At 66.8% G+C, this 57,671-nt stretch carries 51 protein-coding genes and 3 pseudogenes (1 of these 54 running past the window's edge); 41 read left to right on the plus strand and 13 right to left on the minus strand.

The genetic code is table 11. The features are described from left to right. Window positions 1–32 precede the first annotated feature (32 nt). The 10 genes from ABDV69_RS02780 to proB all read left to right on the plus strand — a co-directional run bounded on the left by ABDV69_RS02780 (window position 33) and on the right by proB (window position 12,191). On the plus strand, window positions 33–605 hold the full coding sequence (locus ABDV69_RS02780) for a DUF937 domain-containing protein (RefSeq protein ID WP_343571819.1): 573 nt from the start codon (window positions 33–35) through the stop codon (window positions 603–605). 70 nt (window positions 606–675) lie between these two features. Then, a complete protein-coding gene (locus ABDV69_RS02785; RefSeq protein WP_343571820.1) occupies window positions 676–3,351 on the plus strand; it encodes a valine--tRNA ligase in 2,676 nt (891 codons plus the stop codon). After that, window positions 3,348–4,784: a folylpolyglutamate synthase/dihydrofolate synthase family protein gene (locus tag ABDV69_RS02790; protein WP_343571821.1), complete on the plus strand. Its 1,437-nt coding sequence runs from the start codon at window positions 3,348–3,350 to the stop codon at window positions 4,782–4,784. Before ABDV69_RS02785 ends, ABDV69_RS02790 begins: the two co-directional genes overlap by 4 nt. Next, complete coding sequence (locus tag ABDV69_RS02795; protein ID WP_343571822.1) at window positions 4,781–5,242, plus strand: DUF4233 domain-containing protein; 462 nt, start codon at window positions 4,781–4,783, stop codon at window positions 5,240–5,242. Before ABDV69_RS02790 ends, ABDV69_RS02795 begins: the two co-directional genes overlap by 4 nt. 35 nt (window positions 5,243–5,277) lie before the next feature. Further along, window positions 5,278–5,700 carry a nucleoside-diphosphate kinase gene (gene ndk / locus ABDV69_RS02800; RefSeq protein WP_343571823.1) on the plus strand — a complete coding sequence of 141 codons (423 nt, stop codon included), beginning with the start codon at window positions 5,278–5,280 and terminating at the stop codon, window positions 5,698–5,700. A 302-nt stretch (window positions 5,701–6,002) separates the two neighbouring features. Further along, window positions 6,003–8,828 (plus strand): Rne/Rng family ribonuclease, encoded by a 2,826-nt coding sequence (locus ABDV69_RS02805; protein WP_343571824.1) that lies wholly within the window; start codon window positions 6,003–6,005, stop codon window positions 8,826–8,828. Window positions 8,829–9,011: 183 nt separating this feature from the next. Beyond that, window positions 9,012–9,323, plus strand: a complete 312-nt coding sequence (gene rplU, locus ABDV69_RS02810) for a 50S ribosomal protein L21 (RefSeq protein ID WP_343571936.1) — start codon at window positions 9,012–9,014, stop codon at window positions 9,321–9,323. Window positions 9,324–9,337: 14 nt separating this feature from the next. Beyond that, the gene (gene rpmA, locus ABDV69_RS02815; protein WP_343571825.1) at window positions 9,338–9,604 is read left to right on the plus strand and encodes a 50S ribosomal protein L27; all 267 of its coding nucleotides are present in this window, start codon (window positions 9,338–9,340) and stop codon (window positions 9,602–9,604) included. 45 nt (window positions 9,605–9,649) lie between these two features. Next, the gene (obgE, locus tag ABDV69_RS02820; RefSeq protein ID WP_343571826.1) at window positions 9,650–11,092 is read left to right on the plus strand and encodes a GTPase ObgE; all 1,443 of its coding nucleotides are present in this window, start codon (window positions 9,650–9,652) and stop codon (window positions 11,090–11,092) included. Continuing rightward, window positions 11,085–12,191 carry a glutamate 5-kinase gene (proB, locus tag ABDV69_RS02825; RefSeq protein ID WP_343571827.1) on the plus strand — a complete coding sequence of 369 codons (1,107 nt, stop codon included), beginning with the start codon at window positions 11,085–11,087 and terminating at the stop codon, window positions 12,189–12,191. Before obgE ends, proB begins: the two co-directional genes overlap by 8 nt. Here the strand turns inward: proB and ABDV69_RS02830 are convergent. Continuing rightward, window positions 12,188–12,826 (minus strand): TetR/AcrR family transcriptional regulator, encoded by a 639-nt coding sequence (locus tag ABDV69_RS02830; RefSeq protein WP_343571828.1) that lies wholly within the window; start codon window positions 12,824–12,826, stop codon window positions 12,188–12,190. The two genes, proB and ABDV69_RS02830, sit on opposite strands and share 4 nt — an antisense overlap. 100 nt (window positions 12,827–12,926) lie before the next feature. Here ABDV69_RS02830 and ABDV69_RS02835 point away from each other — a divergent pair, with 100 nt between their 5' ends. Next, window positions 12,927–14,186 carry a cytochrome P450 gene (locus tag ABDV69_RS02835; RefSeq protein ID WP_343571829.1) on the plus strand — a complete coding sequence of 420 codons (1,260 nt, stop codon included), beginning with the start codon at window positions 12,927–12,929 and terminating at the stop codon, window positions 14,184–14,186. Here the strand turns inward: ABDV69_RS02835 and ABDV69_RS02840 are convergent. Continuing rightward, window positions 14,183–15,031 carry a Sir2 family NAD-dependent protein deacetylase gene (locus ABDV69_RS02840; RefSeq protein ID WP_343571830.1) on the minus strand — a complete coding sequence of 283 codons (849 nt, stop codon included), beginning with the start codon at window positions 15,029–15,031 and terminating at the stop codon, window positions 14,183–14,185. The genes ABDV69_RS02835 and ABDV69_RS02840 overlap by 4 nt on opposite strands. 367 nt (window positions 15,032–15,398) lie before the next feature. Between ABDV69_RS02840 and ABDV69_RS02845 the strand changes: the two genes are divergently transcribed. The 3 genes from ABDV69_RS02845 (at window position 15,399) to ABDV69_RS02855 (ending at window position 19,975) form a co-directional block, all read left to right on the plus strand. Then, window positions 15,399–16,613 carry a PPE family protein gene (locus tag ABDV69_RS02845; protein WP_343571831.1) on the plus strand — a complete coding sequence of 405 codons (1,215 nt, stop codon included), beginning with the start codon at window positions 15,399–15,401 and terminating at the stop codon, window positions 16,611–16,613. A 67-nt stretch (window positions 16,614–16,680) separates the two neighbouring features. Then, window positions 16,681–17,871: a PPE family protein gene (locus ABDV69_RS02850; RefSeq protein ID WP_343571832.1), complete on the plus strand. Its 1,191-nt coding sequence runs from the start codon at window positions 16,681–16,683 to the stop codon at window positions 17,869–17,871. A 61-nt stretch (window positions 17,872–17,932) separates the two neighbouring features. After that, a complete protein-coding gene (locus tag ABDV69_RS02855) occupies window positions 17,933–19,975 on the plus strand; it encodes an NAD(+) synthase (RefSeq protein ID WP_343571833.1) in 2,043 nt (680 codons plus the stop codon). Between the two features lie 230 nt (window positions 19,976–20,205). Here ABDV69_RS02855 and ABDV69_RS02860 read toward each other — a convergent pair. Further along, window positions 20,206–20,713: pseudogene (locus ABDV69_RS02860) on the minus strand (IS1634 family transposase); the annotation flags it as partial. Between the two features lie 378 nt (window positions 20,714–21,091). Here ABDV69_RS02860 and ABDV69_RS02865 point away from each other — a divergent pair. Continuing rightward, window positions 21,092–22,450, plus strand: coding sequence for a hypothetical protein (locus tag ABDV69_RS02865; RefSeq protein ID WP_343571834.1), 1,359 nt, complete (start codon window positions 21,092–21,094; stop codon window positions 22,448–22,450). Window positions 22,451–22,519: 69 nt separating this feature from the next. Here ABDV69_RS02865 and ABDV69_RS02870 read toward each other — a convergent pair whose 3' ends face one another. Both ABDV69_RS02870 and ABDV69_RS02875 read right to left on the minus strand, forming a co-directional pair. Then, window positions 22,520–22,753: a hypothetical protein gene (locus tag ABDV69_RS02870; protein ID WP_343571835.1), complete on the minus strand. Its 234-nt coding sequence runs from the start codon at window positions 22,751–22,753 to the stop codon at window positions 22,520–22,522. Between the two features lie 84 nt (window positions 22,754–22,837). Further along, entirely contained in the window at window positions 22,838–23,695 is an 858-nt protein-coding gene (locus ABDV69_RS02875) for a PfkB family carbohydrate kinase (RefSeq protein WP_343571836.1), read from the minus strand. 311 nt (window positions 23,696–24,006) lie between these two features. Between ABDV69_RS02875 and ABDV69_RS02880 the strand changes: the two genes are divergently transcribed. From ABDV69_RS02880 to ABDV69_RS02925, 10 genes are all read left to right on the plus strand, one after another. Continuing rightward, window positions 24,007–26,073 (plus strand): adenylate/guanylate cyclase domain-containing protein, encoded by a 2,067-nt coding sequence (locus tag ABDV69_RS02880; RefSeq protein WP_343571837.1) that lies wholly within the window; start codon window positions 24,007–24,009, stop codon window positions 26,071–26,073. Then, window positions 26,070–27,473 carry a mechanosensitive ion channel family protein gene (locus ABDV69_RS02885; RefSeq protein WP_343571838.1) on the plus strand — a complete coding sequence of 468 codons (1,404 nt, stop codon included), beginning with the start codon at window positions 26,070–26,072 and terminating at the stop codon, window positions 27,471–27,473. The genes ABDV69_RS02880 and ABDV69_RS02885 overlap by 4 nt, the downstream gene beginning before the upstream one ends. 21 nt (window positions 27,474–27,494) lie before the next feature. Continuing rightward, window positions 27,495–28,742, plus strand: coding sequence for a glutamate-5-semialdehyde dehydrogenase (locus ABDV69_RS02890; RefSeq protein ID WP_343571839.1), 1,248 nt, complete (start codon window positions 27,495–27,497; stop codon window positions 28,740–28,742). A gap of 22 nt (window positions 28,743–28,764) precedes the next feature. Beyond that, on the plus strand, window positions 28,765–29,640 hold the full coding sequence (locus ABDV69_RS02895) for a MoxR family ATPase (RefSeq protein ID WP_343571840.1): 876 nt from the start codon (window positions 28,765–28,767) through the stop codon (window positions 29,638–29,640). Window positions 29,641–29,647: 7 nt separating this feature from the next. After that, window positions 29,648–31,090 (plus strand): VWA domain-containing protein, encoded by a 1,443-nt coding sequence (locus ABDV69_RS02900; protein WP_343571841.1) that lies wholly within the window; start codon window positions 29,648–29,650, stop codon window positions 31,088–31,090. Between the two features lie 139 nt (window positions 31,091–31,229). Next, window positions 31,230–31,835, plus strand: a complete 606-nt coding sequence (gene nadD / locus ABDV69_RS02905) for a nicotinate-nucleotide adenylyltransferase (RefSeq protein ID WP_343571937.1) — start codon at window positions 31,230–31,232, stop codon at window positions 31,833–31,835. Continuing rightward, on the plus strand, window positions 31,832–32,191 hold the full coding sequence (rsfS, locus tag ABDV69_RS02910) for a ribosome silencing factor (RefSeq protein ID WP_343571842.1): 360 nt from the start codon (window positions 31,832–31,834) through the stop codon (window positions 32,189–32,191). The genes nadD and rsfS overlap by 4 nt, the downstream gene beginning before the upstream one ends. Further along, window positions 32,188–32,868: a glucosyl-3-phosphoglycerate phosphatase gene (gene gpgP, locus ABDV69_RS02915; protein WP_343571843.1), complete on the plus strand. Its 681-nt coding sequence runs from the start codon at window positions 32,188–32,190 to the stop codon at window positions 32,866–32,868. The genes rsfS and gpgP overlap by 4 nt, the downstream gene beginning before the upstream one ends. Next, on the plus strand, window positions 32,858–33,586 hold the full coding sequence (gene octT / locus ABDV69_RS02920; protein WP_343571844.1) for a diglucosylglycerate octanoyltransferase: 729 nt from the start codon (window positions 32,858–32,860) through the stop codon (window positions 33,584–33,586). Before gpgP ends, octT begins: the two co-directional genes overlap by 11 nt. Window positions 33,587–33,590: 4 nt before the next feature. Then, complete coding sequence (locus ABDV69_RS02925) at window positions 33,591–34,424, plus strand: DegV family protein (protein WP_343571845.1); 834 nt, start codon at window positions 33,591–33,593, stop codon at window positions 34,422–34,424. Here the strand turns inward: ABDV69_RS02925 and ABDV69_RS02930 are convergent. The 5 genes from ABDV69_RS02930 to ABDV69_RS02950 form a co-directional block, all read right to left on the minus strand. Further along, complete coding sequence (locus tag ABDV69_RS02930) at window positions 34,421–37,318, minus strand: MMPL family transporter (protein WP_343571846.1); 2,898 nt, start codon at window positions 37,316–37,318, stop codon at window positions 34,421–34,423. The genes ABDV69_RS02925 and ABDV69_RS02930 overlap by 4 nt on opposite strands. Then, window positions 37,315–37,749: an MmpS family transport accessory protein gene (locus ABDV69_RS02935; protein WP_343571938.1), complete on the minus strand. Its 435-nt coding sequence runs from the start codon at window positions 37,747–37,749 to the stop codon at window positions 37,315–37,317. The genes ABDV69_RS02930 and ABDV69_RS02935 overlap by 4 nt, the downstream gene beginning before the upstream one ends. 205 nt (window positions 37,750–37,954) lie before the next feature. Continuing rightward, complete coding sequence (locus ABDV69_RS02940; protein WP_343571847.1) at window positions 37,955–39,004, minus strand: dihydrodipicolinate reductase; 1,050 nt, start codon at window positions 39,002–39,004, stop codon at window positions 37,955–37,957. A gap of 84 nt (window positions 39,005–39,088) precedes the next feature. Further along, the gene (locus tag ABDV69_RS02945; protein ID WP_343571848.1) at window positions 39,089–40,198 is read right to left on the minus strand and encodes an acyl-CoA dehydrogenase family protein; all 1,110 of its coding nucleotides are present in this window, start codon (window positions 40,196–40,198) and stop codon (window positions 39,089–39,091) included. Window positions 40,199–40,211: 13 nt separating this feature from the next. After that, on the minus strand, window positions 40,212–41,372 hold the full coding sequence (locus tag ABDV69_RS02950) for an acyl-CoA dehydrogenase family protein (RefSeq protein ID WP_343571849.1): 1,161 nt from the start codon (window positions 41,370–41,372) through the stop codon (window positions 40,212–40,214). A 180-nt stretch (window positions 41,373–41,552) separates the two neighbouring features. On the opposite strand from ABDV69_RS02950, the gene ABDV69_RS02955 reads away from it, so the two are divergent. Beyond that, on the plus strand, window positions 41,553–42,392 hold the full coding sequence (locus ABDV69_RS02955) for a ComEA family DNA-binding protein (protein WP_343571850.1): 840 nt from the start codon (window positions 41,553–41,555) through the stop codon (window positions 42,390–42,392). A gap of 60 nt (window positions 42,393–42,452) precedes the next feature. On the opposite strand, the pseudogene ABDV69_RS02960 reads toward ABDV69_RS02955, so the two are convergent. After that, a pseudogene (locus ABDV69_RS02960) lies at window positions 42,453–42,524 on the minus strand (hypothetical protein); the annotation flags it as partial. On the opposite strand from ABDV69_RS02960, the gene ABDV69_RS02965 reads away from it, so the two are divergent. Further along, on the plus strand, window positions 42,512–44,059 hold the full coding sequence (locus ABDV69_RS02965; RefSeq protein ID WP_343571939.1) for a ComEC/Rec2 family competence protein: 1,548 nt from the start codon (window positions 42,512–42,514) through the stop codon (window positions 44,057–44,059). The pseudogene ABDV69_RS02960 and the gene ABDV69_RS02965 overlap by 13 nt on opposite strands. Window positions 44,060–44,071: 12 nt before the next feature. Next, window positions 44,072–45,028 (plus strand): DNA polymerase III subunit delta, encoded by a 957-nt coding sequence (holA, locus tag ABDV69_RS02970; RefSeq protein ID WP_343571851.1) that lies wholly within the window; start codon window positions 44,072–44,074, stop codon window positions 45,026–45,028. Between the two features lie 61 nt (window positions 45,029–45,089). On the opposite strand, the gene rpsT is transcribed toward holA, so the two are convergent. Continuing rightward, entirely contained in the window at window positions 45,090–45,356 is a 267-nt protein-coding gene (gene rpsT, locus ABDV69_RS02975) for a 30S ribosomal protein S20 (protein ID WP_343571852.1), read from the minus strand. Between the two features lie 161 nt (window positions 45,357–45,517). Here rpsT and ABDV69_RS02980 point away from each other — a divergent pair, with 161 nt between their 5' ends. From ABDV69_RS02980 to ABDV69_RS03005, 6 genes are all read left to right on the plus strand, one after another. Beyond that, a complete protein-coding gene (locus ABDV69_RS02980; protein WP_343571853.1) occupies window positions 45,518–47,185 on the plus strand; it encodes a circularly permuted type 2 ATP-grasp protein in 1,668 nt (555 codons plus the stop codon). After that, window positions 47,185–48,183, plus strand: coding sequence for an alpha-E domain-containing protein (locus ABDV69_RS02985; protein ID WP_343571854.1), 999 nt, complete (start codon window positions 47,185–47,187; stop codon window positions 48,181–48,183). Before ABDV69_RS02980 ends, ABDV69_RS02985 begins: the two co-directional genes overlap by 1 nt. After that, window positions 48,183–49,022 (plus strand): transglutaminase family protein, encoded by an 840-nt coding sequence (locus tag ABDV69_RS02990; protein ID WP_343571855.1) that lies wholly within the window; start codon window positions 48,183–48,185, stop codon window positions 49,020–49,022. Before ABDV69_RS02985 ends, ABDV69_RS02990 begins: the two co-directional genes overlap by 1 nt. Window positions 49,023–49,081: 59 nt before the next feature. Then, entirely contained in the window at window positions 49,082–49,339 is a 258-nt protein-coding gene (locus ABDV69_RS02995; RefSeq protein ID WP_343571856.1) for a ribbon-helix-helix domain-containing protein, read from the plus strand. Then, window positions 49,326–49,757 (plus strand): type II toxin-antitoxin system VapC family toxin, encoded by a 432-nt coding sequence (locus ABDV69_RS03000; RefSeq protein WP_343571857.1) that lies wholly within the window; start codon window positions 49,326–49,328, stop codon window positions 49,755–49,757. The genes ABDV69_RS02995 and ABDV69_RS03000 overlap by 14 nt, the downstream gene beginning before the upstream one ends. Before the next feature lie 87 nt (window positions 49,758–49,844). Continuing rightward, window positions 49,845–50,273, plus strand: a complete 429-nt coding sequence (locus tag ABDV69_RS03005; protein WP_343571858.1) for a CBS domain-containing protein — start codon at window positions 49,845–49,847, stop codon at window positions 50,271–50,273. Between the two features lies 1 nt (window position 50,274). On the opposite strand, the gene ABDV69_RS03010 is transcribed toward ABDV69_RS03005, so the two are convergent. Next, entirely contained in the window at window positions 50,275–50,853 is a 579-nt protein-coding gene (locus ABDV69_RS03010) for a type II toxin-antitoxin system PemK/MazF family toxin (protein ID WP_343571859.1), read from the minus strand. 114 nt (window positions 50,854–50,967) lie between these two features. On the opposite strand from ABDV69_RS03010, the gene ABDV69_RS03015 reads away from it, so the two are divergent. From ABDV69_RS03015 to ABDV69_RS03045, 7 genes and pseudogenes are all read left to right on the plus strand, one after another. Continuing rightward, window positions 50,968–51,207, plus strand: coding sequence for a hypothetical protein (locus ABDV69_RS03015; protein WP_343571860.1), 240 nt, complete (start codon window positions 50,968–50,970; stop codon window positions 51,205–51,207). A gap of 70 nt (window positions 51,208–51,277) precedes the next feature. Further along, window positions 51,278–53,190, plus strand: a pseudogene (gene lepA / locus ABDV69_RS03020) (translation elongation factor 4). Between the two features lie 2 nt (window positions 53,191–53,192). Then, on the plus strand, window positions 53,193–53,951 hold the full coding sequence (locus ABDV69_RS03025) for a sensor domain-containing protein (protein WP_343571861.1): 759 nt from the start codon (window positions 53,193–53,195) through the stop codon (window positions 53,949–53,951). Window positions 53,952–53,965: 14 nt separating this feature from the next. After that, the gene (locus tag ABDV69_RS03030; protein WP_343571862.1) at window positions 53,966–54,853 is read left to right on the plus strand and encodes a nitrite reductase; all 888 of its coding nucleotides are present in this window, start codon (window positions 53,966–53,968) and stop codon (window positions 54,851–54,853) included. Next, window positions 54,850–55,515 carry a precorrin-8X methylmutase gene (locus tag ABDV69_RS03035; protein WP_343571863.1) on the plus strand — a complete coding sequence of 222 codons (666 nt, stop codon included), beginning with the start codon at window positions 54,850–54,852 and terminating at the stop codon, window positions 55,513–55,515. Before ABDV69_RS03030 ends, ABDV69_RS03035 begins: the two co-directional genes overlap by 4 nt. Next, complete coding sequence (gene cobJ / locus ABDV69_RS03040; protein WP_343571864.1) at window positions 55,512–57,023, plus strand: precorrin-3B C(17)-methyltransferase; 1,512 nt, start codon at window positions 55,512–55,514, stop codon at window positions 57,021–57,023. The genes ABDV69_RS03035 and cobJ overlap by 4 nt, the downstream gene beginning before the upstream one ends. Next, a protein-coding gene (locus ABDV69_RS03045) for an SAM-dependent methyltransferase (RefSeq protein ID WP_343571940.1) crosses the window boundary here: on the plus strand, window positions 57,011–57,671 show its 5' portion. The gene runs 122 nt beyond the window's last position; the window shows 661 of its 783 coding nt (coding positions 1–661); the start codon lies at window positions 57,011–57,013; its stop codon lies beyond the right edge, outside the window. The genes cobJ and ABDV69_RS03045 overlap by 13 nt, the downstream gene beginning before the upstream one ends.

Below are 57,671 nucleotides of genomic sequence, written 5' to 3' on the forward strand. Positions count from 1 at the left end.
CACCATCCCAGCAACGTTAGGTGGACGGGTCCATGTCTGGCCTTGAAGATCTGCTGTCTCAGATTCCCACCAGTGACATCGCCCGCAAGATCGGTGTCGACGAAGCCGAAGTCAATAAGGCGGTGCAACTGCTGGTGCCGGTGCTCGTCGGCGGACTGCACGAGAACGCGCAAGACCCCGAGCGCGCCAGCAGCATCGAGTCCGCGGCCGACAACCACGCCGCGAGCGGTCTGCTCGACGCTGGCGTGAGCCTCGACCTCCTCAACGAGGCCGAGGGCCAGCAGGCCATCGCGAAGATCTTCGGCGGCAATGACGTGACGCAGGTCGCCAACGCGCTGGCCGGTGGCGGCGCGGGCAACAGCGACCTGCTCAAGCAGTTGCTGCCGATCCTGGCGCCGATCGTGCTCGCCTACATCGGTAAGCAGATGGGCCAGAAGAGTGAACCGGCCAAGCAGGAGGCGTCCTCCGGTGGCGCGCTCAACGACGTGCTCGGCAGCATCCTCGGCGGGATGGCCGGCGGCAACAAGTCGCTGGGCACCGTGCTCGGCAACGCGCTGGGCGCCAAGGCGGGCGACATCCTCGGCGGACTGTTCGGCAAGAAGTAGGCCCACCTCGTTGGGCCGCCCGCGATGGGCGGTGTGCGTCGCGTGCGGCGGTGCTTTCTAGACTTGACGCGTGACCACAAGCCCAGAACGCGCCGTTGACTCGCGGGCAGACGACCTGCCCAAGGCGTGGGATCCGGGCGCGGTAGAAAGCGCGATCTATCAGCGTTGGGTGGATGCCGGTTATTTCACCGCGGATCCGAACAGCGGCAATCCGGCGTACTCCATCGTGTTGCCGCCGCCCAACGTCACCGGCAGCCTGCACATGGGCCACGCGCTCGAGCACACGATGATGGATGCCCTGACCCGCCGCAAGCGGATGCAGGGCTACGAGGTGCTGTGGCAGCCGGGCATGGACCACGCCGGTATCGCCACCCAGAGCGTGGTGGAAAAGCAGCTCGCCGTCGACGGCACGACCAAAGAGGACCTCGGCCGGGAATTCTTCGTCGACAAGGTCTGGGACTGGAAGCGGGAGTCCGGCGGCGCCATCAGCGGCCAGATGCGACGCCTCGGTGACGGCGTCGACTGGAGCCGGGATCGCTTCACCATGGACGACGGGCTGTCGCGGGCGGTCCGCACCATCTTCAAGCAACTGTACGACGCCGGCCTGATCTACCAGGCCGAGCGACTGGTCAACTGGTCACCGGTGCTCGAGACGGCCATTTCCGACATCGAGGTCAACTACGAGGACGTCGAGGGCGAGCTGGTGTCGTTCCGCTACGGCTCGATGAACGACGACGAGCCGCACATCGTGGTCGCCACCACCCGGCTCGAGACGATGCTGGGCGACACCGCAATCGCCGTGCATCCCGACGACGACCGTTACCGACACCTGGTCGGCCAGACATTGCCGCACCCGTTCATCGATCGCGACATCGTGATCGTCGCCGACGGGCACGTGGACCCCGAATTCGGCACCGGCGCAGTCAAAGTCACCCCTGCCCACGACCCCAACGACTTCGAGATCGGGCTGCGGCATCAGCTGCCGATGCCCACGATGCTCGACACCAGGGGCCGGATCGCCTACACCGGAACGGAATTCGACGGCCAGGACCGCTTCGAGGCTCGGGTGAAAATCCGCGAGGCGCTGGCCGCGCAGGGGCGCATCGTCGCCGAGAAGCGTCCATACCTGCACAGCGTCGGGCACTCCGAGCGCAGCGGTGAGCCGATCGAGCCCCGGTTGTCGCTGCAGTGGTGGGTCAAAGTCGACCCGTTGGCCAAGGCCGCAGGTGACGCAGTCCGCAACGGCCGCATAGTGATTCACCCGAAGAGTCTCGAGCCGCGCTGGTTCGGCTGGGTTGACGACATGCGCGATTGGTGTATCTCGCGCCAACTGTGGTGGGGCCACCGGATCCCGGTCTGGCACGGGCCGGACGGCCAGAAGGTCTGCGTCGGACCCGACGAGACTCCGCCGCAGGGCTGGGAGCAGGACTCCGACGTGCTCGACACCTGGTTTTCGTCGGCGCTGTGGCCGTTCTCCACCCTGGGCTGGCCCGACCGCACCGTCGAGATCGAAAAGTTCTATCCAACAAGTGTTCTGGTGACCGGCTACGACATCCTGTTCTTCTGGGTGGCGCGAATGGTCATGTTCGGCACCTTCGTCGGCGGCGACGAGGTGATCACGCTCGCCGGGGCGCGGGGCCCGCAGGTGCCGTTCACCGACGTCTTTCTGCACGGCCTGATCCGTGACGAGTTCGGTCGCAAGATGAGCAAATCCAAAGGCAACGTTGTCGACCCCCTGGAGTTGCTGGAGGCGTACGGGGCCGACGCGCTGCGGTTCACGCTGGCCCGTGGTGCGAACCCCGGGGGCGACTTGGCCGTCGGCGAGGATGCCGTGCGGGCCTCGCGCAACTTCGCGACCAAGCTGTTCAACGCCACCCGCTTCGCGCTGATGAACGGCGCCGCACCGGCACCCCTGCCGGGCCTCGGTGAGCTCACCGATGCCGATCGCTGGATTCTCGGTCGGCTCGAAGAGGTTCGGGCCGAGGTGGATTCGGCGTTCGATGCATACGAGTTCGGCCGTGCCTGTGAATCGCTGTATCACTTCGCCTGGGACGAGTTCTGCGACTGGTACCTCGAACTGGCCAAGGTGCAGCTGTCGACCCCCGATGACCCCTCGGTCGTGCACACCACCGCGGTGCTGGCCTTCGTGCTCGACGCGCTGCTCAAGCTGCTGCACCCGGTCATTCCGTTCGTCACCGAGACGCTGTGGAAGACCCTGACCGGCGGCGAGTCCATCGTGATCGCAGCATGGCCGCCGTCGTCGGATATCGCACTGGATACCGCTGCCGTGCAACGGATCACCGACATGCAGAAGCTGGTCACCGAGATCCGCCGGTTCCGCAGCGACCAGGGACTGGCCGATCGGCAGAAAGTGCCCGCGCGGCTGTCGGGCATCGACACCGTGGACCTGAGCACCCAGATCGGTGCCGTCACATCGCTGGCCTGGCTGAGCGGGCCCGCGGCCGAGTTCACCCCGTCGGCGTCGCTGGAGGTCGGAGTCACGGGCGGCATCGTCGTCGTCGAACTCGACACCTCCGGCAGCATCGACGTGGCCGCCGAGCGTCGTCGCCTGGAGAAGGATCTGGCCGCCGCGCAGAAGGAAATAGATTCGACTACAACGAAATTGGGTGACGTCGAGTTCATGGCCAAAGCCCCGGGAGCGGTCGTCGAGAAGCAACGCGAGCGGCAGCGCGCGGCGCGCGAGGAAGCCGAGCGGATCACCGCCAGGTTGGCCGGGCTGCAGTGACTCCCACGCCCGAACCCGACGACGCAGAGCCCGCCGAGGTGGTTCCTACCCCGGATGAGATCGCGGCACTGCTTCAGGTCGAGCATCTGCTCGACCAGCGCTGGCCCGAAACCAAGATCGAGCCCAGCCTGGACCGCATCTCGGCGCTGATGGATGTGCTCGGGTCGCCGCAACGCAGCTACCCGTCGATCCACATCACCGGAACCAACGGCAAAACCTCGGTTGCCCGCATGGTCGATGCGTTGCTGACCGCCCTGCAGCGACGCACCGGGCGCACCACCAGCCCGCACCTGCAGTCGGCGGTCGAGCGCATCGCGGTCGACGGAAAGCCGATCAGCCCGGCGACATACGTGCAGACCTACACCGAACTCGAGCCGTTCATTCAGATGATCGACCAGCAGTCGGAAGCCAACGGCGGCCCGCGCCTGAGCAAGTTCGAGGTGCTCACCGCGATGGCGTTCGCGGCCTTCGCCGATGCGCCGATCGAGGTCGCGGTCGTCGAAGTGGGGTTGGGCGGGCGCTGGGACGCCACCAACGTGGTCGGCGCCCCGGTCGCGGTGATCACCCCGATCAGCATGGACCACGTGGAGTACCTCGGCGACACGATCGCCGGCATCGCCGGCGAGAAGGCCGGCATCATCCACCGGGCCGAAGACGGCGCTCCGGACACCGTCGCGGTGATCGGACGTCAGGTGCCCGAGGCGATGGAAGTGCTGCTGGCGCAGACGGTTCGTGCCGATGCCGCTGTCGCGCGGGAAGATTCGGAGTTCGCGGTGCTAAGCCGCCAGGTCGCGATCGGCGGCCAGCTGCTGGAGTTGCGGGGCCTCGGCGGGGTGTACTCCGATGTGTTCCTGCCCTTGCACGGCGAACATCAGGCGCACAACGCGGCGATCGCGCTGGCCGCTGTCGAGGCGTTCTTCGGGGCCGGTGCCCAACGTCAACTCGATATCGACGCCGTGCGAGCCGGATTCGCCGCGGTCAGTAGCCCCGGCCGGCTGGAGCGGATGCGCAGCAAACCGACGGTGTTCGTCGACGCAGCGCACAACCCGGCGGGTGCGGCCGCGCTGGCGCAGACGCTGGCCGAGGAGTTCGACTTCCGGTTCCTGGTCGGGGTTCTCAGCGTGCTGGGGGACAAGGACGTCGGCGGTATCCTGGCCGCGCTCGAGCCGGTGTTCGATCGAATCGTGGTCACCCACAACGGATCTCCGCGTGCACTCGATGTCGAGGCGCTGGCGCTCAGCGCGCAGCAGTGCTTCGGCCCGGACCGGGTGGACACCGCCGAGAATCTGCGCGATGCCATCGACACCGCCACCGCGCTGGTCGACGAGGCCGACGCCGAGGGTGGGTCGTTCTCCGGAACCGGCATCGTCATCACCGGCTCCGTCGTGACCGCGGGCGCCGCTCGCACGCTGTTCGGTCGTGATCCCGCGTGACGCCCGCCGACGACGATGAAGCCGGCGTAGCCGGGTTCGAGGAGTGGCGTCGTGAGCACACGCCCGCCGAATCGGCCGGGGCGCCAAAGCCCGATCCGTGGAAGAGCTTTCGCGGTGTCACCGCGGGCACGCTGATCCTCGAGGCGATCGTGGTGCTGCTGGCGCTGCCGGTGGTCGGCGCCGTCGGCGGTGGCCTGAGCGCCGGTGCTTTGACATTCCTGCTGGGTTTGGCCGCGGTCCTGATCGTGCTGACAGGGCTGCAGGGCCGGTCGTGGGCCATCTGGGCCGACCTCGGCGTGCAGCTGATTCCGATCGCGGGCTTCGCCGTCTACCCGGGTGTCGGTGTCATCGGACTGGTCTTTGCCGGGGTGTGGGGGCTGATCGTCTACGTGCGTCGGGAGGTTCTGCGTCGGGAGCGGCTGGGCCTGCTCCCCGGTCAGCACGGGCCGCCGGATTGATCGGCTACCCGGATTGATCGGCTACGCTGTGCGCCGTGACGAGCGCCGGTAATGAGCGGACACTCCTGCTGATCAAGCCCGACGGGGTCGAGCGTCGCCTGATCGGCGAGATCCTCGGCCGCGTCGAGCGCAAGGGCCTGAACTTAGCCGCGCTGGAACTGCGGACCGTCAGCCAGGAGCTGGCCAAAAGCCACTACGCCGAGCACGACGGCAAACCGTTCTTCGGCTCTCTGGTGGAGTTCATCACATCATCGCCGCTGGTTGCGGCAATTGTCGAAGGCCCGCGGGCTATCGCCGCGATCCGGCAGCTCGCGGGCGGGACCGACCCGGTCGCCACCGCCCTGCCCGGCACCATCCGCGGCGATTTCGGCCTCGAAACGCAGTACAACTTGGTGCACGGGTCGGATTCGCCGGAATCCGCGGAGCGCGAGATCGCGCTCTGGTTCGACAAGGTTTAGATAACGGGTCGGTGCACTTGGTCCGACCCGGCACATCGGTATGGGATAATGGCGGACGGGTGAACGTCGCCGGACCGGCTCGCCGAACGTCGACAGACGCCCGGATGAAGACTTCGGCACGCGCGACCACCGCGAATCGCGGCGCGGCTGTCCAGCCATCATTCAGACCGGCACCGAGTGTGTTCGACCCGAACTGCTCGGGGCAAGACCATCACAAGCCCGGGAGGAAGTGACCCGGGTACATAGCGAAGCCCTCGCGTGGCCGCGTCGAAAAGACGCGCCCGGGGGCTAGAGGAGACTACGTGACAGACGGTGGCCCAATTTCAGAAGTTCCGGAGAACTCGTCGCAGCATGAGGAGCTGCCAGATCGGCTGAGGGTGCACTCCCTGGCGCGAGTGCTGGGAACCACCAGCAGGCGGGTTCTCGACGCGCTGAATGAGCTCGACGGGCGGATCCGCAGCGCCCACTCCACCGTGGAACGAGTCGATGCGGTCCGCGTTCGCGACCTGCTGGCCGATGCGCCGGCTCCGGTCGGTGCACCCCTCGGCGCGGTCGAGGCGGACCCGACCGGCGAGGCGGAGGAACCCGAGTCGCGGCTGATGCTGGACACCGCACCGGTCGAGCGGCCCGAGTACTTGCCGCTGTTCGTCGCGCCGCAACCGGTGGGGCGGGTCGAGGTCCCCGGCAAATCCGACGAATCCGACGAATCCGGCGAGTCCGATGAGTCCGACGACGATGACGACGACTTCGACGGTGACGGCGATGACGACCAGGGTGATCGCCCGGCCAACCGCCGTCGCCGCCGCGGGCGTCGCGGCCGGGGCCGCGGCCGCGGCGAGCAGAACGGATCCGACAACGGCGACGGAGGCAAATCCGACCAGCCGACCGACTCCGATGACGACTCGGACGACGACTCCGATGACGACACCGACGACCCCGACGCGGGCGACGACGACAACGGCTCGGGCGAGGGCGCCACCAAACGTCGCCGTCGCCGCCGTCGCCGCAAATCCGGCTCCGGTGACGACTCCGAGGACAACTCGTCGCCGGACGACCCGCCGAACACCGTGGTGCACGAGCGGGCACCCCGCGCCAAGAACAAATCCGGCTCCGGCAGCAACGAGATCCAGGGCATCGAGGGCTCGACCCGGCTGGAGGCCAAACGGCAGCGCCGCCGCGACGGCCGCGACGCCGGACGACGCCGCCCACCGGTCCTGACCGAGGCCGAGTTCCTGGCCCGCCGCGAGGCGGTCGACCGGGTGATGGTCGTCCGCGACACGGTCCGCACCGAGCCGCCGCACCCCGGCAGCCGCTACACCCAGATCGCGGTTCTCGAGGACGGCATCGTCGTCGAACACTTCGTCACCTCGGCGGCTTCTGCCTCCTTGGTGGGCAACATCTACCTGGGCATCGTGCAGAACGTGCTGCCGTCGATGGAAGCGGCGTTCGTCGACATCGGCCGCGGCCGCAACGGCGTGCTCTACGCCGGCGAGGTGAACTGGGAGGCCGCTGGCCTGGGCGGGTCCAACCGCAAGATCGAGCAGGCGCTCAAGCCCGGCGACTACGTCGTCGTGCAGGTCAGCAAGGATCCAGTGGGCCACAAGGGCGCCCGGCTGACCACGCAGGTGTCGCTGGCCGGCCGATACCTGGTGTACGTGCCGGGTGCCTCGTCAACCGGGATCAGCCGCAAGCTGCCCGACACCGAACGCCAGCGGCTCAAGGAGATCCTGAAAGAGGTCGTCCCGTCGGACGCGGGTGTGATCATCCGGACCGCTTCCGAGGGAGTCAAATCCGACGACATCCGCGCCGACGTCAACCGGCTGCAGGAGCGGTGGACCGAGATCGCGGAGCGGGCGAAGACGACCAAGGAGAAAGCGGCCGGCGCCGCCGTCGCGCTCTACGAAGAGCCCGACGTCCTGGTCAAGGTCATCCGCGACCTGTTCAACGAAGACTTCGCCAAGCTGATCGTCTCCGGCGAGGACGCCTGGTCCACCATCAACGAGTACGTGAGTTCGGTTGCGCCCGAACTGGTTCCGAAGCTCGACAAGTACCAGCCGGCTGAGTCCTCCGGGGGAGGGACGGCCCCCGACGTGTTCGCGGTGCACCGGATCGACGAGCAACTGGCCAAGGCGATGGACCGCAAGGTGTGGCTGCCGTCCGGCGGCACGTTGGTCATCGATCGGACCGAGGCGATGACGATCGTCGACGTCAACACCGGAAAGTTCACCGGCTCCGGCGGCAACCTCGAGCAGACCGTCACCAAGAACAACCTCGAGGCGGCCGAAGAGACGGTGCGCCAGCTGCGGCTGCGCGACATCGGCGGCATCGTGGTCATCGACTTCATCGACATGGTGCTCGAATCCAACCGCGACCTGGTGTTGCGGCGGCTGACCGAGGCGCTGGGCCGCGACCGCACCCGCCACCAGATCTCCGAAGTGACCTCGCTGGGGCTGGTGCAGCTGACCCGCAAGAAGCTGGGGACCGGGCTCATCGAGGCCTTCTCCACCACGTGTCCGCACTGCAGCGGCCGCGGCATCATGTTGCACGCCGACCCCGTCGACTCGGCGCCGGCGACCGGTCGCAAGTCCTCTGAGTCCGGTGGTCGGCGCGGTCGACGGTCCAAGAAGGGCAAGGTCGAAGAGCAGGTCGTCTCCACCGTGCCCGCGCACGCGCCCGGTGAGCATCCGATGTTCAAGGCGATGGCCGCGGCCAACGGCGGGCACCCAGACGACGACTCCGCGGCCGAGGACGCCGAGCACCTGCCAGGCGAGCGGGACCAGGGCGACGCCGAGGCCGACGAGCAGCTGCAGAAGCAGGCCGCGGGGGAGACGGCGGAAGACGACCTCGACGACGACTTCGACGACGACGATGACACCGACGACGACGAGTCTGACGACGACGACGACCTCGACGACGATGACGACGACCTCGACGAAGACGACGACGACGACGACGAAGACGACGAAGACGACGAAGACGAAGACGACGACGACGAAGACGAAGACGAAGACGACAACTTTGCCGACGAGTCCGAGTCCGGGGACGACGACCAGCGCGCCGCGGCGACATTGGAGCGGCCTCGTCGTCGTCGGGCAGCGGCCCGGCCCGCGGGTCCGCCGACACACTGAAGCTGATGGCCCTGCATGCCGACTGTCCGGCCGGTTTGACCCTGTAGCCGCTGGTCACGTACCCTTGACCAGTTGTCGTCAGGCCCGCTGAGGAGGGTTTTGGCCGACACTCCCAGACCAGCTCGCGCATCGTTGATGGCGCGCGGCCCCGAAGGACCCGAAGAAGAAGAGGTAGACGTAACCATGGCGACCTACGCAATCGTCAAGACCGGCGGTAAGCAGTACAAAGTTGCCGTTGGTGACGTCGTCAAGGTCGAGAAGCTCGACTCCGAGCCTGGCGCCAAGGTGTCGCTGCCGGTCGCGCTGGTCGTCGACGGTGCCACCGTCACCGCCGACGCCGCCGCCCTGTCCAAGGTCGCCGTCACCGGCGAGGTGCTCGAGCACACCAAGGGCCCCAAGATCCGCATCCACAAGTTCAAGAACAAGACCGGCTACCACAAGCGTCAGGGTCACCGTCAGCAGCTGACGGTCCTGAAGGTCACCGGAATCAAGTAGCAGAGGCGACAGACATGGCACACAAAAAGGGCGCTTCCAGCTCACGTAACGGCCGCGACTCCAACGCCCAGCGGCTCGGTGTGAAGCGATTCGGCGGCCAACTGGTCAAGGCCGGCGAGATCCTGGTCCGCCAGCGCGGCACGCACTTCCACCCCGGCGTCAACGTCGGCCGCGGCGGCGACGACACGCTGTTCGCCAAGGCGGCCGGCTCCGTCGAGTTCGGTGTCAAGCGCGGGCGCAAGACGGTCAACATCGTCTCGGCCGCCTCTTCGACCGACTGAGCATCGCGGGCGTGGCTGCACGCCCTGCGAGTTAGAGGAATTCCGATGGCTCCCCGGTTTGTCGACCGCGTCGTCATCCACGCGCGGGCCGGCTCCGGCGGTAACGGCTGCGCCTCGGTGCACCGCGAGAAATTCAAGCCGCTCGGCGGCCCCGACGGCGGCAATGGCGGCCGCGGCGGCAGCATCGTGCTGGTGGTCGACCCGCAGGTGCACACACTGCTCGACTTTCACTTCCACCCGCATGTGGTCGCCGCATCGGGCAAGCAGGGCATGGGCGGTAACCGCGCCGGCGCCGCCGCCCCCGATCTCGAGATCAAGGTTCCCGACGGCACCATCGTGGTCGACGAGGACGGCCGGATGCTCGCCGATCTGGTCGGCGCCGGGACTCGCTTCGAAGCCGCCGCCGGTGGTCGCGGTGGGCTGGGCAACGCCGCGCTGGCGTCGCGGGCCCGCAAGGCGCCCGGGTTCGCTCTGCTGGGCGAGAAGGGCGAAGCCCGCGACTTCACGCTGGAACTCAAGACCGTCGCCGACGTCGGGCTGGTCGGCTTTCCGTCGGCCGGCAAATCCTCGCTGGTGTCGACGATCTCGGCGGCCAAGCCGAAGATCGCCGACTATCCGTTCACCACGCTGGTCCCCAATCTCGGAGTGGTGTCGGCGGGGGAGCGCACCTACACCGTCGCCGACGTGCCGGGCCTGATCCCGGGTGCGTCGCAAGGCCGGGGCCTCGGCCTGGATTTCCTGCGCCACATCGAGCGCTGTGCGGTGCTGGTACACGTGGTGGACTGTGCGACTGCGGAACCCGGCCGCGACCCGATCTCCGACATCGAAGCCCTGGAAGCCGAACTGGCCGCCTACACGCCTACGCTGCAGGGAGATTCGACGCTGGGTGATCTCATGGAACGCCCACGGGCGGTGGTGCTCAACAAGATCGACGTGCCGGAAGCCCGCGAAATGGCCGAGTTCGTCCGCGACGAGATCGCCGAACGGGGCTGGCCGGTGTTCATCGTGTCGACCGTAGCCCGAGATGGTTTGCAGCCGTTGATCTTCGGATTGGCTGACATGGTCGCGGCGTATCAGGCCGCCCAGCCGGTGCTGGTGCCGCGGCGGCCGGTGCTCCGCCCGGTGCCGGTCGACGAGTCCGGCTTCAGCGTGGAATCCGACGGCCAGGGCGGGTTCGTGGTCTGCGGCCGCCGGCCGGAACGCTGGGTCGCCCAGACTAGCTTCGACAACGACGAAGCGGTCGGCTATCTCGGCGACCGGCTGGCCCGCCTCGGCGTCGAGGACGAGCTGATGAAGCTGGGGGCGCGCCCGGGCTGCGCGGTCACGATCGGTGACGTGACGTTCGACTGGGAGCCGCAGACACCCGCCGGCGTCGACACCCTGATGACCCGGCGCGGTACCGACACCCGACTGGACAGCAGCGAGCGCATCGGCGCCGACGAGCGTAAGGCGGCGCGACGTCAACGCCGCGAACATGGCGATGAATAGCCCTGCCCGCGAAGCGGTTCGGACCGCACGCAGCGTCGTCGTCAAGGTCGGCACCACCGCACTGACCACCCCGACCGGCATGTTCGACGCCAGCCGACTGGCCGGGCTCGTCGACGCCATCGAGGCGCGGATGAAGGCCGGCTCCGATGTCGTCATCGTGTCCTCGGGCGCCATCGCCGCGGGCATCGAGCCACTGGGACTGAGCAAGCGGCCCACCGACCTGGCCACCAAGCAGGCCGCGGCCAGCGTCGGCCAGGTCGCACTGGTCAATGCGTGGAGCGCCGCGTTCGCTCGCTACCAGCGCAGCGTCGGTCAGGTGTTGCTCACCGCGCACGACGTCTCGATGCGGGTGCAGCACAACAACGCTCAGCGCACGCTCGACCGGCTGCGGGCACTGCACGCGGTGGCGATCGTCAACGAGAACGACACCGTGGCCACCAACGAGATCCGGTTCGGCGACAACGACCGGCTCTCCGCGCTGGTCGCGCATCTGGTCGGCGCCGACGCGCTGATACTGCTCAGCGACATCGACGGCCTGTACGACTCCGATCCGCGAAAATCCGGCGAAAGTCATTTCATCTCCGAGGTTTCCGGACCCGACGGCCTGGACGGCGTGATCGCCGGCCAGGGCAGCCATCTGGGCACCGGCGGCATGGCGTCCAAGCTGTCCTCGGCACTGCTGGCCGCCGACGCCGGCGTCCCGGTGCTGCTGGCGGCCGCGGCCAACGCCGAGGCCGCGCTGGCGGACGCGTCGGTGGGAACGGTATTCGCCCCGCGGCCCAATCGCATGTCGGCGCGTAGGTTTTGGGTGCGCTACGCCGCGGAATCGGCCGGCTCGCTCGCCCTGGACGACGGTGCGGTGAGTGCCGTTCTGGGCCAACGCCGTTCGCTCCTACCCGCGGGTATCACCGCGCTGGCGGGCCGTTTTCACGGCGGTGACGTCGTCGACCTGAACGGACCCGACGAGGCTTTGGTTGCGCGCGGCGTGGTCGCCTATGACGCCGCGGAACTGGCCACCATGATCGGTCGGTCGACCTCGGACCTGCCCGCCGAGCTACGTCGGCCCGCGGTGCACGCCGACGATCTGGTGGCCGTCTAGCTCTTCGGTATTTTTGCTAGATACAATGCACCCCAAGCAATTTCGGTTAAGCTGGTGGTGAGTTCGGCGTCGTATTCGGGCGGGCTGTTCGGCAGGTTCTGCTGACACGCCCGTTCGACCATCCAGCTGAGCGCGCTGGCCGTGGTGGCCGCGGGAAGCTCGGGGCGAATCGAGCCGTCCGCCTGGCCGTCCTCGATCACCTGCGTGAGCCGGCCGGAGATGCCGGCGAGCAGCTCCCGATAGATCGCCTCGACCGCTGCGTCGTAGCCGGCCATTTCGTTGAGTGCGACCAGCACCGGTTGATGCCGCCGGTAGCTGGCGATGATGCCGGCCATCGCGGCGCGGAGGTCGTCGGGATTATGCCGCCACGCCACGCTCCACCAGAGTTCGGCGCTGTCGGCCAGCTCGCCGAACACCTGGCCGGCCAACCGTCGCAGTAAGTCGCCCTTGTCTTCGAAGTAGATGTAGAAATTGGCCCGCGACATGCCGGCTTCGCCTGACAGCCGGTCCACACTGAGTTCGGTGAAGCTCGCACCGTCGCGCATCAGTCGTTCGGTGGCGTCGAGGAGCCGGCGTTCGATCTGCTCACGTCGTTCCTGGCGGTTGGCCTGTGGCTTACGCGTGACGGACGGCATGCCAGCAGTATGACACCTTGACTAGACACTCTGTCTACTTCTAGTGTCTCCGGTGTTGGAGAAACTGTGACCGGCGTCATCGCCGATGGAGGAGTCGCCCATGACCGCGACGGCTGCCACCCCGCGCCCCTACGATCCCGTCGACCTGTCATCGCGGGCGTTCTGGTCGACCAGTGCGCAGCAGCGTGAGCAGTCGTTCGCGGAATTGCGGGCCGCTCGCCCGGTGAGTTGGCATCCGCCGGTGGAAGACGCGCTGATGTCTGACCCCGACGACCCCGGGTATTGGGCGGTCACCCGCCGCGACGACATCGTCGCGATCAGCCGCGACAACGAGACGTTCCTGTCGGGCAAGGGCGTGCTGTTCGAGAACGTGCCCGCGGAGTTGCTCGAGGCGTCGCAGTCCTTCCTGGCAATGGACCCGCCGCGGCACACCTTTTTGCGCAAACTCGTCAGCGCCGCCTTCACCCCGCGGCAGGTCCGCCGCATCGAGGACTCGATCAAAGCCAACGCCAAGACGGTCGTGGAGGAACTCAAAGCTGCCGGCAGCGGTGCCGATTTCGTCGACCGCTGCGCCAAGGAGCTGCCGATTCGGACACTGTCGGACATGGTCGGAATCCCGGAAGCCGAACGCCAGAAGGTAGCGCACGCGGCCGATGCGATGGTGTCGTGGGCCGACCCGGTCTACCTCAACGGCCGCCCGCCGCTGGAGGTGTTGTTCGAAGCTCAGATGTGCATCCATCAGGTGGCCCTCGGCCTCGCCGCGGAACGCCGCGTCAAGCCCGGAGACGACTTGTTCAGCGGCCTGGTCAACGCCGAGGTGGACGGCGACCGACTGTCCGACGCCGACGTCGCCGCCTTTTTCGTGTTGCTCGCCGTCGCCGGCAACGACACCGCCCGCCAGACCACCAGCCACGCGGTGAAGGCCCTCACCGACTACCCCGACCAGCGGGCCTGGCTGCTGGAGGATTTCGACGACCGCATCGGCGGAGCGGTCGAGGAGTTCATCCGCTTCGCGTCGCCGGTGATGACGTTCCGCCGCACGGCCGCAAAGGATGTCGAGATCGGCGGCCAGGCGATCCAGGCCGGCGAGAAGGTCGTGATGTTCTACTCCTCAGGCAACTTCGACACCGATGTGTTCTCCCATCCGGAGCGTCTCGACCTGAGCCGCAACCCCAACCCGCACGTCGGTTTCGGCGGCGGCGGCGTGCACTTCTGCCTGGGCGCAAACCTGGCCAGGGCCCAGCTGCGCGCCATCTTCGGTGAGCTGCTTCATCAGCTGCCGGATATCCAGGCCGGCGAGCCGGTGTATCTGGCCGGCAACTTCATTCACGGCATCCGCAGCATGGCCTGCACGTTCTAGGAGTCTGCGGCGGACGACAGCTCCTCGGCCAACAATGTCAGCAGTTCCGAGCAGCCGCCGTTGACCTTGACGCTGGCGTGCGCGTCACCGCGGGTGGGCCCGCGATTGATGATGGCGATCGGCATGCCCAGGGCCGCGGCGTGACGTACGAAGCGGTAGCCGGAGAACACCGTCAACGACGAACCGGCGACCAACAACGCGTCGGCATTCTCTATCAGCAAAAAAGCCTGTTGGACAACATTTTTCGCGACGCTTTCGCCGAAATACACGATGTCGGGCTTGAGCATGCCGCCGCACGAGGGGCAGTCGAGGTAGCGGAATGAGGCGGTGTCGTCGACGACGGCGTCGGCGTCCGGCGCCACCGCCAGCCCGCCGACTGCCTCGACCCGCTCGGTGAAGCCCGGGTTCAGCGCGTCCAGCTCGTCTGCGAGCGCCGCCCGGGTCATGGTGTGGCCGCAGTTCAGGCAGACCACGTGCGCATAGGTGCCGTGCAGGTTGATCACGTCGCGGCTGCCGGCTTTGGTGTGCAGCAGGTCGACGTTCTGGGTGATGACACCGCTCACCACACCGTCGCGCTCGAGCGCGGCCAACGCGCGATGCCCGGCGTTGGGTCGGGTGTCGTCCATGTGCCGCCAGCCGATGTGATTGCGGGCCCAGTACCGCTGGCGAAACACCGGGTCGGTGGTGAACTGTCGAATCGTCATCGGATTACTCGGCGGCGAGTCCGGCCCGCGATAGTCGGGAATGCCGGAGTCAGTCGACATCCCCGCTCCGGTTAGCACGGCAATGCGGCGACCGGTCAGGGCAGCGACAAGCTCCGGAGCCTCCGCGCGCACAGCCGTCACCCTTCGAGGGTACGGATCAGGCTCGATGACTTTCTCGACGCTCGGGATCAGATGGTTTCAGTACCCGCTGGCGCGCTGACGCGGGCGTCGTCCGTCCCGCTGTTTTGCGATCACCGAGATTTCAACCGCTTACCTGTATGACCTATGTTGCTGCGAGATCCGAAACCCGACGGCCCGCTGATGGCAATACGGCATTTGCCTGCTTTTTTAGGTGCCTAAGGGGTTAGATATCGCGCCGCTCGGGCTTTGCTCGCACTGCGGTGTAACGCGGGGAGTGGGCTCGTCTTGGGTGCGATTGCCAACGGCGCCGTCTTAGTTTCAGCGCGGAAGGTAGTTCGTCGTGGCCGATCGCAAAGGAGTACCGCCAGTGCTCGATTTTGGCGCACTGCCGCCTGAGATCAACTCGGGCAGACTGTATGCGGGTCCGGGATCGGGTCCGATTATGGCCGCCGCGTCGGCCTGGCAGGCGATGGCCGGCCAACTGGAGTCGGTCGTGCGCGGGTACTCCGCGGTGATCTCAGGCCTGCAGGGCGAATCGTGGTCGGGAAACGCCGCGTCAGCGATGGCCGATGCAGCCGCGCCCTATGTCGAATGGATGGCGACGGCGGCCGAGAAGGCAGAGCAGACGGCTGGTCAGGCACGGGCGGCAGCCGCGGCGTATGAGCTGACGCTGGCCGCGACCGTGCCGCCGGCCCTGGTCGCGGCCAACCGCGCGCAGTACGCGGCGCTGGTGATGGCCAATATCTTCGGCCAGTACACCGCCCACATCGCGGCGGCCGAAACGGCCTACGCCGACATGTGGGCCCAGGATGCGCAGGCGATGTACAGCTACGCCTCGGCGTCGTCCACCGCAACCGAATTGTCGCCGTTCGCCAATCCACCCGAAACTACCACGGCGACAGGGCATTCCGCTCAGGCTGCCGCCGTGACACAGGCCGCCGGCAGTTCTGGCTCGACAACCGCACAGTCGACGTTGTCTCAGTTGCTGGCGTCGGTTCCCAAGCAACTGCAGAGCCTGGCGACCAGTGGGTCGTTGACGGCCGCCACCGATCCGTCGTCATCGATACTCACCGCCTTCGGCAACGCGAACACCCTGACGGGTCCGGCGGACCTGACTGCGGCCTTCAGTCGCACGGCCACCAGCGGCGGAAGCTTCCTCACCCAGGTCTACCGCACCGCTCTGCAGGCCCAGGACCTGCCCGAGATCGCCGAGGAGGGCGAGGCAGCGGCGGGCAAGGCCGCCGGCGGCGCCAAAGCCGCCACCCAGGCCTGGATGGCTGAGGGTATGGAGCGGTCGGTGCTCGCCGGGGTCGGCAAGGCCGAACCGATCGGCGCGCTGTCGGTACCGCAGACGTGGGCTTCGGCGATCCCGGGGGGAAGCACGGCCCGAATGCCGCAGTGGCTGTCGGAGATGGACCTCGCGGCTGTTCCGACGTCGGACGTGACGATGGGGGGCATGTCCGGTTCACCGATGGTCGGAATGACCCAGCAACCGGGCATGTGGTCACGTCCGACGGTCAACAACATCTTGCGTGTCCAGGCGGGCCGCTTCAAGATGCCGCGCCCCGCCGTGGGCGGCTGAACGCTGTTCCGGCTGAATCTGTTCCAGGCCGTCAAGGCCGGTGAGTGCACCTGCCGAGGGGGAGCCGATGTTTGACTTCGGGGCGTTGCCGCCCGAGATCAACTCGGCCAGGATGTATGCCGGCCCGGGTTCGGGTCCGATGTTGGCCGCGGCCGCGGCGTGGGCTGATGTGACCGCTGCGCTCGAGACGTTCGCCGCCGGCTACTCGGCGGTGCTCTCCGAGCTGCCGGGCGCCTGGTCCGGCGCGTCATCGGCTGCGATGGCCGCCGCGAGCGCCCCCTACCTGGCGTGGGTGACCACGACGGGGCAGCAGGTCGAGCAGGCCGCGAACCAGGCCCGAGCGGCGGCGGCCGCCTACGAAGCGGCGTTTGCCGCAACCGTTCCACCCACGGTGGTCGCCGCCAACCGCGCGCTGTTGGCGACGCTGGTGGCGACCAACTTTTTCGGGCAGAACACGCCGGCCATCGCGGCCACCGAAACCGCGTACGCCGCGATGTGGGCACAAGATGCTGCGGCGATGTACAACTACGCCGGCTCGGCCTCGTCGTCGGCGACTCTCCCGCAGTTCGATCAGCCACCGTCGACTACGAACTCGGCGGGACATTCCGCGCAAGGCGCCGCGGTTTCCAAGGTCGTCGGTATTTCTGCCGATCAATCTCAGCCAGCCCTGTCCCAACTGCTGGCAACGATGCCTCAGCAGTTGCAGAGCCTCGCATCGGGCGGAGCCACGAACACTTCGGCAGCCGATGTCTCGCCGTCGTCGATCATCACCGTCTTCAGCGGCATCAATACAATTACCGGGCCGCTGGTTCCGGGGTATGAGTTCACTTACGCAACCTTCCAGGCGGCCCAATTCGTCCAGGGCCTTGCCCAGTCAGGGACGCAGGCGAAATTTCTGCCCGAGCTGGCGGCCCCCTTGGAAGGTGTCGCATCGGCCGTGCGAACGATTGCACCGCAGGGCTTTTCGGGACCGGTACTCGCCGGCGCGGGCCGCGCGGTACCGATCGGAGGGCTGTCCACTCCGCCGAATTGGGCAGCGCCAACGCCGCTGGAAAGCCCCGTCGCGGAACCGATCACAGCCACCGAGACAGGTTTCCGCGCCCTGCCGACGTGGGCCGAGCAACCGCAGCGATTGAATCGGTCCGGATTGCCGATGATGGCACAGATCAACCACGGCGGCGGGCGTTGCGACGACGACACCGCGTTCCGGATCAGACCTCGTCCCTACCGCATTCCGCGCCCCGCACTCGGTGGATAGAAGCCGAATTTCGACACCCGATATTCGCCAGATGACACCCGCAGGGCGACAATAGGGGACGATGGACTTCTACAACGCCTACAGCCAGGGCTTTGCCCGGGTTGCCGCGTGCACGCACCACACCGCGATCGGCGATCCTGCCGCCAACGCCGCCTCAGTGTTGCGGGCGGCCCGCAAGTGCCACGACGACGGTGTGGCATTTGCTGTTTTCCCGGAGTTGACGTTGTCCGGCTATTCCATCGAAGACGTCCTGCTGCAGGACGTCTTGTTGGATGCGGTCGAGGACGCGGTGCGCGACATCGTCGCGGCTTCCAGCACCCTGCTGCCGGTTCTGGTGGTCGGTGCACCGCTGCGTCACCGGCACCGCATCTACAACACCGCCGTGGTGATCCACCGCGGTGCGGTGCTGGGCGTCGCACCCAAGTCGTATCTGCCGACCTACCGCGAGTTTTACGAGCGGCGCCAGATCGCGCCCGGCGACGACGAACACGGCACCATCCGGATCGCCGGCGCGGACGCACCGTTCGGCCCGGATCTGTTGTTCGCGGCGTCCGACCTGGCCGGCTTCGTCCTGCACGTCGAAATCTGCGAGGACATGTTCGTGCCGATTCCGCCCAGCGCCGAAGCGGCGCTGGCGGGCGCGACGGTGTTGGCGAACCTGTCGGGCAGCCCGATCACGATCGGCCGTGCCGGCGACCGCTCGCTGTTGGCGCGCTCAGCGTCGCAGCGGTGCCTGGCCGCCTACGTGTATGCCGCTGCCGGAGAAGGAGAGTCGACCACCGACCTGGCGTGGGACGGCCAAACCATGATCTGGGAGAACGGTGTCCTGCTCGCCGAGTCGGAGCGTTTCCCCAAGGGGGAGCGGCGCAGTGTCGCCGACATCGACCTCGAGCTGATTCGCTCCGAGCGACTGCGGATGGGCACCTTCGACGACAACCGCCGCCATCACCGGACATCGATAGAATCGTTCCGGCGGATCACCTTTCGACTGCAGCCACCGGTCGGAGACCTCGGACTGCGCCGCAACATCGAGCGGTTCCCGTTTGTGCCTGCCGATGCGCAACGGTTGCAGCAGGACTGCTACGAGGCATACAGCATTCAGGTCGCCGGACTCGAACAACGGTTGCGGGCCCTGAACTTTCCCAAGGTCGTCATCGGAATATCCGGTGGCCTGGACTCGACGCACGCGCTGGTCGTGGCCGCACGCGCGATGGACCGAGAAGACCGTCCGCGCAGCGACATTCTGGCGTTCACCCTGCCCGGCTTCGCCACCGGCGAGCACACCAAACGCAACGCCGTCGAGCTGTGTCGCGCGCTCGGTGTCACCTTTGCCGAGATCGACATCACCGAGACCGCATCGCTGATGCTCAAGGAGATGGACCACCCGTTCTCGCGCGGCGAAAAGGTGTACGACGTCACGTTCGAGAACGTCCAGGCTGGGCTGCGCACCGACTACCTGTTCCGGCTGGCCAATCAGCGTGGCGGGATCGTTCTGGGCACCGGTGATCTGTCCGAATTAGGGCTGGGTTGGTCGACGTACGGTGTGGGCGACCAGATGTCGCACTACAACGTCAACGCCGGTGTGCCGAAAACGTTGATCCAGCACTTGATCCGCTGGGTGATCTCCTCCGACCAGTTCCCGCCGGAGGTGGGGGAGGTGTTGCAGTCGGTGCTCGACACCGAGATCACTCCCGAACTCGTGCCAAGCGGCGAGGAGGAAGAGCTGCAGAGCAGCGAGGCGAAAGTCGGCCCCTTTGCTCTGCAGGACTTCTCGTTGTATCAAGTGCTGCGCTACGGATTCCGGCCGGCGAAGGTCGCGTTCCTGGCATGGCATGCGTGGAGTGATGCCGACAGCGGCAACTGGCCGCCGGGTTTCCCGGAGAGCAAGCGGCCGTCGTACTCGCTCAAAGAGATTCGGCACTGGCTGCAGATCTTCGTGCAGCGGTTCTATTCGTTCAGCCAGTTCAAGCGCTCGGCCTTGCCCAATGGCCCCAAGGTGTCCCACGGTGGCGCGCTCTCGCCGCGCGGGGACTGGCGCGCGCCGTCGGACATGTCGGCGCAGGCCTGGCTCGACGCGATCGAGCGCGACATTCCCGAGGACTAGGGCCGCACCGGGCGAGAGGCTTCGGTCAGCGTTCCGCGCGACAGTACATGCCCTGCCCTCTGCTTGAGTAGCGCCTTGGATCTGTCGGCGCCGTCCGGGATCGGCTTGTCGAGGGTGAACACCAGGCAGCGGTAGCGGTGCGGACCGTGGCCCGGAATCGGCCGCGGGCCGGCACTATGCCTTCGGCGGGCCCCAATACTTAACTGCATTAGCGTTTTCAAGGACCGTGAGTGCCCCGTTTCGATTCCGAGATGAGTCGGCTTGGGCGTCGGGGACCTGCGGTGGGAAGGTCTGGCTGGTGCCGTTGATGCTGATGGTGGCGCTGCGTAGCGGGCGGAGTTGTTTGACGACGTTCGCGATGGCCAGGCCGGTCTTGTCCTGGATGGCGTGGGAGACGGCCAGGGCGGTGAACACGATGCTCAGGTGCGCTTCGATCGACTCGCGTACGTGGTGGAAGATCGGCCGGGCCTGGAGGTCGGTCTTGGACATCCGGCATGAGCGTTCCACGTGCCAGAGTTCGTGGTATTTGCCGATCACCTCGCTGGCCGACATGTGGGCGGCGTCGATGTTGGTGACATAGCCCTTGAGGCCGATGAGCCCACCGGCGCGGGCGAGGCTGGCTTCATCGAGGGTGCGCTGATCGCCGGCGACGGTGACGAACCGGGTGGCCTTGGCTTTCTTCTCTCCGGCGATGACCTGTTTGGCGCGGGCTTCTTGGGCGTCGAGGGTTTTCTGACGTGGAAATCGCATCCCGGGTGGGGCCAATATTGGCGACGACACGCTGACCCCACCGCCCAGCGGATCACCGCCCAAGTGGAGCCAAAATTCGTGCAGAAAAACGACCCAACTGGGGCCAACTCAGGTGATCACACGCAACGGGCCGAAATAATCTCGAACCTGTAGCCACTGTTATTGCGCGACATGCCATTAGGTGGCCCCGTCAAAGTTCCTCATTACTCGGGGCGTCATCTCCGCGAATTCACGTACACCCGGATAGTCTCAGGGTAGGTTGTTGGGGCAGCGGGAGGAGGGACCACCGCCATGTCGGTAGCTAGGCGTCCGTGCGTCATAGGGGGCTCGGCGCTCATAGCGTCCAGCCTCGTCGCGGTCACCCCGGTGGCGTCTCCGCCGGATCTCACTCGCATCAAGAGCGCGGATGTGCGTCTGGTCGACGCTGGCAGCGCTGCGCTCGGCGACGGCCTGGGTAGCCTCTCGGGCCTTTTCAGCGACGGTGGTCTTTTTGGCGACGGTAGCCTGCTCAATATCCCGTACAACATATTCGCCGACATCGTCAACATTCCCTACACGGAGTCCTTGGCGTTGCAGGAGTTCGCGTACGCCCTCGGCCCGGCGGGCTCGGTCGGCGGGGTGGCGGGCTGGATTCCGCCGGGCACGGCGGACGGTGGCGTGGATGTCATCAACGGGCAGGATTATTACGCCTTGGGCGGGACCGGCAGTTGGTGGATGGAATCCATAGGCAACACCTGGGGCTGGGACAACGGCAACTGGCCACAGGTAGACGCGCTGCTCCACTTTGTGCTGCCGTTGCAGTGGACCGAAGGTTTGGCCGCGTCAATCCAGTCTGTCGGGCAATCCTCGTTCATCGATGGGTCCGCCGTCAACTGCGAGTTTCAATGCTCCGACTTGGTGGGCTATCTCGGCGGCTGGTTGACCCATCTTGGTAACGTATTTGACTCGACCTACCCAGTAACAACAACAGACACCATCGGGGAACATGGCACCGCGAGCCCTACTTTTCCGGACGGCGTCGTCAATGTGGGCCCAGCCGGATTTCAGGACACTGCGATCTGGTCTGGCCAGCCAGTGGAACTGAACGGCCAGCCATTCAACCCACTACTGGAGACCTTCCAGGCCATCTGGCAAAACGCGGTCGAAAGTCCGCTGAACAACCCGATCATGCTCCCGAATATCGGCGATGTATTCGCCAGCGCCGCGAAACTCGGCCAGGACCTCATTAACGACTTCGACCCGTTCATTCAGGGCAGTTTCGCTTACTGGGGCGCCGATACGCTTTACAGCATCCCGTCCCTGATTAATGGACTAGTCCATGACGTCTCGTTGGGCCTCATACCGAACGAATTCATTCTGGCCAACAACGGCGCGGAGCCCCTGTCGGGGTACACCGATGGTCCTGCATCGCTGCCGCAGGGCCTCGCCAATGGGGTCCAGTTCCTATTCACAGGGGCTGATGGGCATCATGGTCTGCTGGGATTCCTGGACCCCGCCACATGGCTGCCCCAAGGCGCAAGCGCGGCGGCGGACGCCAGCACAGCTGCGGCTGCAACCACCGACGCCGGCAACCTGCTCGGATCGCTGGGCGACCCCGGCGGGCTGTTGGCCGAGTTCAGCTCGCTCGTGCCCAACCTGGGCACCGACCTTGCGTCGATGGCGCCCCAGCTCTCCGCGGATCTCGGTTCTTGGGCCCCCGACCTGGCGGCGTCGCTTATCCCTTAGGGCTGAGCAGCGTTCAGCGGAAACGGCATAGAGATTTGTCGTCGTCAGCACCTCACGTGAATCTTCTCGTCAGAGGTCGGTAGACGTCGTCGAATCCGACACCCGGCCACCGCCCACGGTGATCGGCGGGGCGCTGAACATCGACGCAGAGATGCTGCACATCTGGAGGGGGCGCAGCGAGCGAAGAACTTGTGAGCCATTGATGATCACCGAGGCCTGGCTGCCGGCCGATCTCACCGACGTGTTGACCGCGTCGGCACCGCGACGGAGGCCAGTGTACGAGTTGCTGTCCGCCGCGGGCATTGTCGTCCCACCGTAGTCGCGTGCTGCACACCGGCGACGGCTTCGTGCTCGCCCACGACGTGCGCCGCGATCCGCGGTGACGAATCAGCCCGGCCGCGTTGCCTTATCGATCGCGGCGGCGGACGGCGCGCAGTCGCCGGCGCCGGGCACCAGCGTCGCGAGCGCGCCGGCGGCGCAGGCTCGCTGTATCGCCCGGTCGCGGCCGTCGCCCCAGTTGGCCGCCAGCACTCCCGCGAACACGTCACCGGCGCCGGAGGTGTCAAGCGCAGCCACCTCGGGCGCGGCCACGGTGAAGTCCGAGCCCTCGCCAGCGTAGCCCGCGCCCCGGGCGCCGAGCGTGGTGACCTTGTGTGGAACGGGCCAAACCCATTGCGCGGCCTCAGTTTCGTTGACGACCAACACATCGGTCACTTCCGCCAGCCGGGCCAGCTCGTCGGCGTCGCCGCCCGTGGGTGAGGCATTGAGGATGACGGTCACCCCGGCCGCGTGCGCTTCGCGAGCCGCCGCGATCGCCGTGGTGAGTGGAATCTCCAACTGCAGCAACAACACATCACTGTCCGCGACCATCCGCCGGGTCGTCGCCGAGTCCAGCGTCAGCCGCCGGTTGGCTTCCGGCGCGACGACGATGATGTTCTCGCCGGCCGCGTCGACGATCACGGCAGCGCTGCCGCTGCGCCCGGGCACGGTGATCAGGCCGTCGGTGCCGACGCCGTTCCCGTCGAGGTGCGCGCGTAATTGTGCTGCCGCCTCGTCATCGCCGACGGCGCCGACGAACTGCACGTCAGCGCCCGCGCGCGCCGCGGCTACCGCCTGATTGGCGCCCTTGCCGCCCGGTGCCGAGCGCACCGATACCGCCAATGCCGTCTCACCCGGGCGGGGCAGATTCGCGACATCAAACCCGGTATCCATATTCACGCTGCCCACCACACACACCCGCATCATTGTGCCGACGGTATGGAGAACTGACCGGATGCACAAACGTCGTGTTGATAACGGTTTCGGGCAAATCTCATTTCGCCTCTCGGGAGGCGTTATTCTGCTGCGTGATCTGGGCTTTTTAGCCCGGTGCCGCCGGTGACGATGCGGGCCGGTACGGCCCCGGTAAGGAGCGGGGTCATCAGACAGCGAAAGGACGCCGATTGACGCCGCAGGGCTCAGTTGATCCCGCACCGGACAATCAACCGGTGCGGTTCACAATTGGCAGGCGTCATCACCGAGGGCGGCTGCCCAAACTGAGCATCCAATCCAAAATTATGGTGCTGCTGCTGGTTTCCAGTCTGGCGTCGCTGGCGGTCATCTGCGGCGTCGCCTACGTCTCCGGCCGACACACGTTGCTGCCCATCGCAGCCGAGCGCATGACCCAGTTGCGCGAGGGGCAGAAGCGGGCGATCGAGATGTTGTTCGCCGACCTGTCGAACTCGCTGGCGATCTACAGTCGCGGGCTCACTGCTGACGAAGCGATCCAGGCATTCGCCGCCGGGTTCGACCAATTACAGGACGCACCAACCGATCCCGGGCAACAACGAGCGTTGGAGCAGTACTACACCGACAAGCTGGTCAAACCGATCCAGCAGACTACCGGCCAGAAACTGGACATCGCTGCGTTGTTGCCGAGCAGCAACGCCCAACGATACCTCCAACTTCGCTACACACTTCCGTCGGCGGGCAGCGCGGCCCCGCCGGAAGACGCGGGCGACGGCAGCGCATGGTCGGCGGCGAACGCACGCTTCAACAGCTACTTTCGCGAGATTGCGACCCGCTTCGAATATCGCGATGTGATGCTGCTCGACACCCGCGGCAATGTGGTCTACAGCGTCAACAAAGGTCCCGCTCTGGGTACCAACATCCTCAACGGCCCATATCGCGCGTCGAACTTGCGTAGCGCCTACGAGAAGGCAATGTCCTCCGACTCGGTCGATTTTGTCTGGATCACCGATTTCCAGCCGTTTCAGGCATCCGGCGGAATGCCCATTGCGTGGCTGGTGTCGCCGATAGGCGCGCCGGGCAAGACGGACGGGGTGATGGCGCTCCCGCTGCCGATCTCGAAGGTCAACCGGATCATGACCGCCGACCAGCACTGGAAAGCCGCCGGCATGGGATCAACAGCGGAGACGTACCTGGCCGGCCCGGACGGCCTGATGCGGTCCGATTCGCGGCTGTTCCTGCAAGACCCCGACAAATACCAGCGCGACGCGGTGGCGGCCGGGACGCCGGCCGACATCGTCGCCAAGGCAATCCGGTGGCACGGCACCACGCTGGTGCAGCCCGTCGAGACCAACGCGTTCCGAGCCGCGCAACGCGGGCAGAGCGGAACGGTCATGGATACCGGCTACCTGGGCGACCACGAACTCGCCGCGTACGCCCCGGTGGCTATCGCGAATTCGGATCTACGCTGGTCGATTCTGGCCACTCGGGACAGCGAAGAGGCCTACTCGCGAATAGCGTCCTTCACTCGCACATTGGTGGTCACCGCCGCGGTGCTGGTTTTCGTGCTGTGCGTGCTCGCGCTGCTGATCGCCCAGAAATTCGTGGGACCCATCCGGCGGCTGCGGGCTGGCGCGGAAGAGATCAGCGCCGGTAATTACGACGTCTCGATACCGGTCACCACGAACGACGAAATCGGCGATCTGACAGCCGCTTTCAACGCAATGAGCCGCAATCTGGAGATCAAGGAGGGGCTGCTCACCGAACAGCGCGAGGAAAACGACCGGCTGCTGCTCTCGCTGATGCCTGAAACGGTCGTGCAGCGTTATCGCGACGGCGAGCAAACCATCGCGCAGGAGCACCAGGATGTGACCGTGATCTTCGCCGACATCATCGGCCTCGACGAGATCTCCAACGGCATGTCCGGCGAAGAGTTGGTCGGGGTCATCGACGAACTCATGCGTGAGCTCGATTCGACCGCCGAAGCCCTTGGCGTCGAACCTATTCGCACCGTGCACAACGGTTATCTCGCCAGCTGCGGACTCAACGTGCCGCGGCTGGACAGCGTGCCCCGAACCATCGATTTCGCCGTGGAGATGCAGCGCATCATCGAGCGGTTCAACAGCGGGAAGGGCTACCACCTGAGCATCCGGGCCGGCGTCAACACCGGCGACGTGATCAGCGGACTGGTCGGCAGATCCAGTGTCATTTATGACATGTGGGGCACGGCGGTCAGTCTGGCTCACCAGATGCGTAGCGGCGCAACCGAGTCCGGGGTTTTCGTCACCACCGACGTCTACGAGGTGATGCGCGACATCCGACAGTTCAGCGCTGCGGGGACCGTCACGGTCAACGGCGCCGAACAGCCGATCTGGCGATTGACGGACCGCAAATGACCGTCCTCGATCCGGTGTGGTTGTACTGGGCTATCGGGCTGGTCATCGGGCTACCGCTGCTGCTGATCGGTTTCACCGAATGGCACCAGTTTTTGGCGCGCAGACAGAGCGCTCTGGCACTGCCGGTCAACGTGCTGCGCAGCTATCTGGTACCACTGGCCGCGCTGCTCGTGCTGGTGGTCAAGGTGGCACAGGTGCCCGCGCACGTCGACTCGGTGCGGGTGCTGGCGACGGTATTCGGCTTCGTGGTGCTGCTCCTGGTGCTGTCGGGGCTCAACGCCACGGTGTTCGAGGGAGCGCCGGAGGGCTCGTGGCGTAAACGGGTGCCGACGATATTCCGCGATGTCACAAGGTTTTTGCTGATCGCGGTCGGTCTTGCGATGATCTTCTCCTACGTCTGGGGGGTGCGCGTCGGGGGCCTGTTCACCGCACTCGGCGTGACGTCGGTGGTGATCGGCCTGATGCTGCAGAACTCCGTCGGCCAGGTCGTGTCCGGGCTGTTCATGTTGTTCGAGCAGCCGTTCCGGATCGGAGACTGGCTGGACACACCGACCGCCCGCGGACGCATCGTGGAAGTGAATTGGCGCGCGGTTCACATCCAGACCGGGCACGGTTTGCAGATCACGCCGAACTCGGTGCTGGCCGCCATGTCGTTCACCAACATGAGTCGCCCGCCCGGCGCACACACGCTGTCGATCGGCGTCACGTTCGCACTCGCCGATCCGCCCGACCGCGTGCGTCTTCTGCTGGTGCGGACGGCGAGCGCGTTGCCGCAACGCATAAGCGATGTGGTGCCGACATCGTCGGCCGGTGGTTCGGGGGAGTATCAGGTCAGCATCGCGTTGAAGTCGCCCGCCGACGACGGCGCCGCGAAAGCGACCTTCCTGCGGTGGATCTGGTACGCGGCCCGGCGCGAGGGGCTGCATCTCGACGGCGTGAGCGACGACTTCTCCACGCTGGCGCGGGTCCAGCTGGCGATGCGGGACGTGGTGGCGCCCGCGCTGCGGCTGAGCCACACCGACCAGCAATCGCTGATCCCACACGCCAGGATGGTTCGCTACGGCACCGACGAAATAGTGCAGTACGCCGGCGAAGTGCCCACGGCGATGACGTTTTTGATCAAGGGCAGCATTCGGCGGACCACGACCGGCGACGACGGCTCGGTGACTCCGCTGAGCCTTTTGGAGGAAGGTTCGTTCCTCGGGTTGAGCTCGCTGACCCGGCAGCCTAGCCTGGCCGGCGCGTACGCGCTGGAGGAAGTGACCGCGCTCGAGATCGATCGCGAGCACATCGAAGATCTCGTGCTCCGGACACCTTTGCTGTTGCGGGAATTGGGTCGGATCATCGAGGACCGCCGCAGTGAGTCTTCGCCGATCGGGGCCGTCTCCACCCGGCGCTAGATTGCCCGCTACCCTGGGTCAATGAGCGTCCATGCCCACTCGGCGACCGACGTGCGCCAGCAGGTGCATGAGGCGGCGCGCCGGGCCAGGGTGGCGGCTCGCGTGCTGGCCGCACTGCCGACGGTCGCCAAGGATCACGCGCTGCACGTCGCCGCGGACGCGCTGGTGGCCAATACCGAGCGGATCCTGGCCGCCAACGCCGAGGATCTGGACTCGGCCCGGGCGGCCAACACGCCGGCCGCCATGCTCGACCGGCTGGCGCTGGACCGCAAGCGCGTCCAGGGCATCGCCGCCGGACTGCGTCAGGTCGCCGGCCTTCCCGACCCGGTCGGCGAGGTGCTGCGCGGCTACACGCTGCCCAACGGGCTGGCCCTGCGTCAGCAACGCGTCCCGTTCGGTGTGGTCGGGATCATCTACGAGGGCCGGCCCAACGTCACCGTCGACGCGTTCGGTCTGACGCTCAAATCCGGCAATGCCGCGCTGCTGCGTGGCAGCGCGTCCGCCGCGCACTCCAACGAGGCACTGGTCGCCGTGCTGCGCGACGCGTTGCGCAGCGAGGACCTGCCCGTCGATGCCGCACAACTGATCCAGTCGGCCGACCGCTCGTCGGTCACGCATCTGATCCAGGCCCGCGGACTGGTCGACGTGGTGATCCCGCGCGGGGGAGCCGGTTTGATCGACGCGGTGGTCCGCGACTCGCAGGTGCCGACCATCGAGACCGGAGTCGGCAACTGCCACGTCTACGTGCACGATGCCACCGACCTCGACATGGCTGAACGAATCCTGTTGAACTCCAAGACCCGTCGCCCCAGCGTGTGCAACGCGGCCGAAACGCTGCTGGTCGACCGGGCGGTCGCCGAGCAGGCCATGCCGCGACTGATCAACGCTCTGCAGGACGCCGGCGTGACCGTTCATCTGGACCCCGACGACGACCACCTGCGCCGCGAATACCTGGAGATGGAGATCGCCGTCGCAGTTGTCGACGGTGTCGACGCCGCCATTGCCCATATCAACGAATATGGCACCGGGCATACCGAGGCCATTGTCACGTCGAACATGGCGGCGGCGCAACGCTTTACCGAGGGTGTCGACGCGGCCGCGGTGATGGTGAACGCCTCGACGAGCTTCACCGACGGTGAGCAGTTCGGGTTCGGCGCCGAGATCGGCATCTCCACCCAGAAGCTGCACGCCCGCGGCCCGATGGGGCTCGCCGAACTGACCTCGACCAAGTGGATCGGCTGGGGAGACGGCCAGACCCGTCCGGCCTGACATCGCTGAGGAGAACGAAGACGTGAGTGTGCCTGCGCGGCCTGCGCCGCTGTTCGTCGACATCGACGACGTCGAACGGCGGTTGGCCGAAACCGGCTATCTGATCGACAAGGCTACCGCCACTGCGGTTTTCCTGGCCGACCGGCTCGGCAAGCCGCTACTTGTCGAAGGACCTGCCGGAGTCGGCAAGACGGAACTCGCGCGCGCCGTGGCGCAGGCGACTGGATCCGGCTTGGTCCGCCTGCAGTGCTACGAAGGTGTCGACGAGGCCCGCGCGCTCTACGAGTGGAACCACGCCAAGCAGATACTTCGTATTCAATCCGGCTCCGATAACTGGGATCAGACCAAGACCGACGTCTTCACCGAGGAATTTCTGCTGTCCCGGCCACTGCTGACCGCGATCCGGCGCACCGAGCCGACCGTGCTGCTGATCGACGAAACCGACAAGGCCGACATCGAAATCGAAGGACTGCTGCTGGAGGTGCTGTCCGACTTCGCTGTCACCGTGCCGGAATTGGGCACCATCAGCGCCCAGCGCCGCCCGTTCACGGTGCTGACCTCCAACGCCACCCGCGAATTGTCCGAAGCCCTCAAACGACGCTGCCTGTTCCTGCACATCGACTTTCCCAGCCCGGAGCTGGAACGCCGGATCCTGTTGTCCCGGGTTCCCGAGCTGCCTGACCACATCGCTCAGGAGATGGTCCGCATCATCGGTGTGCTGCGGGGCATGCAACTCAAGAAGCTGCCGTCGGTGGCCGAGACCATCGACTGGGGACGGACCGTGCTCGCGCTCGGTATGGACACCATCGACGACGCGACGATCGCCGCCACGTTGGGTGTGGTGCTCAAGCACCAGTCCGATCAGCAGCGCGCCACTTCCGAACTGCGGCTGAACTGAGCAGCTGATGGCCGTCCGTCGCGTCCGCCCCAGCCAGCCGCTGGCCCCGCATGGTCTGCCGGGTCACCTGGTCGGGTTCGTCGAAGCGCTTCGCGGACAAGGTATCTCGGTCGGGCCGTCTGAAACGGTGGACGCCGGCCGGGTGATGGGCGTCCTGGGTCTCGGCGACCGCGAGATCCTGCGCGAGGGTCTGGCGTGCGCGGTGCTGCGACGGCCCGAGCACCGCGAAACCTATGACGCGATGTTTGACCTGTGGTGGCCGGCCGCCTTGGGTACACGAGCCGCGGTCACCGAAGAAGACGCCATCGACCCCGCGATGCAGCTGCCGCCCGACGATGTCGAGGCGATGCGCCGGATGCTGCTCGACCTGCTCACCGAGAACCCCGATCTCGCCGAGATGGACGACCGGCTGGTGGCGATGATCGCCCAGATCGTAGACGCCTACGGCAAATACAACTCCAGCCGCGGACCGTCGTACTCGTCGTATCAGGCGCTCAAATCGATGGCACTCGACGAGCTGGAGGGCAAGCTGCTGGCCGGGCTGCTCGCCCCGTACGGTGACGAGCCCACGCCGACCCAGGAGGAGATCGCCAAAGCGCTTGCCGCGCAGCGGATCACTCAGCTCCGAAAGATGGTCGACGCCGAGACCAAACGACGTACCGCCGAGCAGCTCGGCCGCGAGCACGTCCAGATGTACGGCATCCCACAGCTATCCGAGAACGTCGAGTTCCTGCGCGCCTCGGGTGAGCAGTTGCGCTCCATGCGGCGCGTCGTGCAACCACTGGCCCGCACGCTGGCGACCCGGCTGGCCGCGCGCCGACGTCGCGCCCGCGCGGGTGCGATCGACCTGCGCAAGACGCTGCGCAAGTCGATGTCCACCGGCGGCGTGCCGATCGACCTGGTGCTGCGCAAGCCGCGCCCAGCGCGCCCCGAGCTGGTGGTGTTGTGCGATGTGTCCGGCTCGGTCGCCGGGTTCAGCCACTTCACCCTGCTGCTGGTGCACGCGCTGCGCCAGCAGTTCTCTCGGGTGCGGGTGTTCGCGTTCATCGACACCAGCGACGAGGTCACCCACATGTTCGGCCCGGACGCCGACCTGGCCGTCGCGATCCAACGGATCACCCGCGAAGCCTCGGTCTACACCCGCGACGGTCACAGCGATTACGGCAACGCGTTCGTCTCGTTCATTCAGGCCCACCCGAACGTGCTCTCGCCGCGCAGCTCGCTGCTGGTGCTGGGCGACGGGCGGACGAACTACCGCGACCCGGCCACCGACGTGCTGTCACACATGGTGACCGCCAGCCGGCACGCACACTGGCTCAACCCCGAGCCCAAGCACCTGTGGGGCAGCGGCGACTCGGCGGTGCCGCGCTACCAAGAGGTGATCACCATGCACGAGTGCCGCTCCGCCAAGCAGCTGGCCGCGGTGATCGACCAGCTTTTGCCGGTTTAGCCGGTGGGCAACCGGCGCAGAGAACGAGCGTAACGTCACTGCGACGTTGTCCGCGGTTTTGCGCCGTGGCGTTACGTTCGCGGCCGCCGCCCCGCTCCAACGCGCTCAAGTAAGCTGGCAAACCGTGCAAACGCGTCGGCTGGGAGTCATGGGTGGGACGTTCGATCCCATCCACAACGGACACCTGGTTGCCGCCAGCGAGGTCGCTGACCGATTCGACCTCGACGAGGTGGTGTTCGTCCCCACCGGCCAACCCTGGCTGAAAGGCCGCGAGGTCAGCGCCGGCGAAGACCGCTACCTGATGACGGTGATCGCCACCGCGGCCAACCCGCGCTTCGCGGTCAGCCGGGTCGACATCGACCGCGGCGGCCCGACCTACACCAAGGACACCCTGCGGGATCTGCAGTCGCTCAACCCGGACTCCGACCTCTACTTCATCACCGGCGCCGACGCGCTGGCGTCCATCCTGTCCTGGCAGGACCTCGACGAGCTGTTCGCCGCGGCACGGTTCGTCGGCGTCAGCCGTCCCGGCTACGAGCTCGGCAGCGAGCATCTCGCCGGTGTGCTCGAGGGCTTCCCCGAGGACGCGCTGTCACTCGTCGAAATCCCGGCCCTGGCAATCTCTTCCACCGACTGCCGAATGCGCGCCGGGCAAGGCCGCCCGCTGTGGTACCTGATGCCCGACGGCGTCGTGCAATACATCTCCAAGACCGGTCTCTACCGCAAACCGGGGGAGGAAGCGTGACCGCCGCGCCCGAGGCCATCGACATGGCGGCAGTCGCAGCGCGCGCGGCCGCCTCGAAGCTCGCCGACGACGTCGTCGTCATCGACGTCTCCGATCAGCTGGTCATCACCGACTGCTTCGTGATCGCGTCGGCGTCCAACGAGCGTCAGGTCAACGCGATCGTCGACGAGGTCGAGGAGAAGATGCGCGCGGCGGGATACAAGCCCGCCCGCCGGGAAGGCACCCGCGAGGGCCGCTGGACGTTGCTGGACTACGTCGACATCGTGGTGCACATCCAGCATCAGGACGAACGCGACTTCTACGCCCTCGACCGGCTGTGGCGGGATTGTCCCGTGGTGGCGGTGGACGTGTCATGACCATCCGTCGGCTGGTGATGTTGCGGCACGGCCAGACCGCGTTCAATGTCGGCAGCCGGATGCAGGGCCAACTCGACACCGAGTTGACCGAACTGGGCCGCGCACAAGCGGTGGCCGCGGCCGAGGCGCTCGCCAAGCATCAGCCGGTGCTCATCGTGTCCTCGGATCTACGCCGCGCCTACGACACCGCGGTTGCGTTGCAGGAACGCACCGGGCTGCGGGTACGGGCCGACGACCGCCTGCGCGAAACCCACCTCGGTGACTGGCAGGGCATGACCCACGCCGAGATCGACACAACAGCGCCGGGTGCCCGGTTGGCGTGGCGCGACAACGCCACGTGGGCACCGCACGGCGGGGAGGACCGGGTCGACGTCGCCGCGCGCGGCGTGCCGTTGGTCGCCGAGCTGGTCGCCGGCGAGGCCGAGTGGGGCGCCGACGACGAACCGGTGCGGCCGGTCGTGCTGGTCACCCACGGCGGCCTGATCGCCGCGCTGACCGCGGCGTTGCTGCGGCTGCCGGTCGGAAACTGGCCGGTGTTGGGGGGCATGGGCAATGCGAGTTGGACGCAGCTGTCCGGGCACACCGAGTCCGGCGCTGCGGCCGACGATTTCGACGCCATCCGGTGGCGGCTCGACGTGTGGAACGCATCGGCACAGGTTGCGGGCGATGTCCTCTGAGCCGCGCCCGACCCTGCTGGTCTTCGCCGACTCGCTGGCCTACTACGGCCCGACCGGTGGCCTGCCGGCAGATGACCCGCGCATCTGGCCCAATCTCGTCGTAGCCGAACTGGGTTGGGATTTGGAGCTGATCGGCCGCATCGGGTGGACGTGCCGGGATATCTGGTGGGCGGCCACCCAGGACCCGCGGGCCTGGGCGGCGCTGCCCCGGGCCGGCGCGGTGGTGTTCGCAACCAGCGGCATGGACTCGTTGCCCTCGCCGTTGCCGACCGCGCTGCGCGAGCTCATCCGTTACGTGCGTCCGCCGTGGCTGCGGCGCTGGGTTCGGGACGGCTACGGATGGGTGCAGCCGCGGCTGTCGCCGGTGTCGCGAGCCGCGCTACCGCCGCGCCTGTCCGTCGCGTATCTCGAAGATGCCCGTGGCGCAATCGATTTCAACCGACCGGGCATCCCGATGGTGGCGTCGTTGCCGTCGGTGCACATCGCCGAGGCGTATGGCAAGGCGCACCACGGGAGGGCAGGCACCGTTGCGGCGATCACCGCGTGGGCCGACGAGCACGACGTTGCACTGGTCGACTTGAAAGCCGCGGTCGCCGACGAGGTGATGAACGGTCGGGGCAATCCGGACGGCATTCACTGGAACTTCGCGGCGCACCGGGCGGTCGCGGAACTGATGCTCAAGGCGCTGGCCGAGGCCGGCGTCAGAGTCGACAGCTGAGTTCGTGTCCGTCATCGTCGTCACCGATTCGTCGGCACGCCTTCCCGACGAGTTGCGCCGGCAGTGGGGGATACGTCAAGTCCCGCTGCACATCCTGCTCGACGACACCGATCTTCGCGACGGCGTGGACGACATCCCGGACAACGTCTACGAGTACGGCCAGGCCACCACGGCGGCCGCCACCCCGGCCGAGTTGGCCGAGGTCTACCGGCAGGCACTGGCTGACAGCGGCGGCGACGGTGTGGTCGCCGTGCATCTGTCCAACGCGCTGTCCGGAACGCACCGGGCAGCCGAAGCGACGGCCGCTGAAATCGGCTCGGGGATAAGGGTTCTCGACTCGAAATTCACTGCAATGAACACCGGGTTCATCGCCTTGGCGGCGGCGCGGGCCGCCGCCGGCGGCACCGACCTGGACGGGGTCGCCGCGGTCGCCGCGGCCGCCATCCAGCGCAATCACGGCTTCATCGTCGTGCATCAGCTGGACAACCTGCGCCGCAGCGGACGCATCGGCGGCGCCGGCGCATGGCTGGGCACGAAGCTTTCGCTCAAGCCGCTGCTGCGCATTGACGACGGCAAATTGGTTCTGGCGCAACGGGTTCGGACGGCCAGCAAAGCGGTCGCGACAATGGTCGAGCGCGTCGTCGAGATCGTCGGCGAGCGGCACGCCTGGATCGCGGTGCATCACGTCGGCAACCCCGATGGCGCACACAGCTTGGCCGCCGAATTGGCCGAGCGGCTACCCGGCGGCGAACCGGCGATCGTGACCGGCCTGGGCCCGGTGCTGGCGCTACACGTCGGCGCCGGCGCGCTGGGGGTGTGTGTGGAGTTGGCCGACTAAGACCTCTGCACCGCCAGCGGCGCGGTGTGCGCTTCGTCGGTGACCGGCGGCGGTGGCTTGGGCTTGGCGTGGTCGCCGCGGGGATGGACCACCAGCGGCCACCAGAACCAGCGGCCGAGCAGCGTCGCCAGCGACGGCATGAACAGCGTTCGCACCACCAGGGTGTCGAGTAGCAGGCCGATGCAGACCGTCGAGCCGAACTGGCCGAGCACCGTCAACTCACTGCCCAGCATCGCGGCCATTGTGAAGGCGAACACCAGACCCGCCGACGTCACCACCGCGCCGGTGCCGGCCATCGACCGGATGTATCCGGTCTTGAGCCCGGCGTGTATCTCCTCTTTGAATCGTGACACCAGCAGCAGGTTGTAGTCGGAGCCGACCGCCAACAGGATGATGACCGACAGCGCCAGGACGATCCAGTGGATCTGTATGCCGAACAGGTCCTGCCAGATCAACACCGACAGGCCGAACGACGCGGCGATCGAACTGCTCGCGGTTCCGACGATCACCAGTGCCGCCACCACGCTTCGGGTGAGCAGCAGCATGATCATGAAGATCAGCGTCAGCGCCGAGATGACCGCGATCATCAGGTCGTACTTCTCACCGTCGGCCATGTCGCGGAACGTCGCGGCGGTGCCACCGAGATAGACCTTGGCGTCCGAGAGCGAGGATTGCTTCAGCCCTTCTTGGGCAGCGGTGCGCTCCGCGCCCACCCGGTCGATGCCCTCCGGCGTCATCGGGTCGCCCTGGTGAGTGATGAAGAATCGCACCGAGCGTCCGTCGGGGGAGAAGAACATCTTGACGCCCCGGATGAACTCCGGGTTGGAGAACGCCTCCGGCGGGAGGTAGAAGAAGTCGTCGTTCTGCGACTTGTCGAAGCTCTGCCCCATCACGATGGAGGTGTTGCTCATCGCCTCCATCTGGTCGATCATCGCCTTGAACGTCTGATACATGGTCAACGTCAGGCCGTGCGTTGTCTTCAAGGTTTCCAGCATGATCGGGATCAGCTGCTCCAACTCGTGGGAGGCCTGTGCGGTGCGCATGATGTCGCCGGAGAGCTGGTGGAATTTTTCGGCGAGTTGGTCGAAGCCGTCGATCGAGTCGAACAACGACCGAAACGAGATACACACCGGGATGTCGTAGCAGTGCTTATCCCAGTAGAAGTAGCTTCTGATTGGCCGGTAGAAGTCTTCGAAGTCCGCGATGTGGTCGCGCAGCGTGTCGGTGATCTCCGAGGTTTCCTGGGTGGTTTTCGCGCTGTCGAGCGCAGCGCTCGCCAGATCATGGGTGACCTTGGCCTGGCGTTCCGTCACGTCGATCATGATCTGCATCTCGTCGGCCATCTTCAGAATGTCTTTCATTCTGTCTTTGAGGAAATCCATGTTCTGCATGGTCGTCTGGCTCTGGATGCTGTTCTGGAACGGAATCGAGCTGTGCTGGATGGGAATTCCCAGCGGCCGGGTGATGTCCTGGATCATCGCGATGCCGAGGGTGCGGATCTCGTTCTTGGCGACCTTGTCCAACACCAGCATGTCGGCGGTGTTGCGCATGTCGTGGTCGGCCTCGATCATCAGCAGGTCCGGGTTCATCCTGGCCTCGGAGAAGTGCCGATCCGCGGCGGCGTAGCCGATGTTGGACGGCGCCGTCTCGGGTAGGTAGTGCCGGTCGTTGTAGCTCGTCTTGAATCCGGGCAACGCGACCATTCCGACCAGGACGACTGCCAGACTGATCGCGAAAATTGGTGCAGGCCAACGCACGACCGCCGTGCCGACCCGCCGCCACAGCCTGCCGCGGGCCTGCCCCTTCTTCTCGAACAGCCCGAACCTGCTGCCGATGAATACGACGGCGGGGCCGAGCGTCAGGCCGGCCGCAACCACGACCAGCATGCCGATGGCCACCGGCGCGCCCATCGTGGAGAACCAGGGCAGTCGGGCGAAGCTCAGGCAGTAGGTGGCGCCGGCGATGGTCAGCCCAGATCCCAGCACGACCGGAGCTACGCTCTTAAATGTCGTGTAGTAAGCGGTTTCGCGGTCTTCGCCCTCGCGGCGTGCTTCTTGGTAACGCCCGACGAGGAAGATGCCGTAGTCCGTTCCGGCCGCGATCGCCAGCATCGTCAGGATGTTGGCCGCGAATGTGGTGAGCCCGAAAGCGTCGTTGTAGGCGAGTACCGCAACGATTCCCCGCGCACACGCCAGCGCCACGAACGTCATGAAAAGCTGGATCAGCGTGGTCACGATCGATCGGTAGACCAGCAGCAGCATGATCGCGATCGCGCCGAGGGTGAACAGCGTGATCGTGGCCAGGCTGTCGTTGCCGATGACGTGCATGTCATCGGAGAGCGCCGCCGGTCCGGTCACATAGGCCTGCACCCCGGGCGGGGCCTTTTCTTCGTCGACGACCTTGCGGACCGCCTCGACGGAATTGTTGGCCTCCGTGGTGCCCTGATTACCGGCGATGTTGACCTGGACGTAGGAGCCCTTGGCGTCGGCGCTCTGGGCGCCCGCCGCGGTGAACCGGTCTCCCCAGAAGTCCTGGATATGCTGGACGTGCTTGGTGTCCTGGCGCAGTTTGCGCACGATGTCGTCGTAGTACTTGTGGGCGGCGTCGCCAAGCGGCTGCTGGCTTTCCACCACGACCATCACCGTGCTGTTGGAGTCGAACTCGTGGAAGTTGTGCCCCATCCGCATCATCGCCTTCATCGACGGTGCGTCCAGGGGAGCCATCGGCGCGGAGTGCGCTTCGCCGACGACTTCCAGCGTCGGGACCGCAACGTTGACGATGACGGTGACGGCGACCCAGGCCACGATGATCGGAATCGCGAAGATCCGGATGGTGTGCGGGAGGAACGGTCGGTGCGGCTTGGTGTCGGCGGGTTTGGCTTCGTGGTTGCTCATGCGGACTTCACCAGGCAGAAGGTCTGCGCGTTGTGCCCGTCGGAACTCTGGTGCTCGCGCAACTCGCCGTCGACGGTGATGCGGCAACCGATCTGGCCGCCGTCGGTCTGCGCCATGATGTTCGCGCTCACCGTGGGCAGCGTCGTGGAAATGGTGACCGACCACGGCAGCGGCACATTGTTGAGCTGGTGGGTGTTGGCGTCGGCGTCCCAATAGTTGATGTTGGCGGTGGTTCCGGGGGCTCCGAAAATCTCGTACTTCACGACTTTGGGGTTGAACTGCACGATTTTGATGCCGCCCCCTGAATTCGCGTTGAGATCCTGCGAAGCGAACACCTTGTGCAACCGCGTCACGGCGAGCGCGGACACCGACAGCACGACAATGAGCAGCAGCGGTATCCATAAGCGTTTCAGCACAGCGCTGATCGACATCGCCTTCACGTGGTCTCCTCCCGCCGCCCATCTGCAACGTTGTCCGAGAACGCGTCGAGCTTCGGATCCATTCCGCGGTCGGGAAGGACGTGTCCGCGGCAGCTTCGCCGAAGAGCAGGCCCAGAACCTTTGCTCGGCTAAGGATGCTAGACGATAGGGGACGCCCGCGTTCTGCTTGGCTCAAACAATTGTGTGTGGGTCCGCACTATGACAGTGCGGCGGCGCGCCCGGTGACCGGCGGTAGGTCGGCCAGCGTGACGATCCCGGGCGCGGCCGCCACTACGGCGGGCACCGCGTTGGTCACCGGCATCGCGGTGTAGATCATGCCCAGTCCCATGAATCCCGGCTCGGTCCAGTCCTTCGGCGGCAGACAGTGCACCACGGTGCGCATGTTGGGTACGCCGAATACCTGAATGACGTGGCCGTGCTCGAGCGGCTTCGGCGGCGTCACGTGATCGCCCATGGTCCAGTTGAATCCGACGCTGACCACGTTGTGGTCGCCCACCCAGCCGCGGTGGTAGCCGAAGACGCTGCCCACGGTGCCGGCCGGGATCTTCATGAAGCCCAGGTCCGAGTCGCCGGTGGCCGCGGTGAACGTGACGTCGAAGGTCATCTTGTCCAGCTTCGCCCCGATCGCGTCGGCCATCATCGCCGCCGACTCGGCGAAGACTTCGCTCTCGCGCCGCACCTTCTCGGCCAACCCGGGCGTCTCCGGGTCCTGCGAAAAGCCCATTGCGGTCTGGGTTTCTGCGGACTCGTAGGTCGAGCAGTCCACCGACTCGGTGATCCGGATCTCGTCGACGCGCTCACACGAACCGCTGAGCGCCATCCCGACCAGATTCGTCATCCCCGGGTGTGCGCCGCTGCCGAAAATCGTGGACCCGCCCCGCTCGCACGCGTGCTCGATGCGCTGCCGATCCGCACGCGTCTGCTTGCCGCCGGTGATCCAGGCCGCGCTGGTGCACACATTGACGCCGGACTCGAGCAGTCGAACCAGCTCGTCGACACTGGGCCACAGCGGGTTGTAGCAACACGCATCGGGTCGCAGTGCCAACAGTGCCTCGATGTCGTTGGTGGCGGTGACCCCGGTCGGCTCGGGCCAGCCGGCGAGATCAGCGGCGTCCAACCCGACCTTGTCCTGACCGTGGGCGTAGACGCCGATCAGTTCCATGTCCGGCCTGCCGATGATGGCGTGCAGCGAGCGTCGGCCGATATTGCCGGTGGTCCACTGGATGACGCGAAGTGGTGCTGCCATGGACTTCCATTCTCATCGCGAGCAGACGCAGAATCGCAGAATTTCAGGCCTCAGGGTGCGACTTTGCGTCCGCTCGGCATGATCTCAGAGCGTGACGACCTCGTAGTCGCCGACCTGATCGATCAGCACGTGCAGCTGATCCTGCGCGGACCCGAAAGTGTGGTCGATCGCGGTCAGCCGCGCCGCGTAATGACCGACCGGGTATTCGTTTGTCATTCCGATGCCGCCGTGCAGCTGGATGGCCTCCTGGCTGATGTGGCGGCCCGAGCGGCCGATCTGTAGCTTGGCGCGCGCGGCGATCACCGGGTCGAAGTTGCCGTCGGCGACCGAGAGCCCGGCGTAGAGATTCATGCTGCGGGCCAACTCCAGCGACACGTACATGTCGGCCGACCGCTGGGTCAGCGTCTGGAAGGTGTTCAGCGTGACGCCGAACTGCTTGCGCTGCTTGAGGTAATCGGTCGTCAGGCGCAGCGCTTCCTCCATCGCGCCGACCGCCTCCGCGCACATCGCGGACTGGATGCGGACCAGGCCGTTGCGGATCGCCGTCGACGCGTCGACCGCGTCGCCGAGCGGTTCGCCCGGTGTGTTGTCCAGGTCGATTTGCGCGCCGCGCTGGCCGTCGAAGGTGCGGTACGGGTGACGGGTGACCTCTTCGCTGTCGACCAGGAACAGGCCCACTCCGCCGCCGGGCAGCTTCGCGCTGACGACCAGGGTGTCGGCCGAGTCGCCGGCCAGCACCGGGTTTTTGGTTCCGGTCAAGACCCACGAATCACCCTGCTGCGCAGCCGTTGTCGTGATCGTGTCGGCTGCCATGCCGCGTGCGCCGGGCTCCAGGTGTGCGAACGCCAGCAGCCGATGACCCTCGGCGACCTCGCCTAGCAATTCCTTCTGGGCGTCGTTGCCGACCTCGGCGATGATGGCGCCGGGCCCCAGCGCCGCATGCACGACCGGTTCGGGCGCCAGCCGGCGACCGATTTCGGTGAGCACGGTGATCACCTCGATCTGCCCGGCCTCGTCGGGGTCGAATCCCAGTCCGAGGATCCCGGTTTCGGCCAGCTGCGTCCACACTTCGCGGTTCCAGCCCAGTTCGGAGTCGACGGCCTTGATGCGGCTCTCGGCGTCGTAGCTCCGCGACAGCAGGTCGCGGGTGGTGTCGCGCAGCAGCGTCTGTTCTTCGCTGAGTTGAAAGTCCATGTCTGTTCCTGCCTTACAAGCCGAGAATGGTCGACGCGATGATGGTGCGCTGAACTTCGTTGCTGCCGCCGTAGATCGACGTCTTGCGGTAGTTCAGGTAGTGCGGCGCGCTGCCCTGCGCCCACGACGGAGACGCGATGTCGGCACCGCCGTCGAACGGCAGCGAGTCCGGTCCGGCTACCTCGACGAGCAGTTCGGTGGCGATCTGCTGCAATTGGCTGCCGCGCAGCTTCAGCACCGACGACGCCGGGTTGGGCTTGCCGCCCTTCGATCCGGACGCGACCCGCATCTGGGTGAGTTCCAATGCCAGTAGGTCGTTTTCGGCTTCGGCGACCCGGGCCGCAAACAGCGGATCATCGAGCAGGCCGCTTTCGGTGGCACGCTTCTTCACGTCGGCCAGCCGCACCTTGGTGCGGCCCACCTGCGCGATGCCGGTCCGCTCGTTGCTCAGCAGGAATTTCGCGTAGCTCCAGCCCTGATTCTCTTCTCCGACAAGCTGATTGGCGGGTACCCGGACGTCTTCGAAGAAGACCTCGTTGACCTCGACGCTGCCGTCGATCAACTTGATCGGGCGCATCGTGATACCGGGAGTGTCCAGATCGATCAGCAGGAAAGAGATGCCGGCCTGCTTTTTGGGCGCCTGCGGATCGGTGCGCACCAGGCAGAAGATCCAATCGGCGTATTGGCCGAGCGTCGTCCAGGTCTTCTGCCCGTTGACGACGTAGCTGTCGCCGTCGCGTATCGCGGTGGTGCGCAGCGACGCCAGGTCCGAGCCGGCTTCGGGCTCGGAGAACCCCTGGCACCACCAGATGTCCAGAGCCGCCGTGGGCGGCAGGAAGCGCTGTTTGATTTCCTGCGAGCCGAACTCGGCGATCACCGGGCCGACCATCTTGGCGTTGAAGTTCAGTGGTTCGGGCACGCAGGCCAACTGCATCTCGTCGAGCCAGATCTGGTGCTGGGCCGGCGTCCAGTCCTTGCCGCCCCATTCGACGGGCCAGCTGGGTACCGCCAGCCCGTGCTCGTTGAGAATCTTTTGGCTGGTCGCGATGTCGGTGCGGTCGAGGCCTTCCCCGGAGCGGGTCCGCTGGCGGATCTCCGCGGGGATCTTCGTCGTGTAAATCTCGCGTAGCTCGTCGCGGAAGGCAGCTTCGTCCTTTGTGAGCGCCAGTTGCACGGCAGTCTCCTCTGCTAGGTCAGACGGTCCTGATACTGCACGTTATCCGGCTGCCCAACCAACCAGTCAGGCGGCTCGATCCTGAATCGTTCATGCACAGTCACCACCCGATCCACAGCGGGAGCGTGCGGAGCACCAGAACGCGATCGCAGTGGCGGTGGGCGGACCTACCGTCGGCGCATGCGAACAGAACTGCCCGCCGAGCGATTGCACCGCCGACTCGGTGCTCAGCCGAGCTCGGACGCACACTCCAACGACAACGACAACGACAACGACCACGACAACGACGACGACCCGAACTCGCTGCTGCCGCGGTGGGTTGCAGACGGTTCGGCGCAGGACGGCTGGCTGGCTAAGGTGCGCGCGGACCCAGGGCGCGCAGGAGCGGTCACGTTGGGCGCGGTTGCCGCGATCGCCGTGCTGGTCACCATCTTCACGCTGATGCGCGAGCAGCCCGCACCCGTCGCCTCGGCCAAGCTGCCGGCGGTTGACATGGCAGCCTCGGCAAGCCGCAATCTCAACCCGTCCGCCCGGCCGAACCAGCCGGTCGTGGTCAGCGTGGTCGGCCTGGTGCACGCGCCCGGCCTGGTCACGCTGGCGCCCGGGGCGCGCGTCGCCGACGCTCTGAAAGCGGCCGGGGGCACTACGGACGGCGCGGACACCATCGGGCTCAACATGGCCCGCCAGGTCGACGACGGCGAGCAGATCGTGGTGGGGATCGCGCCGGCCCAAGGCCAGCCCGCGGTGTTGGGCAGTTCGGTGAGCCCGGGCTCGAAGGCACCCGGTCCGACCAGTTCGGCATCCCGACCGGCCAAGGGCGGGCCCACGCAGCTGATCAACCTGAACACCGCGAGCGTGCAGCAGCTGGACACCCTGCCCGGAGTGGGGCCGGTGATGGCGGCCGCGATCGTGGCCTGGCGTGGCGCCAACGGCAAGTTCACCAGCGTCGAACAGCTCGGCGAGGTCGACGGCATCGGCCCCGGACGTCTGGAGAAGCTGCGCCCGCTGGTGCGTGTCTGAGACCGGTGGCGCCACCATCCACCGCCGACGCGGCCGCGGCGCGGACATGGCGCCGCTCCTCCTCATCGCTGCGCTCTGCATCGTCGCCGGCGCGGTCATGGCGCCGCTCCTCCTCATCGCTGCGCTCTGCATCGTCGCCGGCGCGGCTGGATGCGCGCCTGGTGCCGGCGGCACTGACAAGTTGGGTCGTGACCGCAGCCGGAATCATCTGGCCGGTCGGCACGGTCGCCGGGTGGGCCTGCCTGACAGCGAGCGCGGCCGGCGCGCTGCTGTGGCGCTACGCGTGCGAACGGACCCGGTTGCGGGCGATCGGCATCGGGCTGGTCGCCACAGGCTTGATCGGTGCCGGCTTCGGGTTCGCGATCGCGTTGCGCGTCATCGCAGTCGCGCACCACCCGATCGCCGCCGCATTCGGCAGCACCGTCGAGATTGCCGTCACTCCGGTCGAAAGCGCGCGGTCGGTAGGTCACGGTCGACTGCTGTTCGGCGCCAAACTGCGTCAAATCGGACGCGATGCGACATCGGGCCGCGCAGTGGTTTTCGCTCCCGAGCGGGACTTCGGCGCCGTGATGGTCGGCCAGCCGATGCGCTTTCGCGCGCGCATCACGGCACCGATCCGTCATGACCTGACGGTGGCCGTGGTCACCGCGATCGGTGCGCCGACGGTGGGCCGTGCCGGGCCGCTGAACCGGGCCGCGTACGCCGTCCGCGCCGGGTTCGCCGACACGGCCCGTCGGGTGCTGCCCGCCGACCAGGCCGCCATGCTGCCCGCGCTGGTGCTCGGCGACATGTCGACGGTCACCCCGATCACCAGCCAAGAGTTCCGCGCCGCCGGCCTGACGCACCTGACCGCGGTGTCAGGCGCCAACGTCACGATCGTCTGCGGGGCGGTGTTGTTCTCGGCGCGACTGATCGGCCCGCGGTCCGCGGTCGGGCTGGCCGGCCTCGTGCTGGTGCTGTTCGTCATCGTGGTGCAGCCCTCGGCCAGCGTGTTGCGGGCGGCGGTGATGGGCGCGATCGCGCTCGTGGGTGTGCTGTCGTCGCGCCGCCGCCAGGCGATCCCGGCGCTGGCGGCCGCCGTGCTGGTGTTGATGGTCAGCACGCCGCAGTTGGCCGTGGACGTGGGCTTGGCGTTGTCGGTGGTGGCGACGGCGGCCTTGGTGGTCGTCGCGCCGATCTGGTCGCGCCGCCTGGTGTCAGCGGGCTGGCCCAAGCCGGCGGCGGACGCCGTCTGCGTGGCGTGCGCCGCGCAGTTGGTGACGGCGCCGCTGATCGCCGGTATTTCCGGCCGGTTCAGTGTGGTGTCGGCGGCGGCCAATCTCGCGGTGGCGGCGTTGATTGCGCCGATCACGGTGTTGGGGAGTGCCGCTGCGGCGTTGTGTCTGTTCTGGCCGGCCGCGGCGCAGCTGCTGATCCGGTTCACCGGTCCGCCAGTGTGGTGGCTGTTGCGGATCGCGCACTGGTCGGCGAGTGTGCCCGGTGCGAGTGTGCCGGTTCCGTCCGGGTTGTCCGGGGTGGTGGTGGTCGGCGCCGTGGGACTGCTCGCGGTGCTGCTGTGGCGGTGGCGGTGGTTTCGGGCAGCCATGGCGTTGGCGGCCTGCGCACTACTCGCCTGGACGCTGTCCGGTCTGCAGGCGGGGGCCGGCGGACCTGTCGGCCAGACGTGACACGATCAACCGGTGAGTCAGCAGGCACTACATCTCGTCTTGGGGGATGAGGCGCTGCTGGTCGAGCGCGCCATCGCGGACGTGCTGCGGTCGGCCCGCAATCGTGCAGGCACCAACGACGTTCCGGTCGACCGGGTCCGGGCCGGCGATGTCGGCGTATACGAACTGGCCGAGCTGCTCAGCCCGTCGCTGTTCGCCGACGAGCGCGTCGTGGTCTTGGAGTCCGCCGGCGAGGCAGGCAAAGAAGCCGCCGAGTTGATCGCCAAATGCGCCGAGGACATACCCGCGGGCACCGCACTGGTCGTCGTGCACTCCGGTGGCGGGCGGGCCAAAGCCCTGGCCAATCAGCTGCAAAAGCTGGGCGCCGTGGTGCATCCCTGCGCGAAGCTCACCAAGGCCGGCGAGCGGTTGGACTTCGTGCGCAAAGAGTTTCGTGGGCTGAAGGTCAAGGTCGACGACGACGCGGTCACAGCGCTACTCGACGCGGTCGGCTCCGATGTCCGCGAATTGGCTTCGGCCTGTTCACAGTTGGTCGCCGATACCGGCGGCCATGTGGACGTCGCCGCCGTGCGGCGCTATCACCATGGCAAGGCCGAGGTGAAGGGTTTCGACATCGCCGACAAGGCCGTGGTGGGTGACGTCGAGGGCGCGGTCGAGGCGCTGCGCTGGGCGATGCTGCGCGGCGAGCCCCATGTGGTGTTGGCCGACGCGCTGGCCGAGGCCGTCCACAGCATCGGGCGGGTCGGGTCGCTGTCGGGCGATCCGTATCGGCTCGCGTCGGAACTGGGCATGCCGCCGTGGCGGGTGCAGAAAGCGCAGAAACAGGCGCGGCGCTGGTCCCGGGATTCGGTGGCTACCGCAATGCGGCTGGTGGCAGCGCTGAACGCGGACGTGAAAGGGGCGGCCGCCGACGCGGACTATGCCCTGGAGGCGGCGGTGCGGAAGGTCGCTGAACTGGTCGCCGAGTGACGATGCGGGCCGGGACGGCCCGAGAAGGAGTCGGCGCGTGGGCTGCGCCGAGTAGGGCGGACTAGCTGCTGAGCTTGTGCAGCGCGTGCGCGAGCGCAGACTTCTTGTTCGCCGCCTGGTTCTTGTGGATGACGCCCTTGCTGGCGGCCTTGTCGAGCTTGCGGCTCGTCGAGACCAGCAGTTCGGCGGCCTTGTCCTTCTCGCCGGACTCGGCGGCCTCGCGGAACGCGCGGACAGCCGTGCGAAGCGACGACTTCACTGACTTGTTGCGCAGTCGGGCGCGTTCGTTGGTGCGGTTGCGCTTTTGCTGCGACTTGATGTTGGCCACGCGTAGTTCCTCTTCAAATATCAGCGGCTTGGGGTGTCAAGGTTTGCCAGTGCGTTTCGACGCTTAACCAGCGACTACTTAGGGTATCAGCCCGTCGTGCATTCCCCCAAAGCAACGAACCTGACTCTGCGGAGCTCGAAGATCTGATGCAGCATGGCAATGTGGCCCTTCGAACCAATCCCGCAGAGACCAAGCGGCTAACGCAAGGCAAGTCGCAGAACTTCGAGCGCATCTTCGACGGCTATAACGTCGCCAATGGCTATGTCGAAGCTTTCGACGAGATGTTCGACGCTCAGGGCAACGTCCGAGGGCCATACAGAGGCATTTATCGCGAGTTGGCTCCGTCGAGCGCCGATGACCTCGACGACCGCGCCGAAGCGCTGAGCCGGGCATACAGCGACCAGGGCATCACCTTCTCGTTGTCCGGCCAGGAGCGGCCGTTTCCGCTGGACCAGGTCCCGCGAGTGATCTCCGCCGCCGAGTGGACGAAGCTGGAGCGTGGCCTGATCCAGCGCGTCAAAGCGCTCGAGGCGTACCTCGATGACATTTACGGTGACCAGGAGATCCTGCGTGACGGCGTCATCCCACGTCGGCTGATCACCTCCTGCGAGCACTTCCACCGCCAGGCTGTCGGCATCCAGCCGCCCAACGGTGTGCGCATCCACGTCGCGGGCATCGACATGATCAAGGACGAGAAAGGCACCTGGCGGGTCCTCGAAGACAACCTCCGGTCGCCGTCCGGGGTGTCGTATGTGATGGAGAATCGGCGCACGATGGCCCGGGTCTTCCCTAACCTGTTCGCCACCCACCGGGTGCGTGCCGTCGACGACTACGCCTCTCACCTGCTGCGGTCGCTTCGCAACTCCGCGGCCACCAACGAGGCCGACCCGACAGTCGTGGTGCTGACCCCGGGCGTCTACAACTCGGCGTACTTCGAGCACTCGCTGCTCGCCCGCCAGATGGGCGTCGAGCTGGTCGAAGGCCGTGACCTGTTCTGCCGCGACAACCAGGTCTACATGCGCACCACCGAGGGGGAGCGTCAGGTCGACGTCATCTATCGGCGCATCGACGACATCTACCTGGACCCGATGCAGTTCCGCCCCGACTCGGTGCTCGGAGTGGCTGGCTTGCTCAACGCCGCCCGCGCGGGCAATGTCGTGATCTCCAGCGCCGTCGGCAACGGAGTGGGTGACGACAAGCTCGTCTACACCTACGTGCCGACCATCATCGAGTACTACCTGGGCGAAAAGCCGCTGCTGGCCAACGTGGACACCTTCCGGTGCTGGCTGGACGACGAGCGTGAAGAGGTACTCGACCGGGTCGACGAGCTGGTGATCAAACCCGTGGAGGGCTCCGGCGGCTACGGCATCGTCTTCGGTCCGGAAGCGTCCGCCAAGGAACTCGAGGCGATCAGCAAGAGCATCCGCGACGATCCGCGGGGCTGGATCGCTCAGCCGATGATGCAGCTGTCGACGGTCCCGACGCAGATCGGCGCCACTCTCACCCCGCGTTACGTCGACCTGCGGCCGTTCGCGGTCAACGACGGCAACGACGTGTGGGTGCTGCCCGGGGGCCTGACCCGGGTGGCGTTGGTCGAAGGGTCGCGGGTAGTCAACTCGAGCCAGGGTGGCGGGTCCAAGGACACCTGGGTGCTGGCGTCGAAGACCTCGGCCGCCGATCGCGAGCTGGGCGCCGCCGAAGTGGTCAAGGCGTTGCCCGCGCCGGCCACAGCGGCCGATGAAGAGGCGGTCGAGAAGTCGACGCAAAGACGGAAACAGTCGCATTCCGGCCAGAAACCACAGCAACAACACCAGGCGGTGCTTCGCTGATGCTCGCCCGAAACGCAGAAGCGCTGTACTGGATCGGTCGCTACGTCGAGCGCGCCGACGACACGGCGCGCATTCTCGACGTCACGGTGCACCGACTGCTGGAGGATTCCAGCGTCGACCCCGACCAGGCCTCGCGAGTGTTGTTGCAGGTCTTGGGAATCGACGAGCCCGACACCGAGCTGGACGTGTGGTCGCTCACCGACCTGGTGGCCTTTCGTCGCAGCGCCTCGGGCGGCGCCAGTTCGATCGTCGACGCCATCACCGCCGCGCGGGAAAACGCGCGCTCGGCCCGCGAGGTGACGTCCACTGAGACGTGGGAATGCCTCAACACCACGTTCAACGCGCTGGGTGAACGCGAGCGAGCCGCCAAACGTCTTGGCCCGCATGAGTTCTTGTCGTTCATCGAGGGTCGCGCGGCGATGTTCGCCGGCCTGGCCGACTCGACGCTGTCCAGAGACGACGGCTACCGCTTCATGATGCTCGGCCGCGCGATCGAACGGGTCGACATGACGGTGCGCATGCTGCTGTCCCGGGTGGGTGACAGTGCGGTGTCCCCGGCCTGGGTGACGCTGCTGCGTTCCGCCGGCGGTCACGACACGTATCTGCGCACGTATCGCGGTGTGCTGGATGCCAATCGGGTCGTCGAGTTCATCCTGCTCGACCGGCGCTTCCCGCGGTCGATCTTCTATTCGCTGAAGATGGCCGAGCACAATCTCGACGAACTGCTGCACAACTCACACGGCAGCGTCGGTGCCATTTCGGAGCCGCAGCGGCTGCTCGGCCGGGCCCGCAGCGAACTCGAATTCGTCCGCCCGGGCGTGCTGCTTGAATCATTGGAGATGCGGTTGGCCGGCTTGCAGAAGTCGTGCTACGACGTAGGAGACGCGTTGGCAGTGCAGTACTTTCACGCCGTCCCGTGGGTGGCCTGGACGGACGCCGGCCAGCGCGATCCGGTGCCGGCCAAGCCGATCAAGTCGACCAAGCAGGGGAAGAACTGATGTGGCGCACGCGTGTGTTGCACGCAACCGGCTACGCGTACCCGTCGCCGGCGACGGCCTCCTTCAACGAGGCCAGGCTCACGCCGCGATCGGATTCCCGGCAGAACGTCGTCCTCAACCGCGTCGAAACCGTTCCGGCGACCCGGTCGTACCGGTACGTCGACTACTGGGGCACCGCGGTCACGGCGTTCGACTTGCATGCGCCGCACACCGAGTTGACGGTCACGTCTGCGTCGGTGGTCGAGACCGAGAAGCCCGACCCGCCGGCTCAGCAGCTGGGCTGGTCGGAGCTGCGAAACGACTCCGTCATCGACCGCTACGACGAGGTGCTGACCCCCACCGATCATGCGCCGGCGAGCAAACGCATCGCGGCCGTGGGCAAGAAGCTCGCCAGGGAGCACGATCCCGCCGACGCCGTCCTCGCGGCTGCTGAGTGGGTGCGCGGCGAACTGGACTATGTCAAAGGCAGCACCAGCGTTCACTCGTCAGGCTTGGATGCGTTGCGCGCGGGTAAAGGCGTCTGCCAGGACTTCGTCCACCTGTCACTGATGGTGTTGCGCAGCATGGGAATTCCGGCACGGTATGTCTCCGGCTACCGCCATCCCAACGCGGACGCCGCAGTCGGGGAGACCGTCGACGGCCAGAGTCACGCGTGGATTCAGGCCTGGACCGGAAGTTGGTGGGACCACGACCCCACCAACGACAGCGAGATCAACGAGCAGTACGTCGCGGTCGGCGTCGGGCGTGACTACTCGGATGTGTCTCCGCTCAAAGGCATCTACTCGGGGCGGGGTGCCACCGACCTCGACGTCGTCGTCGAAATCACCCGATTGGCGTAGCCACTGGGCTCAGGGCGTGCTGGCATCTTTATGCCTAGCTGTGATGCTAAAATGCTGCCATGCGCACCACCATCCGGATCGACGACGGCCTCTACCGCGAAGTGAAGGCGAAAGCCGCTCGCTCCGGACGGACCGTGGCCGCGGTCCTCGAAGATGCGGTGCGTCGCGGGCTCACGCCGCCCGAACCGCGTGCATCGATCCGTTATCGGGTGCGGTCAACCGGCGCCGGCGGACTGGTTCCGGGAGTCGACATTTCGGATAATGGCGGTATTGCCGAGGTGCTGGACGAAGGCATTTCGCTCGATGCTTTGCGTTGACGTCAATGTGCTGGTGTACGCCCACCGTCGTGACGTCTCCGGGCACTCGGAGTATCGAGCCCTACTCGAGCGGCTGGCCAACGGCGATGAGCCGGTTGGCATTCCGGACTTAACGCTCGGAGGTTTCGTCCGAATAGTGACCAATCGGCGGATTTTCACCGAACCGACAGACACCGACGAGGCGTGGGCAGCCGTCGATGCGCTCCTTTCTGCGCCTGCGGTTATGCGGCTCTCGCCTGGGCAACGGCACTGGAGTTTGTTTCGACAGCTCGCCGCGGAGATCGAAGCGCGCGGCAACGACATCTCTGATGTGTATTTGGCTGCCTATGCGTTGGAGAACAACGCAATCTGGCTCAGTGCCGACCGCGGGTTCGCACGCTTTCAGCGCCTGCGGTGGAGTCATCCGCTCAGCATCTGACAGGCGCAATCTCGCCAACCTCCTTTCGCCGCGACCGATCTCGTCGTAGCCTGGTTGTGAACCTGATCACACTCAGCGGGAGGCTCGATGCGGATAGCGGATGTGTTGCGCGGCAAAGGTGCCGCGGTGGTGACGATCGACCCCGACGCGACGGTCGCCGAGCTGATTGCCGGGCTCGCCGATCACAACATCGGCGCCATGGTGGTGGCTGGGCCGGAGGGCGTCACAGGGATCGTCTCCGAACGTGACGTGGTGCGCCAAATGCACACTCACGGGGCATCGGTGCTATCGCAGCCGGTGCGCAAGATCATGACGACGATGGTCTCGACCTGCAGCAAAGAGGACACCGTCGACAGCCTGACGTTGCTGATGACCGAGAACCGGGTCCGGCACGTGCCGGTACTCGAGGACGGCAAGCTGATCGGCATCGTCAGCATCGGCGACGTCGTGAAGACGAGGATGCAAGAGTTGGAGAGCGAGCACCAGCAGCTGCAGTCTTACATCACCCAGGGATAGCTCAGCTCCAGGAGTGGTCGCGGCGCAGTCGCGCGGCGACAACATCGAACGCCGTGCGCTCCAGTATCGCGCCCTCGCGCCGGATGCTCTCTTCGGGGACGTCGAGCACCCGGTCCAGCCGGACCCAGCTGGGCCGGCCCTCGTCGTCCCAGCTGCCGCTGCCGATGCCCACCCAGGACCGGTCGGCTTCGTGTCGTTCCTGGCTGGACAGCATCAAGCCGAGCAGGGTGGCGTGGTCGCGGCCGACGACCAGCACCGGGCGGTCCTTGCCGCGGGTCGGGTCGTCCTCGTAGGTCACCCACGTCCAGACCACCTCGCCGGGATCGGCGCGACCGTCGAGGTCGGGGCGGTAGACGATCTTGCGGGCGCGATGCGCGGTGGGCGCGCTGTTCCTGGTGACCGGCCGCCCGGCGGTGATCTCGGCCGGCGCGTCGGTCGCGGAGCCGGCGAGCGCATCCAGGCCGATCTTGATGCCGCGCTGAACGGTCGGCGAGCGCTGCAACTGCCGGATCAGCTTCGGCGCCTCGTTGAACACCAGATGTTCAGTTAGCCGTTGGAAGGTTCGCCACTGTGACGGCATCTTGGCAGCATAGGTGCGGACGCCGCGGTTGCGCTCGTACGACGACTGCCGCCTGGTGGCGTCATCTCAGCCCGCCGCGCCGGGGCCGTCGCACATGTAATTCTCAGCTTTTCGATGTCGCGGGTTGCCGTGGTTGCGGGGCGGACCCGTTTCGAAGCAGCACCGACCACTGCCGGTGGCAGCGATCTCGCCGAGGTGCTCTACACCCACGGCACCACCGTGGCTACGGGAGCTCCTAACCTGTATGACATCCTGACCGCATTCGGTGGCGACTACACCAACGTCCCAGCTGCCGCCGCCTCAGCAGCCGCCGACAGCAGCAGCTTGTGGACCGATCTCGCCTCGCTGTTCTAAAAGTTCCACGCTCCACAACGAACCCCCGGAGGCGACTCCGGGGGTTTCGTTTCGCCCGACCCGCCCCGCGATTGTGCTGCGACGCCCGACCCTCGATACGCTGGTAGCGCCTCAGCCCGGCTTCACCAGGAGAGTCCCATCAGCAGTTTCGCCGACCAGACGTTCACCGCGCCGGCGCAGATTCGGAACTTCTGCATCATCGCCCATATCGACCACGGCAAGTCCACGCTGGCCGACCGGATGTTGCAGCTCACCGGCGTCGTCGACGAGCGGTCGATGCGCGCCCAATACCTCGACCGGATGGACATCGAGCGCGAGCGCGGCATCACCATCAAGGCGCAGAACGTCCGGTTGCCCTGGAAACTCGATGACACTGAATATGTCCTGCATCTGATCGACACCCCGGGCCACGTCGACTTCACCTACGAGGTGTCCCGCGCGTTGGAGGCCTGCGAGGGCGCGGTGCTGCTGGTCGACGCCGCCCAGGGCATCGAGGCGCAGACGCTGGCCAACCTGTACCTGGCCCTGGACCGCAACCTGCACATCATCCCGGTGCTCAACAAGATCGACCTGCCCGCCGCCGACCCCGAGCGCTACGCCGCCGAGATCGCGCACATCATCGGCTGCGAACCGACCGACGTGCTGCGGGTCTCGGGCAAAACCGGCGCAGGCGTGACCGAACTCCTCGACCACGTGGTCCGCGAAGTTCCGCCGCCCGTCGGTGACGCGCAAGCGCCAACGCGCGCAATGATTTTCGACTCCGTCTACGACATCTACCGCGGCGTGGTGACCTACGTGCGGGTGATCGATGGCAAGATCACCCCGCGCGAGAAGGTCACGATGATGTCCACCGGCTCCACCCACGAGCTACTGGAAGTGGGCATCGTCTCGCCCGAGCCGAAGGCCACCGCCGGGCTCGGCGTGGGGGAGGTTGGTTACCTCATCACCGGTGTGAAGGATGTCCGCCAGTCGAAGGTCGGCGACACCGTCACCTCCGCGAAACACGGTGCGACCGAGGCACTGGTCGGGTACCGCGAACCGAAGCCGATGGTCTACTCCGGGCTGTATCCCGTCGACGGCTCGGATTATCCGGACCTGCGTGACGCCTTGGAGCGCCTGCAACTCAACGACGCCGCGCTGACCTGGGAGCCGGAAACCTCGGTGGCACTTGGCTTTGGTTTCCGCTGCGGGTTCCTCGGGCTGCTGCACATGGAGATCACCCGCGAGCGGTTGGAACGCGAATTCGACCTCGACCTCATCTCGACGTCACCGAACGTCGTCTACCGGGTGGAGAAGGAAGACAACACCGAACTCGTCGTCACCAACCCGTCGGATTGGCCCGAAGGCAAGGTCCGCGCCGTCTACGAGCCGATCGTCAAAACCACCATCATCACGCCCAGCGAATTCATCGGTTCGATCATGGAACTCTGCCAGTCCCGCCGCGGCGAACTCGGCGGCATGGACTATCTCTCACCGGAACGGGTCGAGCTGCGCTACACGATGCCGTTGGGCGAGATCATCTTCGACTTCTTCGACTCGCTGAAGTCGCGCACCCGCGGCTACGCCAGCCTCGACTACGAAGAAGCCGGCGAGCAGGAGGCGGCGTTGGTCAAGGTCGACATCCTGTTACAAGGTGAGGCGGTCGACGCGTTCAGCGCGATCGTGCACAAGGACGGCGCGGCGGCCTACGGAAACAAGATGACCACCCGGCTCAAGGAGCTGATCCCGCGTCAGCAGTTCGAAGTGCCGATCCAGGCCGCGATTGGATCCAAAATCATTGCACGCGAGAACATTCGGGCAATCCGCAAAGACGTGCTGTCCAAATGCTACGGCGGTGACATCACCCGTAAGCGCAAGCTCCTGGAAAAGCAGAAGGAAGGCAAGAAGCGGATGAAGACCATCGGCCGGGTCGAGGTGCCGCAGGAGGCGTTCGTCGCAGCGCTGTCCGCGGACGCCGCTGCAGACAAAGGCACCAAGAAGTAGCCGTGCGGACGCTCGGACTGGCTACGGCGTGCGCGGTGGTTGCCGCGTTCGCGGTGGGGTGTGGTCCGGTGATTGCCGGCACGGCGAAGCCGGCGCCGAACCTGAAACCGAAGCCGCTGACCGGCCCGGCCGTCAAGCAGGTGCTGCTCGACGGCCGGGCGCTGTCGACGATGCTCGGCCAACCGTTCGTGGCCCGTGCGCCCGCCGAATTCGGCGGCGCCGACATCCTCGACCAGCGTGCGGCACCGCCAGAGTCGGCGGATTGCCTCGAGGTCACGGCGATGCTGCAGAAGAGCGTGTACGGCCCGGCCGACGTCCAAACCGTGGCGTCGGTGTCGTGGTGGAACGACGGCGATCCGGCTCAGGTGATCAGCGTGATGGAGGGCGTCGTCACGCTGCCGTCGGCGGCAGATGCCCGGGCCCTGTTCGCGACGTTCCCCGACCAGTGGCAGCGCTGCACGGGCCGGACGCTGACCGAACAGACCGGACCGATCAGCACGACGACGGTGATCGGTGACGTCCGGACGCTGGATTCCGTTGTCGCAGTCACCAATACCGCGACTGCGACGCTGCCCAACATGCCGGCCCTGCAGCCCACGCCGCAGGCTCGTGCCGTCGGTGTCCGGTTGAACTGCATCGTCGAGGTCGAGATGGTCTTCTTCGGCGACCGGCGGCCCTCAGACCCGGGTTCGGCGAACCCGGACACCAGCGCCGTCGACGTCGCCCAAGCGATGATGGAGAAGGTCAGCGATCTGAGCTGACCAGATGACAGCCGATGACCCCAGAGACTCGCACCCGGGCCGACATGTGTCCCGGCGTGTGGCGCCCGTGGCAGGCCGACGACGGGCTGCTGATTCGCATCCGGCTGATGGGTGGCCGGCTTCCCACGACGGCGCTGCAACGCCTGTCGGAGATCAGCAGGCGATTCGCCGACGGTGCCATCTACCTGACCAGCCGGGCCAATCTGCAACTGCGCGGCCTGCCCGGTGATGGCCCTCAGTTGACCGACGACGTGCTCGCCGCGATCGGGTCCACCGGCCTACTACCAACGCGCACCCACGAACTCGTGAGGAACGTGCTTGCCTCACCGCAGACCGGCCTGGCCGGCGGCCGCGCCGACCTGCGCCCGACGATCGCGCATCTCGACACCCTGCTGTGCGCGAACCCTCGCCTCGGCCTACTGCCGGGGCGGTTCCTGTTCACCCTCGACGACGGTCGCGGCGATCTGCTGGACCGCCTCACCGGCACCGGAAACCGTGGCACCGACCTGGGTTGTGTGGCGCTGGGCGACGACGCGGCCCAGTTGCGGGTGGGCGATCACTGGGGAGCGGTCGTGCCGGTGGGTGAAATCGCGGACCGGCTGGCCGATCTGGCGTCCCGATTCCTCGACGCACGGGGAACCGGCGCCGAGGCGCCGTGGCACATTCACGAACTGCCCCGGGGGCTGCAACCACCGGTGCCCGCCGACTCGCGCATCCCCGCTGCGGCCCCGCCGCTGGCTTATGGCAAAGTGCCCGGCGGCACCCACGTGCCCGCCGAGGACGGCGTCGTGACCCCCGATCTGGTCCACTCGCTGCTCGAAAGCGCCGCCGCTGCCGGCCATGTCGTCGTCACACCGTGGCGCGGCGTCCTGGTCCCGAACGCCCCGGAGGTTTGGAAGTGACCCAGACGAGCCGGCCGACCCGACGCTACGACTACATCGCCGACGGCCCCGCGATCTACGCGGACTCGTTCGCCACCATCCGCCGCGAAGCCGACCTGACCCGCGTGCCGGCCGAAGCCGAAAAGCTGGCTGTCCGAATGATCCACGGCACCGGGCAACCAAACCTGGTCGACGACCTGATCGTGCATCCCGCGCTGGTGCCGGCCGCGCGCGCGGCGCTGCAATCCGGCGCGCCCATCCTGTGCGATGCCCGCATGGTCGCCACCGGCATCACCGCCGGCCGGCTACCCGCCGCCAACGAGGTGCACTGCTTTCTCGACGAACTTGGTGTGCCCGCTTTGGCGAAGGAGTGGAACACCACCCGCACGGCGGCCGCCGTCTCGCTGTGGGAACCGCTGCTCAATGGCGCGGTCGTGGCCATCGGCAACGCCCCGACCGCGCTGTTCCACCTGCTGGAGATGCTGATCGACGGCGCGCCCCGGCCCGCGGCGATCGTCGGGTGCCCGGTCGGCTTCGTCGGCGCCGCCGAATCCAAGGACGCCCTCGCATCGTTGTCCCGCGACCACGGTATCGACATCCCGTTCGTGACGGTGCGCGGACGGCGCGGTGGTTCGGCGATCACGTCGTCGGCCGTCAATGCGTTGGCCTCGGAGGTCGAGTGAGCGCCGCCCGCTTCTACGGAATCGGCTTGGGCCCAGGAGATCCCGAGCTGATCACCCGCAAAGCGGCGCGCATCATCGGCGAGTCCGACGTGATCGCCTACCACGCCGGCGTGAACAGGCAGTCCTACGCGCGAACCATCGCGGCCGGCTTGATCCCGGCCGACGCCATCGAGGTGGAACTGCGCTACCCGCTGACCACCGGGACGACCGATCATCCCGGCGGGTACGCCGGAGCGCTGGCCGAGTTCTACGAGGAATCGGCTGCCAGGCTCGCCGCGCATCTGGATGCCGGCCGTTCCGTTTCCCTGCTGGCCGAAGGGGATCCGCTGTTCTACGGCTCGTTCATGTACATGCACGACCGGCTCAGCGCCCGGTTCCGCACCGAGATCATCCCCGGTATACCGGCGTTCACCGCCGCGACGGCGGCTGTGGCCTCCCCGCTGGTTCGCCAGACCGACGTGCTGACCGTGTTGCCCGGGACGTTGCCGGAAGCCGAACTTGCGCGGCGACTGGCCGACACCGACGGCGCGATCATCATGAAGTTGGGCCGCACCTTTCCGGCCGTACGCCGCGCGCTCGCCGCTGCCGGGCGTCTCGATCACGCGATGTACGTCGAGCGGGCCAGTCACCCGCAGCAGCGCTGGATGCCGGTCGCCGACGTCGACGAATCGACCGTCCCGTACCTGTCGCTGATCGTGGTCAACGGCGATTCGATCAATGGCCCGCGGTCCCGCGTCATGGTCGAAGAATCAAGCTCTGCAACGGTTTCCACCGGAATAGCCGAGCTTCTCGTCGTCGGCTTGGGTCCCGGGCCGGACTGTTGGATGACGCCGGAGGCCTCGGCCGCGCTGGCCCGGGTGCGGCATGTGGTCGGCTACGCGCCGTATCTGGCGCGGGTGCCGCAGCGGGACGGCCTGCAGCGGCATGCATCCGGTAACACCGTCGAAGTTGACCGGGCACGCTTCGCGCTCGACCTCGCGGCACGCGGCGAATCGGTGGCCGTCGTCTCCGGCGGCGACGCAGGAGTGTTCGGGATGGCCTCGGCGGTGTTCGAAGCCGCCGAGGACGAGCGATTCGCCGACGTTGCGATCCGGGTGTTACCCGCCGTCTCGGCTGTGCACGCCGTGGCCGCGTTGGCCGGGGCTCCGCTGGGTGCCGACTTCGCGGTGCTGAGCCTGTCGGACCGGCTCAAGCCGTGGTCGGTGATCGAGCAGCGACTGCGCGCCGTCGCCGACGCCGACCTCGTTCTGGCCATCTACAACCCGGCCTCGCGGTCCCGCCCCGACCAGATCAAGCTGGCCCGCGACATCCTGCTCGAACATCGGCGCGCGGATACCGTCGTCGTCGTCGGACGCGACGTCGGGCGGGCCGAGGAATCGCTGACCGTCACGACGCTGGGTGAGCTCGACGCCGACGCCGTCGACATGAAAACCCTTGTCTTGGTAGGCGCGTCAAGCACCAGAATCACACCGAAAGGCCGCGTGTGGACACCCCGGTGGGTGCGGTGAGCGCCGTGCAGTTCGTCGGCGCCGGACCGGGCGCCGCCGACCTGCTGACCGTCCGGGCCACCCGGCTGCTCGCGGCCGCCGACACCGTCTTGTTCCCGGGAAGCTACCTCGACCCCGGCGTGCTGCAGAGTTGCTCTGCGACAGCCGATCTGATCGACACGCAGAACCTGAATCTGGACGAGATCGTCGCCCGGATCATCGAGGCGCACCGCGGCGGCCGACGGGTCGTCCGGTTGGTGTCGGGCGATCCGTCGTTGTACAGCGCGGTATCGGAGCAGACTCGTCGGCTCGACTCGGCCGGCGTGCCATGGGAGATCACACCGGGCGTACCGGCCTACGCCGCCGCGGCGGCACGCGTCGGTCGCGAGCTCACCGTCCCGCTGGTCGCGCAGTCGGTCGTGCTGACGCGGACCCAGGCGCGCTCGACCGCGATGCCGGCCACTGAGTCGCTGGCCGCGTTCGCGGCGACCCGTGCAACTCTGGTACTGCACCTGGCCGTCACCGCTATCCGCGGATTGATGGACGAGCTGACGCCGACGCATGGCCCGGATTGTCCAGTGGCCGTGGTGTACCGGGCGTCGCAGCCCAGGGAGCTGGTCATCTGCGGCACCGTCGCCGACATCGCCGACCAGGTCACCGCGGCCGGCC

This window comes from Mycobacterium sp. (genome assembly GCF_039583785.1).
Classification (GTDB): domain Bacteria; phylum Actinomycetota; class Actinomycetes; order Mycobacteriales; family Mycobacteriaceae; genus Mycobacterium.

Excerpts from the sequence above, each read along its gene's own strand:
- ABDV69_RS02780 (WP_343571819.1), top strand. The coding sequence starts at position 33 with ATGTCTGGCCTTGAAGATCTGCTGTCTCAGATTCCCACCAGTGACATC.
- rplU (WP_343571936.1), top strand. The coding sequence starts at position 9,012 with ATGGCGACCTACGCAATCGTCAAGACCGGCGGTAAGCAGTACAAAGTT.
- rpmA (WP_343571825.1), top strand. The coding sequence starts at position 9,338 with ATGGCACACAAAAAGGGCGCTTCCAGCTCACGTAACGGCCGCGACTCC.
- obgE (WP_343571826.1), top strand. The coding sequence starts at position 9,650 with ATGGCTCCCCGGTTTGTCGACCGCGTCGTCATCCACGCGCGGGCCGGC.
- proB (WP_343571827.1), top strand. The coding sequence starts at position 11,085 with ATGAATAGCCCTGCCCGCGAAGCGGTTCGGACCGCACGCAGCGTCGTC.
- ABDV69_RS02830 (WP_343571828.1), bottom strand. The coding sequence starts at position 12,826 with ATGCCGTCCGTCACGCGTAAGCCACAGGCCAACCGCCAGGAACGACGT.
- ABDV69_RS02835 (WP_343571829.1), top strand. The coding sequence starts at position 12,927 with ATGACCGCGACGGCTGCCACCCCGCGCCCCTACGATCCCGTCGACCTG.
- ABDV69_RS02850 (WP_343571832.1), top strand. The coding sequence starts at position 16,681 with ATGTTTGACTTCGGGGCGTTGCCGCCCGAGATCAACTCGGCCAGGATG.
- ABDV69_RS02855 (WP_343571833.1), top strand. The coding sequence starts at position 17,933 with ATGGACTTCTACAACGCCTACAGCCAGGGCTTTGCCCGGGTTGCCGCG.
- ABDV69_RS02870 (WP_343571835.1), bottom strand. The coding sequence starts at position 22,753 with ATGCCCGCGGCGGACAGCAACTCGTACACTGGCCTCCGTCGCGGTGCC.
- ABDV69_RS02875 (WP_343571836.1), bottom strand. The coding sequence starts at position 23,695 with ATGATGCGGGTGTGTGTGGTGGGCAGCGTGAATATGGATACCGGGTTT.
- ABDV69_RS02880 (WP_343571837.1), top strand. The coding sequence starts at position 24,007 with ATGGTGCTGCTGCTGGTTTCCAGTCTGGCGTCGCTGGCGGTCATCTGC.
- ABDV69_RS02885 (WP_343571838.1), top strand. The coding sequence starts at position 26,070 with ATGACCGTCCTCGATCCGGTGTGGTTGTACTGGGCTATCGGGCTGGTC.
- ABDV69_RS02890 (WP_343571839.1), top strand. The coding sequence starts at position 27,495 with ATGAGCGTCCATGCCCACTCGGCGACCGACGTGCGCCAGCAGGTGCAT.
- ABDV69_RS02900 (WP_343571841.1), top strand. The coding sequence starts at position 29,648 with ATGGCCGTCCGTCGCGTCCGCCCCAGCCAGCCGCTGGCCCCGCATGGT.
- gpgP (WP_343571843.1), top strand. The coding sequence starts at position 32,188 with ATGACCATCCGTCGGCTGGTGATGTTGCGGCACGGCCAGACCGCGTTC.
- octT (WP_343571844.1), top strand. The coding sequence starts at position 32,858 with ATGTCCTCTGAGCCGCGCCCGACCCTGCTGGTCTTCGCCGACTCGCTG.
- ABDV69_RS02930 (WP_343571846.1), bottom strand. The coding sequence starts at position 37,318 with ATGAGCAACCACGAAGCCAAACCCGCCGACACCAAGCCGCACCGACCG.
- ABDV69_RS02935 (WP_343571938.1), bottom strand. The coding sequence starts at position 37,749 with ATGTCGATCAGCGCTGTGCTGAAACGCTTATGGATACCGCTGCTGCTC.
- ABDV69_RS02940 (WP_343571847.1), bottom strand. The coding sequence starts at position 39,004 with ATGGCAGCACCACTTCGCGTCATCCAGTGGACCACCGGCAATATCGGC.
- ABDV69_RS02945 (WP_343571848.1), bottom strand. The coding sequence starts at position 40,198 with ATGGACTTTCAACTCAGCGAAGAACAGACGCTGCTGCGCGACACCACC.
- ABDV69_RS02955 (WP_343571850.1), top strand. The coding sequence starts at position 41,553 with ATGCGAACAGAACTGCCCGCCGAGCGATTGCACCGCCGACTCGGTGCT.
- ABDV69_RS02985 (WP_343571854.1), top strand. The coding sequence starts at position 47,185 with ATGCTCGCCCGAAACGCAGAAGCGCTGTACTGGATCGGTCGCTACGTC.
- ABDV69_RS02990 (WP_343571855.1), top strand. The coding sequence starts at position 48,183 with ATGTGGCGCACGCGTGTGTTGCACGCAACCGGCTACGCGTACCCGTCG.
- ABDV69_RS02995 (WP_343571856.1), top strand. The coding sequence starts at position 49,082 with ATGCGCACCACCATCCGGATCGACGACGGCCTCTACCGCGAAGTGAAG.
- ABDV69_RS03000 (WP_343571857.1), top strand. The coding sequence starts at position 49,326 with ATGCTTTGCGTTGACGTCAATGTGCTGGTGTACGCCCACCGTCGTGAC.
- ABDV69_RS03005 (WP_343571858.1), top strand. The coding sequence starts at position 49,845 with ATGCGGATAGCGGATGTGTTGCGCGGCAAAGGTGCCGCGGTGGTGACG.
- ABDV69_RS03010 (WP_343571859.1), bottom strand. The coding sequence starts at position 50,853 with ATGCCGTCACAGTGGCGAACCTTCCAACGGCTAACTGAACATCTGGTG.
- ABDV69_RS03015 (WP_343571860.1), top strand. The coding sequence starts at position 50,968 with ATGTCGCGGGTTGCCGTGGTTGCGGGGCGGACCCGTTTCGAAGCAGCA.
- ABDV69_RS03030 (WP_343571862.1), top strand. The coding sequence starts at position 53,966 with ATGACCCCAGAGACTCGCACCCGGGCCGACATGTGTCCCGGCGTGTGG.